The following is a 55,847-nucleotide window of genomic DNA, read 5'->3' as shown; positions in this document are numbered from 1 at the left end:
TCATCGACGAGGGCACCTTCGAAGCCGCAGCGGCAAGCCTGCACCTCACACCGTCGGCAGTGAGCCAGCGCATACGCCGTGCCGAGGACCAACTCGGAAGGCTGCTGTTGGTGCGGACCAAACCGGTGCAGCCGACCGAGGCCGGCGCGGCGCTCGTGCGGCTTGCCCGTCAGACCGCGCTACTCGAACACGAGACGCTGCTCGCCCTCGGTGCGGACGCCGGCGTCGGCGGCTCGCCCGCCAGGATCGCCATAGCCGTCAACGCCGACTCGCTCGGCACCTGGTTCCTCGCCCCGCTCGCGCGCGTCTCACGCGAGCACCCCGTCACATTCGAGCTGTACCGCGACGACCAGGACTTCACCGCCGACCTGCTCGCAGACGGCACGGTGATGGCGGCCGTCACATCGCAGGGATCGCCCGTAGCCGGACGCACGGTCACCCCGCTCGGCCTGATGCGGTACGCCGCGGCGGCGACACCGGAGTTCAAGAACCAGTGGTTCCCCGACGGGGTGAGCGCCGAGTCACTCGCGCGGGCACCGGTCGTCGACTACGACCGGCACGACGACCTGCAGTCCCGCTGGCTACGGGCGAAGCATGCCGACCCGCTCGCTCCACCCCGCACCTTCGTGCCCGCCACGAACGACTTCGCGACCGCTGTGCGGCTCGGAATAGGGTGGGGGATGCTGCCGCCCTTCCAGTCGCGCGAGGCGTTCTCCACCGGAGAACTCGTGCCCCTGGGCGGGCCCGCGATCACCGTGCCCCTCTACTGGCAGCGGTGGAACCTACGGTCCCCCCTGTTGGACGCGGTCGCAGCCGAGGTCGTGATCGAGGCGCGCGCGATGCTCGACCCTGTCCGGTGAGGACGCTCAGGCCGGAGGCCTGCCGCCCCTCATGACGAGGCGCCACGGACGGATGTCGACTACGAAGAGCACCACAACCAAGCTCGCGGAGCGCGACGCGAGCCGACTCACATCTTGTTCGAAAAGCAGCCGTCATGCACGAGTGTGTCGCGCGTTCCCCTGTCAGCGTCCGCGAAAGTCGACGCTACTCGGCCGTCCGTGAGTAGCGGCCGCTACAAAGTGAGGCTTCCCTCAAGAGTTTGCTACCAAGAAAACTGGCGCGAAGGATTGACAACCTCAACGGACTCCGGTAGCTTCGCCGGTAGGAGCCAGTTCACCCTCTTCATAATAGCTGGTCGTGGCTAGGCGGCTTACGGTCATCCTTTAGCAAGTCAGTTAAGGCTATTCCTTGTTCACCGTCGAATCGAGGTTTCTGATGTCAAAACTGCGCACACTACTTATCTCCTTGAGCGCTGGCACCGTCATTGCGTCATTAAGCATTGCACCTGCACACGCGGATACAAATGTTCGGTACGCCGAGAACTTCTCCTGCCTCAACAGCAATCAACTGGTCGTCGCAACGTCCGGAGTGACACTCGCGTCCTTCCAAACCATCTCCGCCAAGGATCTCGCGACGAACGGCTACGCGTCCCAGTATTACAGCGGATATGGCGTAAGAACCTGGGTCACGCCGTTCTGGCGAGTCGCATTCCTCAACACCGCAACAGATGGATGGGTCACGGGCACCAGCCAAAGTTGCACGGGAGCGCCAGCGAGAGCCTGAGATATTGACACGCCAAATGCGGCCTGGTGAGGCCAAGCTCCCTCGCCAAGCCGCATCGGCGAATCTCATTCCAACAGTTGTGATCTGGCATCCACTCACCGTCCTCAGAATCGTAGGGCTCTGAATGAATTTTGGTAAGCGCATTAGCTTTGCAGCCGAACTCATCGCAGTGCTGACGCTGACTGCTTGTTCTTCAGCTATGCCTATACCTTCCGAGCCGCTTCCACGCATAAGTGAGTACACCCCGTCCACGCAGGATTGGGAGCTGCTTGAGCAATCAAAGGCTGCGTTTGCAAAAGGCTACGGAATTGTTGATCCTCCGGACTTTGAGGTTATTACATGGATAAATCCGGAAGATGTTCCCAACATCAGAGTGCCCTGCATTCGCGCGCTGGGAACCAGCGTCACGGCCACCGAGGATGGCTACCAAATCACATCCCCCAACGACAGGCAAGCTGAGTTGGATCATCTTGCAGAATATCAGTGCTTTGCACAGTACCCAGTACGACAAGATATCCGACGTCCGCCCGAAGGCGATGAGATCAAGCAGGTTTATGACCATCTCGAGAACAACTTCATTCCGTGCCTAAACGAAGCCGGGTACCCAGGTCTACGACTGCCCTCCTACGGAACGTTCGCGGATTCAATGAAGAGATCTGAACTAGAGGTTGCCCAAGACCTATGGAATCAACTAGTTAGTCTGTATCCGGATGAAGATGAAAACACTCTCTCTTCGGCATATCTCAGTTGCCCGCAACGTCCCGACGGCTTCAGGACCTACCAGAAGTAGAACACGACATCAGGAGGCAATATCATTGGCTGTCGATACCGCTTACGGCATAATCGCCTACTCCTAGGAACTGATGGTGCGGAACAAAGTTGTTGTACGATGGATCGGTGTTCTGACAGCAATCGTTTTGGTCGGTGCTGGCGGTTGGTGGGCGGGCCGGGTCACGCTGGGCGTTACTGATGACGAGGCTTCCGCCAGTCCTTACCAGGTGAATGCGGTGGTCACTGAAGCTAGTGTGGGTCAGGTCGTGAACTACACCGTGTCTGTTCGACAGCAGTTGAAAATGGTTGCCACCAATTTGTTGTCCGGCATTGTGACATCTATTTCCCCTGGGTTCCTCGACCAGGGCGCCGAAGTCTACTCGGTTGCGAATGTGCCTGTGCGAGTTGCGCGTGGCTCGATGCCTTTTTATCGCGACCTGGCAGAGGGCTGCGAGGGCTCTGACGTCGAGCAGGTGCAGCAGTTGCTTGCCGACCTTGGCTATGACCAGCCCGTCACCGGGGATTGGGCAGGAATAACGACCGCAAATGTCAAGGCTTGGCAAAGGGATCAGGAACAGGAACAAACCGGCCGTATCCCGTTGGGAACTCTAGCGGCCGTTCCCCAGCTTCCTGCAACGATCACTCCGGGAGAGGCGATCGCCGTGGGGGCGCAGGCCTCTCCCGGAGTAGCTGGACTGATGGCTTACCTGGGTACGCCAGAGTTTGCATTACAACTTACTGTTGAGCAAGCAAACAATCTCCCGTCGGACGCCACGGTGCAGATCGATTTCGAAGAATATACATGGTCTGCGAAAATAATTGATTCTCGACAGCAAGCTAGCGGCCAAACAGATCTGATCTTGGCTGCACCGGACGGTTCTGTTGTTTGTGGAGTCCAGTGCGATTCGCTACCTGCTGCAGAGTTTACCTCCATGTCTGGCCGCGTGCAGGTAGTGCCACCGATCTCTGGCCCGGCGGTACCGGCAGCCGCTGTACGTACGGATGAAGCAGGTGGTTTTTATGTGCTGCGTCCCGATGGCACGAGAACGACGGTCACAGTACTGGCGTCCGACCGTGGGCTAGCCGTCATTAGTGGCTTGGCGGTGGGAGAGCGGATCGTCGTATTGCAGGCCGAAAGTGGCAAATAACATGATCACTGTTGTCGATCTGCGCTTCAACTACAGGCGTGGTTCCGAGGAGCTATTCGATGGACTGACGCATACCTTCGCCACCAGTTCAGTGACTGCTCTTACCGGCCCATCAGGGTGTGGAAAATCGACATTGCTGTATTTACTCGGATTGATGCTACAGCCTACCAGTGGCACCATCATCGTCAATGACACTCGAGTGGATCAGTTACCCGATGCTCGCCGAGCAGAATTACGTGCCAAGCACTTGGGTTTTGTTTTTCAAGATGCTGTTCTAGACCCGGCCCGAACAATCTTGGACTCAGTGATAGAACCGGCGCTTTACGCTGGAGCACGTCGGCGCGACATCCTTGAACACGCCAAGGAGTTGCTGATGGCGCTGGGCGTGGAGAAACGCGCCGATCATCGTCCTGGGGAAATCTCTGGTGGGCAGGCCCAACGTGTGGCTGTGGCCCGGGCTCTGATCAACACTCCATCTGTCATCCTTGCCGATGAGCCCACCGGCAACCTTGACCGTGACAATACCTCCGTCGTACTCACGACCCTCCGTCGAGCAGCGCACCTCGGTGCGGCAGTAATCATTGCCACCCACGACGATTCCGTCGTACAGCACTGCGACCAGCAGGTAGCGCTGTGAGAGTCACCGAACTGGTTCGGGAAATCTGGGCTTCGGCACGAGCCCAAAGGGTGTCTACCGTTCTCGTTGCCTTGCTTACCGCTGCAATGTGCGTGACCACGCTTTTGACCGTCGGACGAGCAGCAGCCGCCGAACATCAGCTGCAGGCCCGCATGGAAGCGGCCGGGTCACGTGTCATAACGTTCACCGACGCGAAGCAGAAGAGTTTTCTCACTCAAGAGGTCGTCACCCAGATCAGTGGCCTGAATGTCATTGATCGTGCTGTCGGTTTTACTGCCGCCATCGACGTCACCAGCACGGCCACCAATGAGGGCCAACGAGTAGCTTCCTGGCAGGTCGTTGGCAACATCGCCGACGTCGTGACTCTCACCTGGGGCAGATGGCCTCAGCCAGGCGAGGCCATCGCATCAGCCGCTGCAACGAGCGCACTGGCTTTCGACTTTCCTGTTGGGTCAGTCACTACCACAACCGGCATCACTTATCCGATCGTTGGCCAGTACGCCGCACGCGACCCGTTCTCAGACATGGCTACCGGGGTTCTCGTGCAGGCCGACGATAATGTTACTGCCCGTACCGTCCATGTGCTCGCCACCACCCCCTACGCAGTCTCGGCCGCAAAGGCGGGTGTCCTCGCTGTCCTCAATCAGCCCAACGAAGACGTCAAGATCGATTCCCCTACCGACATCGCCAAGCTCCAAGTCGATCTCGCGGGTGACCTCGAAGCCTATGGACGCTCCTTGGTAGTCATCGTGCTGGCAGCGGGAGCCCTGCTTACCGCCATCGTTGTGCTAGCCGATGTACTGCTCCACCGCACCGACCTCGGCCGCCGGCGCGCGCTCGGCGCCCCCCGGTGGGTGATTGTCGCGCTCGTCACCGGACGATCCGCGGCTGCAGGGGCTTTCGGCGCGATTGCCGGCACCATCACCGCTACCATCATTCTCATCTGGACTGGTACTCCCCCAGACCCCGCGTTCGGCGCCGCTATCGCGTTACTGTCTACTTTTACTGCCGCTCTCGCCGCTCTGCCGCCCGCTATTGCGGCCTCACACCACGATCCCGTTCGCGTCCTACGCACGCCGTGACGCTCGGGGAAGAAGGGTGTGAAGGCTATGCAGCGGGATCGAGCCGACCAACTGGCTCTTGTCGTTTGATCAGGCTGCGATGGCCGGCCTCATGCGGGCGAGATCGAACATGCTGAGGCTTCCTTGTCCTGTATGGCGTGCTACCCGTGTGTCCGTCGACGACTTCATCCGAGGGTGGCGGGGTTGACGTCCTCAACGAGTGCTCCCCGCTGTCGGAGGTGCTTGGGGAGCAGTCCGATGAGCAGGAAGGTGATGGCGAAGGCGATGGCGACGATCACGACGACGAGTTCGGCGGCTGTCGTGTAGCCGTGCTGGGTTCCTCCCGCGCGGGCGAAGAAGACGGTGCCGAGCGCGGCGGCTCCGATGGCGGAGGCGAACTGCTGGACGGCGTTGAGGAGCCCGGAGCCGGTGCCGACTTCTTCTGCGGTGGCGTCTCCGAGGATGTAGTCGAACAGGGGGATGAAGACCATACCGGCGCCGAGGCCGCCGACGAGCAGGGCGGGGGCGACCACAAGCGAGTTCAGGTCGTTGCCGCGCGTGGTGATCGTCCGGAGCAGGCCGAGCATGCCGATCACGGCGAGGGCGAGGCCGAGGTGCAGGGTGCGGCGGCCGAGACGTGCGGCGAGGATCGCTCCGGACAGGACTGTCCCGACGGCCGAGCCCAACGCCCAGGGGATGAGGGTGAGGCCCGTGTGCAACGCGGTCCAGCCGAATCCGAGTTGGAGGAGCAGGTTGAAGGCGAGAGTGAACCCGGTCTGGGAGGCGAAGAACGCGGCCGTGACGCCGAGGCCGACGATGAAGCTGCGTTTGCGGAACAGGCTGGGAGTGAGCACGGGGTGGGCGCTGTGGCGTTCCGAGCGGACGAACAGGGCGAACGCGGCGAGCGAGGCGGCGAACATCACGTAGGTCCACCATGGCCAGCCCAGTTCTCGGCCTTGCACGAGTGGGACGATCAGTAGCGCCGAGCCCGCGGTGAGCAGGGCCACGCCGATGACGTCGACGCGCACGCTCGGGTCTTCGGCGGCATGTCGCGGCAAGAAGAGCGCGGCGAGAACGATCGCGGCCACGCCGATGGGGACGTTGATCAGGAAGATGGAGCGCCACTGCGTGTCGAAAGGGTTCGCGGCCAGCAGCCAGCCGGCCAGGATCGGGCCGAGGACCCCGGCGGCACCCATGATCGGGCCGAAGGGCACCAAGGCCTTGCGCAGGTGTTCAGGCGGGAAGGCGATCTTCACCAAGGAGAAGCCCTGCGGGATCATCACCGCCCCCGCCAGCCCCTGGATCGTCCGCAGCACGATCAACGCAGGGACGTTCGGCGCGAGCCCGCAGGCCAGGGAGGCGAGGGTGAAAGCGGTCATACCGACCAGGAACAAGCGCCGTCGGCCGAGGATGTCGCCGAGGCGGCCGGAGGTGACCAGGCCGATCGCGAACGCCGCGGTATAGGCCGAGAGCACCCACTGGAGCGTGGACTCGTCGCCGCCGAGGTCGGCGCGGATGGAGGGGCCGGCGACGTTGGCGATGCTGGAGTCGATGAAGTCCATCACGTCCGCGATCACCACGACGACCAGCACCAGCCAGGCGCGCCGCAACGGCAGCGGTTCGATGGCGGGGGTGGTGTGCAGCGAGTTAGTCACGAACAATGTTCTACATACGATTATTGTTCGCGTCAAGTGCTAATGTGGACGCATGGCAGGAAGGCGCGCCTCTCGCGAGACGATCACACGAGACCAGTGGGCAGCACGAATCGCGGCAGCGGAACGGCCCGATACCGGTGTGCCGCCCCGGACGCCGATCTCGGCGGCCCGGATCGTCGCGGCGGCCCTCGATGTCATCGCGGCCGAAGGTTTCGAGGACCTGACCATGCGTCGCGTCGCGGCGGCCCTCGGTACCGGGCCGGCATCGCTGTACGCCCATGTGCGGAACAAGTCCGAGCTGGGCGACCTGCTGATCGACGAGCTGATGTCCCGCGTCCAGGTTCCGGACGCCGATCCCGGGCAATGGCGCGCGCAGTTCCTGGATGTGTGCAGTCAGGTCCGCGATCAGCTGCTGGCCTACCCAGGAGTCGCCCAGGCTGCTCTCGCAGCCGCGCCGAGCGGCCTGTCCCTGCTACGTGTCGAAGAAGGGCTGCTGTCGATCCTCCTGACCGGAGGCATTCCGCCCCAGCCGGCAGCGTGGGCAAGCGACGCCGCGTTCCTCTACATCACCGGCTACTGCCTCGAGGCCGGCATCACTCGTGCCCACGACTCGGACATCGACGGGCGGATCATCGACCGCGCCGAGGTCCGCAACCGCCTGCGCATGCTGCCTGCGCACTTGTTCCCCAATACTGTCGCCCACGCGGACGAACTCACCGCAGGCGACGGACACGATCGCTTCGAGTTCACCCTCGCCACTCTTCTCGAGGGGCTCGCCGCACGCTGAGACGACCTCGCACCATCAACCCGCGGCCAAACACTCGGCACATATCTCCCTCAACTGCGCTAGGCAGGTCGCCGAGATAACACCCACGACAAAGACGCCGGTGCGGAGGAAGGTCCGAGGACGTACGCGACAAGTCGGGCCCGCACGTAAGGCTCGGACTTCTTGTGCGCCCACAGGGGCTCGAACCCTGGACCCGAGGATTAAAAGTCCCCTGCTCTGCCAACTGAGCTATAGGCGCTCGGGGCCGTCTACCGACCCCATCAGGAGCATGGCCGCGCTGTCGTGCGCTCGCGCAGGCCGCTCACAAAATTTCAGTTGTCACCGCCGACGTGGGCGTCCGGCCTGGTAGGGCTCACGCGCTTTGTCGACGACACACCATAGGGTAGCTGTTTCACCCGCCGACGCGCACAGGCGGCCGCCGCACACCTTGTTCACGGCCGCCGCGAGAATCGGGATTGCGTCGCGTCGGATCGACCGCAGAAGTGCCGGCCGCACCTAGGCTGGTCGTGTGAGTCCCGGTCTCATCGCGGTCGTCATCCTCCTGGCAGGCGTAGCGCTCGTCGTGATCGCCACCCTGGTCGATCGGCGATCCGCGCGCCGAGCTGCCGGCGAGGAATCTCCCCGGACGAACACCGACGCCGCCCCGCACGCGACCTCGTCGCCTCGCACGGCCCCGGCCCAGGCTCCCTATGTGACCGCCCGGCAGTTGCTGGACGACGCCCCGCGCGCCGAAGCCTTCTCACCGGCCCAGGAACGGGAGCTGGCGTCCGAGTTGTCGTCCGCCCGTACCGTGAGTTGCCGGCTCGCCGCGCCCACGCTGGCCACACACACCGGCACCCGGGCCGTGCTCGACAGGCCAAGACTGCTGGCTTGCGAGGACGCTGTGCTGAGCGTACGAGAACTGCTCGTCCTCATGGGACGCGCCGCCGACGAGGCGACTCCCCTGCTGATCGCCGCGCCCGAGATGGACGCCGACACGCTGCAGACCGTGATCGCCAACAAGCTCGCGGGCACCCTGCCGGTCGCGGTCGTCTTCGGCGAGCGGGACGCGATCACCACACTGGCCACCGCCACCGGGACGGCGCCGGTCCCCGCGTCCGACAGGATGGCCGGCGCCGCGTCATGGGACGGACTCGGCCGGTGCGACAGGATCGTGGTGGACGAGAAGCAGACCTGGATCGTGGGCGGCGTCCCCGATCCGGAGCCGCCTCGGCCCGTGCCGGAATGGGATTCCGTGGCACGGGCCGAGTTCGACGACGACTAAGCAGCAGGCTGGTACGGCGTCATCCCCGCTTGGACGAGACGATCGTCGTGGCCTCGTACTCCGCCAGCGCCTCCTCGCAGGTGGGCAGACCCAGCTCGCGACGCTCGCGCGCGGCGAACGGCCCGATGACGCCCTCTCCCTTGCGGGAGTCGGTGAGCACCGTGAGGTCGCGTCCGGCCACCTCCGGCATGATGATCGCGGCCGCGAGGCTGCACGCCGTGAAGACGGCGATCATGACGGCGATCGGCCACCACGACCCGGTGGCCACGACGAGGGCCGCGGCGAGCACGGGCCCGATACCTGTGGCCACGATGGCCGCGAGTTCCTTGGCCAGCGCGATCTGCGTGTAGCGGTTGCGCCCGCCGAAGATCTCGGCCATGGTCAGGTTCTCGAGCGACGCCAAGGCGAGCACGGATGCCTGGTGCATGATGATGTACCCGGCGAACAGCTTGCCCACCTGTGCGGTGGAGACCAGGTAGATCATCGGGAACACCAGCACCAGCGAGATCGAGGTCATGACGATGTACATCGTCTTGCGGCCCACGATGTCGCTAAGCCAACCCACCAGGGGCACCGTCGCGAAGCCCAGCAGCGACGAGACGATGACGACGTTCGTGCCGACGCTGGAGGCCATCATCAGCGTCGCCGTGATGTAGCTGATGAGGTAGGTCTGGATCATGCCGGAGTTGCCGGCCTGGCCGAACCGCAGCAGGAAGCCCTCGAAGAAAGCGCGACCCTTGCGCTCGCGCAGCCCCTTGGCGAGGATGTCCTCGTGCTCGGTCTGCATGTGCTCGGCGAGTTGCTCCTTCGACATGGCCACGCCGTCGACGACGTCCTCGCGGCCCTCGAAGACGGGGCTCTCCTTGAGGCTACGGCGTAGCCACAGGGCGAAGATCATGATGAGCACGCTTGCCAGGAAGGGGATACGCCACGCCCACGCGACGATGTCCTCCTTCGGCAGGGCGGCGACGAGAATGCCCCAGATGGCGGACGCGCCCAGAGTGCCCGAGTTGGTGCCCAGCGCCGTGAGCGACCCGATGAGGCCACGACGGCGGCGCGGCGCGTACTCGGTGAGCATGACCGACGAGCCCGCGATCTCGGCGCCCGCACCGAAGCCCTGCACCAGGCGCAGGACGACGAGAGCCAGCGGCGCGAGGATGCCCACCTGGCCGTACGTCGGCAGCACACCGATGAGCGTCGTGGCCACACCCATGAGCGCGATCGTGTAGAAGAGCACCTTCGTGCGCCCGATGCGGTCGCCGAGGCGGCCGAAGTACCAGGCACCGAGGGGACGGGTCAGATAGCCCACCCCGTAGGTAGCCATCGACGAGATGACGGCCATACCCGCGGACTCATTGGCGAAGAAGACATTCCGGAAGACCAATGCCGCGGCAAGCGAATAAAGCTGAAAATCCATGAATTCCAATGCGGTGCCCAGCCAACCCGACACCGCCGCTTTCGCGAGATCCGACGTGGAACGTTCGATGGTTCTCGACGGAGTCCCATTGGGAGAGCTTCCTTCCGGGAGGCCCTTCCCCTCATGAATCAACGACATAGTTGTTCTGCTCCTCATTCAGCAGGAACGAGTCCAGCACCGTGCTGGATCGCTCGATGTGTGTGCTTCCCCGAATACCTCCACGGCATCGTGTGCCGAGCTCGTCATCGAGAAGGAAGCGGCTTTGCCGTCGTCCGCGAACAAGCGATGCCCGTGGACGACGGGGTCGTCACCAGTCCTGAACCGTGCCGTCGAGGCGTCGGGCGACGGGCAGGTAGGCGGTCGAGTACTCGAACTCCGGGCGGCTCAGAAGCTGCTCGTCGATCGCGACGCCGAGACCGGGCTCCTCGCCCGGCTGGAGCGCGCCGTCGGCGTAGCTCCAGGCATGGGGGAATGCCTCGTGCACGATGTCGGGGTAGCCCATGTATTCCTGGAGGCCGAAGTTGTAGGTGGCGGTGGCCAGGTGAATCGAGGCTGCCAGCGCGATCGGCGAGACGTCGGACGGGCCGTGCGGCGCGCCCTTCACCCCGTGCAGCTCACCGAGCGCGTAGATCTTTCGTACGTGGCTGATGCCGCCGGCATGGACGATCGCGCACCGCACGTAGTCGATGAGGCGATCCTCGATGAGCTTCTGGCAATCCCACACGGTGTTGAAGACCTCGCCGATCGCCAACGGGACGCGGGTGTGCTCGCGGACCACACGCAGCGCGTCCTGGTCCTCGGCCGGCGTGACGTCCTCCAGCCAGTACAGGCCGTAGGGTTCCAGGGCGTGCCCGAGCTGCCCCGCCTCGGTGGGGGTCAGGCGATGATGCGAGTCGTGGAGCAGGCCGATCCCCCATCCCACATGCTCACGCACGGCCTCGACGACACCCGGCAGGTGGTGCACGTAGGCGGCCGAGTCCCAGGTCTCCTGGTCGGGCAGGGCACCGCGTTGGGCAGGCTCGTAGTTGGGATCCTTCGAGATGCCGTACACCTTGTCAAGGCCGGGAACACTCGACTGGACGCGCACGAAGCGGACGCCCTGGGCGATCTCGCGATCGCACGACTCGAGCAGTTGCGGGAGCTCCCACCCGAAGCAGTGACGGTAGACGTCGACGCGGTCACGCACGCGCCCGCCGAGCAACTCGTACACCGGACGGCCGGTCCGCTTGCCGAGCACGTCCCACAGGGCCATGTCCACCGCGCCGATGCAGGCCATGGTGATGGGGCCGCGGCGCCAGTAGACGCCTCGATACAGCTCCTGCCAGGTGTCCTCGATGCGCCCGGGGTCGCGTCCGACGAGCAGTGGGGCGACATGGTCGCGCAGGTAGCTGGCCACAGCCAACTCACGCCCGTTGACCGTGGCGTCACCCAGCCCGACGATGCCGTCAGCCGTGGTGATCTTCAGCGTGACGAAGTTCCTGCCGGGACTCGCCACGATGACATCTACGCGTTCGATCCGATCGTGCATCGATCGCTGCTCCTCCTGATCGGGTGGAGACGCATCGCCCGGCCGGTTGTCGCCCATCGATGCGACGCGTCCGGGCCAATTGGCTCATGCGTGATTCCAGATATGTTTTCCGCGGCGAATGGAAGGCAATTCAAATCCATCCGATGAGTAGAGGCAAAGCCGTGACAAACCGGCCCCGCTGCCTTCGTTTCGTCCTCTGAAACGACCACATCAATGGTAATACCATAGCACTTTCGCAGATGTTGTCCACACGCTCCTGACTTGGGAACACATCCGCCCGGCACGCCCGGGTCGGCCCGGACCCACGATGCAACCCACACCCTGAACCTCAAGTGCCGCTTTAGCCGACTTCGTTCTTTATCTTCCCTAGTCAGTAGCGGATCAGCCGTTTGGGTGATTCTCAATCTGCTAGCACTCACCCCTGACAAGGCTTTACGGTCGGCCCGTCGGCGGGGGCCTCATGGCGTGGTCGACCGGTGGGAAGACCGGTCGATCGGGGAAGACGCTTCGTCGCTCCTGCCGGCGTGACCGCACTCGGGTTGGGGAAGGACCTGAACGTGACACATGTGTCGAAGCATGCCCGCAGAGGCCTGGCCACTTTCGTAGCGGCCAGCGCCATCACCGCCGGCGCCGTCATGGTGCCCCAATCAGCCCTCGCCGACTACGGCACGGTGTCGGCGACCACGGCACTCAACGTGCGCAGCGGCCCCAGTACCTCCACGCGCGTCCTCGGCGTCCTGGCGGCCGGCGAGCAGACGGAGCGGCGCGGCGACCCACAGGGCGAATGGACGCCGGTGCGTTTCCGCGGTCAGGACGCGTGGGTCTACTCCGCCTACACCACCCTCGGCGGGCTCACGTCCGCAGCCGGGGGAACGGCCACGGCCACCGACTACGTCAACGTCCGCACGGGTGCGAGCACGTTGTCGCAGACCTTTGCCGTCCTGCGGATCGGGCAACAGGTCGCAGTCACCGGATCGAGCCAAGGCGGCTGGGTCCCCGTGAACCACAACGGTCGTGACGGGTTCGTCTATGGCGCCTACCTGTCGTTCGACTCGTCCTCATCGACCCCCGCCACCTCCAACGCCTCCACTCCGACCTCATCCGGCACGGCCACCGCGACCACGTACGTCAACGTTCGCACCGGCCCCAGCACCTCCCAGCGGATCCTGGGCGTTCTCGCCACCGGGGCCACAGTGACCCTGCGGGGCTCGTCGGAGAACGGCTGGACGCCGGTCACCTGGAACGGCCAGAGCGCCTGGATCTCCGCGCAGTACCTGAACTTCGGTGGGGGTTCCTCGGGCGCGTCGACCGCCTACACGACGACCGGGGTCAACCTGCGCACCGGGCCCTCCATCGACTACCGCATCATCCGGGTACTCAACACGAACACACAGGTGCAGCTCACCGGCGTGACGCAGGATGGCTTCAGCCAGGTGTCGGACGACGGCCAGCTGCGCTGGATCTCGACGCAATACCTGTCGTCGAGCCCCGTGAGCTCGTCCGGCAGCTCCGGCGGATCGGCACAGGGACCCGCCGCGCCGGCGGCCAACGGCTCCACTTCCTTGAACACGGGCGGGTCGTCCGGCCTCGACCAGTTGCGCGACACCACCAAGCAGGTCGTGTACGCGATCCGGGCGAACTACCCACAGATCACCACGATGTACGGCGTCCGCTCCGACCCCCTGCCCGACCATCCGAGCGGACGCGCCGTCGACCTCATGATGCCGAACGGTGCCAGTGACGTGGCGCTGGGCGACTCGGTCGCCGCATATCTCCAGGCCAACGCCGACTCGCTCAACATCGAATACCTGATCTGGCGCCAGCGCATCTGGATCAACGGCAGCGGCGGCTGGACGTGGATGGCCGATCGCGGCGGCACCACCGCCAACCACTACGACCATGTGCACGTGACCGTCAACTACTGAGCGCAGACAAAGCTGCTCCAACTGCGCACCGATCGCCTATCACTGTCCGTCTCCGGGCTCCGAAAGCTCGTGCAGATCGCGCGCAGCCCGTCACGCATGGCCCCCGAGCGTTCGTCCAGCACGCCTGTCGAGGACAGGCAGATTCTTGCAGATGCTGAGTCGAGCGCGCCGACCGAGGCACCTATCGGCGTGCTGTGCCGCGGCCTGACCTGCCTACAACGCCTGACCACGCTGCGCGATAAGACAGACAGCCTGTGCCCCGAGTGCGCGGCACAGCGGTAGACCCGCATCTCGGGCCCCTAGCCCGTGCGCGTGTTTTGGGGGGTCAACACTTGGTCCAGTACCATAGCTCACGCGTCCCCATCGTCTAGCGGCCTAGGACACCGCCCTTTCAAGGCGGCAGCGCCGGTTCGAATCCGGTTGGGGATACGAGAGAAACCCCCTAGCCAGAGCACAATTGGCTAGGGGGTTTCGTCTTGCCCGGACGGCCACTAGGCCAATTTCAACACATTTCCAACACGCGGCTTCGAGAGTGCCTCGGTGCGCGCCACGTCCATGGCGTCGGCAACCACGTCGAGACGGTCGCCGAAAAGATGCCCGTAGAGGTCGAGTGTCATCGTTGCGCTCTTATGCCCGAGCATCGTCTGCACGACCTTCACGTCCGCGCCTGAGGCGATGGCCAGACTCGCCGCCGAATGGCGGAGCTCGTGCGGCGTGAAGCCCTCCAGCCCCATGGCGGTGGAGGCAGCGGTCAGCGACCGCCGCTGGAACGCCTGCGAGCGCATCGGCGCTCCCCGCTCCCCCGTGAACACCAGATCGTCGGGACCCTTGCCATCAACGAGCCTCGACAGATCGGCGGCGAGGAATCTGGGCATCGGCACTTCGCGGCGCTCGTGGCCCTTCGTCGGGCCGAACGTCATGACCCCCTTCACCGGGGTGACAGACTCGGCGATCACGATGCGCCGGCGGAGGAAATCGAGCCGCTTCACCCGAAGCGCGGCCATCTCGCCCCATCGAAGGCCGGTGTAGGCAAGGAACGTGACGATCAGCCCATCGCCGGGCCCGCACCGCTTCGCCAGCTCGGCTACTTGCTCGTGGCTGAGGAACGGCTTCTCCGTCGACTCGACCCGGGGCAGGCTCACCCCGGAGGCAGGATTCACCGCCAAGCGTCCGTCCTTGACCGCGAAGTCCATCGCTTGCGACAGGACACGGTGGACCTTCCGCACAGACGCGGGAGCGAGATCGAGGCCAGCGAGCCACGTCTGCACATCCGCGTGCCTGACGTCCTTGAGCTTCACCGTCGACCACCTCGGCCGAATCTGGGCGGAAAGGATGCCCTCGTAGCGCTCTCGCGTCTTTGGCCCGATGTTGGTCTTCGCCGCAAGCCACTTGTCGCACCAGTCGGCGACGCTCACTTCCTGCCGGGCGGGATCGACGAACGCCCCGGTCATCTTCGACGACTCGATGCTGGTCACGAATCGATCCGCGTCGCGCCGGAGCTTGAACGTCTTCTGCCGCGAGGCCCTCTCAGGAGTCCGGTAGCGCACGACGTAGACCGTTTTCCCAGTCCGGTCGCTGACTCGCCGTTCGACGGTGGCCATCTCAGAATGGGGGCTCGTCGTATGCGGCGCTGGCGGTATGGCTGGAGTCGCTGCGATACCTCATCTCAGCCTCATGCGCTTCGTCGCTCGCCGTCCGCTCGACGTCGTCCATGAGCTTGTCCCGGAAGTCCTCCGCGAGCCGGACGCCTGGCTCGCGGAGGTACTCAGCCAGCGTCCGGCGGGCATCCTCGTATTCCACCGTTGCCCGAGCCAGCCCTTTCCTGGCGTCCCGGAATGCGCCATACACCCGTTGCCAGTCCAGGTAACTCTCGAACTTCTCAGGGCCGGACGACATAGTGTCCAAGCTGACACTGAACACTTTGGCAATGGCGCGAGCCTCGGGCAGTCGAACATCACGCTCGCCCTTCTCGATCCGGCTGACGGTCGACTGGTTGAGGGTCTCGACGCCCAGAAGCTCCAGATGGTCGACCAGCACCGCTTGAGACCACCCCCGCGCCTCGCGTGCAGCCTTCATGTTTCGGACGAAGTTGGCGTCTGCATCATTTAGCGATTCACTCACGCATTCAATCATGGGCAACGTTGCGTCGTCGTGTCAACCATAGTCGCGAATCTTCGACTTGACTCATAACCCATTTGCAGTTTCGGTGTGTTAGCTTTCGTACATCACATAGTCATGCAATACTGCATGTACCAACAAGTCACTAGGAGGAGACGTGGCCGCGAAACTGCTGACTACGCCGGAGGTCGCCGAGCAAATCCGGGTGCCCGAGGCGACGTTGCGCTACTGGCGCCACATGGGCCTTGGGCCCCGAAGCGCGAAGCTTGGCCGCCGGGTCGTATACCGCGAGGACGACGTGCTCGCATGGCTCGATGCCAAGTTCGAAGGGGACGCGGCTTGACCCAAGCGGTTATCCCTCCGCGCTGGATCGCGGAGGGCACGGACAGGCGCGCCCTCGAGCAGGCGCTGCAGCGGCTGGCCCCTTACTCGAGCCGATCGCAGGCGCGGAAGATGGCCGGCGCGGCGATCATCCGCTACGGCTCAGCCACACCCGAGGCCCTCGACTGGGCCGCAAGACAGCTGCGGGTGGTCGCCGCACTGCCCCAGCACCTACGCGGCTGCCGAAACGAGCGCGGCGGCTACTCAGACCCGACGGCGTACGACGCCATCCGCAACGTGGAGATCACAACTTAATTAGGAGCTCGTTGATGGAGAGATACGACACCGGCCCAGCGCCGTCCCGTGACGTGGTGAACGCGCTGATCAACCTGCCGGACCTGGTGCAGACGATGGCGCTCGCGGTGATCGTGGACGCGTTCCGCGAAGCGCTGCCCGCCTACTGGTGCCGCCGAGCCGCCGAGCTGGAGACCGTGGGCACGCCGTGGGCCGACGAGGCCGCCGAGCAGTGCCGGGCCCACGCCTGGCTCATCGCCAACTTCGGCCTGCCCGACGGCCTGATCGACGAACTCGATGCTGCCGTCCTTGGGGAGGCCGCATGATCGAGAAGGTGCCCGAAGAGCCGAACCTGCTAGCGGGTCTGCGGACGGGTGCGTGGCTCGACGAGCAGGTCTTCCCTGAGCTCACGTGGATCGTGCCCGGGCTCGTGCCCGAGGGCATGACGCTGCTAGTTGGGGGCCCGAAGATCGGGAAATCCTGGCTGAGTTTCGACATCGCGTTGGCAGCGGCCACAGGCGGCCGGGCGGTCGGCTGCATCCCGGTGTCGTGGCGGCCCGTGCTGCTGCTGGCACTCGAAGACGGCGACCGGCGATTGCAGTCCCGGGCCCGCAAGCTGCTTGGCGGCGAGCCGATCCCGGCAGCGCTGAACTACATGACGCGGGTTGTGCCCGGAACCGTGCAGCCGACGATATCGGCGTGGCTCGACTCACTGCCAGAGCGGCTCCCCCGGCCGCTGGTGATCCTTGACACGCTGGGGAAAATCTTGCCGCCTGCACGGCCCGGCGAATCCGACTACATGCGCGACTACCGGGTCGCCGGGGCGTTGAAGTCGATTGCTGACGCCCGGCCTGGCATGGCCATGCTCGTGCTCCACCATGACCGCAAGGCCGCGTCCGACGACTTCGTGAACACGGTCTCCGGCACCAACGGAATCGCCGGGGCTGCCGACACCATCGTTGTGCTGAACCGAAGACGCAACGAGGCGTCGGGAAAGTTCCTCGTGACCGGCCGCGACGTGACCGAGGCCGAATACGCCGTGAGCATGGACGGCTGCCGCTGGCACCTGGCGGGCGGCTCCCTGGACGCTGCCGCGAAGCTTGCGGCGGACGCTGAAGCGACCCAGGGCTTGGGCGACGACACAACGCGCATCCTCACTCTTGTCGCGACCCGGCCCGATGGTGTGCGGGCGGCTGACGTGGTAGATGCTCTGGGGTTCACCACCGAAAAGGCCCGGCAGTACCTAAAGCGCTTGTACGACTCGGGGCGCATTGCTCGTAGGGCAACGGGGCTGTATGTGCCCTCCCCTGTGGGGGGTGTCACACCTGTCACGGGTGTCACGTTTACCACGGGAGCACCCCCAGACGTGACAGGCGTGACAGGTGTGACACCCCCACAGAAGCGCTGCACCGTCTGCGGGTTCCCCATGGTCGACCTCGGTGACGGCGCTACGACTCATCCAGCATGCGATCAAGGAGGCGCAGCGTGACGCTCAAGCCATGCCTGACCTGCGGGGCCCTGACCGAGGGCGCCCGCTGCCAGCTGCACACCGACACCAGTCGCCCATCGAGGGCGCGCGGGTACGACACGCGCTGGGACAAGCTGAGCCGGAGGGCTCGCCAGCTGCAGCCATGGTGCACGGACTGCGGACGTACAGATGACCTCCAGCTCGACCACCTGCCTGGCGCGTGGGAGCGGGTCGCCGCCCACCTGCCCTTGCGGCTCGGTGCCGACGTTGAGGTCGTCTGCGGACCCTGCAACCGGGCACGCGGAGCCGCTCGTGGAGACCAACCCAGGGGGGTAGGGGTAAAGCCCCTTGCCCGGGAGCCGCATTCCAGGGAAAGTTTCGGTCAGAATACCCCTAGGGGGTATATATGGCAGGCTTGAGGGCTGGCGCGAAGGCTCCTGTGACCGCCGAGCCGCTCGACTTCACGGGCTGGCCTCGTGATCGGGCGAAGCGGCGCATGAAATTCATCAACACGTTCGTGATCACTCCGAAAGGGGCTGGCGCACTGCAGCCGTTCCGCCTGCGGCCGTGGCAGAAGGAGATTGTGACCGGCGCGTTCGCACCCGGCGTGAGGACGGCTCTGGTCTCGTTGCCGCGAGCGAACGGGAAAACTGCCCTGGCCGCTGCACTGGCGGTGGCGGAGCTGTTCTGCGGGCCCCCATCGGCCGAGGTGCTCGTGGTGGCATCCGACCAACGGCAGGCCAACATCGCACTTTCGATGGCTCGGCGCATGGTTGAGCTGAACCCGGAGCTGGCCGCACGGTGCCAGATCTTCAAGGACAAGCTGGTCGTTCCGCACAACGACGCGACGATGATCGCCCTGCCGGCGGACCCTGCGGCACTGCACGGCTGGGACCCGTCGCTGCTGATCGTCGACGAGCTCCACGTGGTCACTGCCGAGGTCTGGGAAGCGGTGACCTCGGTTTCGGGCAAGCGTCCGGAGTCGCTGACGCTGGCCATATCCACCCCGGCCGCGACGCCGGATTCGATCATGTGGAGGCTGGTCGAGCACGGCCGCACAGAAGACGACCCGTCCTTCTACCTGCGGGAGTTCGCGGCGCCGGACGGGTGCGCGGTCGACGACCGGAAGGCGTGGACGGTCGCCAATCCGGCGCTGGGCGACTTCCTTGCAGCCGACGGCATGGCTGCGGTGCTGCGGACGATGCGGGAACCGGTGTTCCGGCAATTGCGGCTCGGGCAGTGGGTCACGGGCTCGGACGCTTGGCTGCCCTTCGGCGCGTGGGATGCCTGCGCCGACCGGGATCGTGGCGTACCTGCTGATGGTGAGCGGGTCGTCCTCGGGTTCGACGGGTCGGCGTCCGGTGACTCCACCGCGCTGGTCGGCTGCACCCTCGACGGCCACGTGTTCGTGGTCGGCGCGTGGGAGAACCCTGGCGATGCGCGCTGGAGGGTTCCGCGTGGTGACGTGTCGGAAGCGGTCGACGTGGCGTTCGGCAGGTGGGATGTGGTCGAGCTCGCATGTGACCCATGGGGCTGGCGTTCGGAGATCGAGAGCTGGGCGAAACGGTACGGCGAACGCCGGGTGATCGAGTGGCCGACCAATGTCGTGGGCCGCATGGCTCCGGCGACTGACCGCTTCTATCAGTCGGTGGCCGACCAGAGCATCACCCACGACGCCGATGCCCGCCTGGCCGCCCACATTGCCCATGCCGTGGCGAAGCGCACCCCCCAGGGCGACGTGATTACCAAAGACCGTGCCCACTCACCCCGGAAGATCGACCTTGCCGTGGCGGCCATCGTCGCCTTCGACCGGGCCGCCTTCCACAACCAGCGACGGCGCAGACGCGCCGCCTCGTTCTAGACCAGGAGACAACGTGCAACCACTCGAACAACTGCTCGCCCGGCTCGACGCCGGCGCTCCCCGCCGGGAGACCCTGAACCGCTACTATCGCGGCGACCAGCCCCTGGCGTTCCTGGCACCCGAGGCCCGTACGGCGATCGGGAACCGGTTCTCGCGCATGGCGGTGAACATCCCACGGGTCGCCGTGACGGCCCTGGCCGAACGCCTGCGGGTCACCGGCTTCACCATCGACGGCCAGTTCGCCTCCACCTTGTGGACCGACTGGCTGGCCAACGACCTTGACCAGCTCGCGCCAGTGGCGCACCGCGAAGCCCTGACCATCGGCGAGGCATTCGTGATCGTCTGGGCCGATGCCACCGGACGCCCGCTGGTCACCGTCGAATCAGCAGAACAAGTCGCGGTGCTGCGGGACCCAGCGACCAGGGCAGTGACGGCCGCTGTGAAGCGGTGGACCACCGGACCCCTCGATGCGCCGACGGGCACCGATGCTGTCCTGTACCTGCCTGACCGTATCGACCGCCTCCACTCAGACGCCGTCGGTGCCACATCAGGGTTCACCTTGGCCGAGTCGCTGCCCAATCCGCTCGGGGTGGTTCCGGTGGTCCCGCTGCGCAACTCCGACCGTCTGATGGGCCCTCCCGCCTCGGAACTCGACGACCTGATCCCGCTGGTCGACGCACAGAACAAGATCTTGAGCGACCTGATGGTCGCCTCGGAATACGCGGGCCGTCCCCGACGCTGGGCGACCGGCGTCGAACTGGAGGAGGACGAGGCTGGCAACCCGGTCAACCCGTATCCCGAGAACAACAGGATGATGTTGTCGGAGGCTCCCGACTCCCGATTCGGCCAGCTCGATGCCGCCGACCTGGCCAGCTACGAGTCGGCGGTGAAGGTGCTGACGAGCCAGATCATGGCGGTCTCCGCGCTGCCAGAGCACTACATCGGGGTCCTGTCGAATCAGCCCGCTTCGGCTGACGCGCTGCGGGCCGCTGAGGCCAGCCTGACCGCCCGCGCTGAAGCGCGGCAGGCCACGTTCGGACGCTCGTGGGAGCAGGTCGCCCGGCTCATGCACGCGGTGCGCACCGGAACCGACCCGGCAGCGCTGGACGTCCGTGTGAGCTGGGCCGACCCGTCGACAAGGAGCGTCGCCCAGGAGGCCGACGCCGTCGTCAAGCTGTACACCGCCGGACTGCTGCCCTCCACGTATGCACTGGCCCGGCTCGGCTACAGCACCGACGAAATAGAGGCCATACGGCAGGCCCGCCGCGCCGAGGCACTCGACCAGCTCGCCACGTCCCTGCCCGACCTGCTGAACCGGGGCACCAATGCCTGACCTGATCGACGACTACCAGCACGCGCTTGTCGACCTGACTGACCGGGCCGAGGATCGCATCTCCGATATCTACGCGGCGAACAGCGCCGGCACGCTGAGCGACGACGAGGCCGTTACCCTGCTCGCCGCGCTGGTCGATGCCACCGCCCGCCAAGCGGCAGGGCTCGCCGAGGTATCCGCCGGAGCGCTGCTGACCCGCCTGGCTGCCGCTGACACCCTGCCGCTTGGCATCGTGCCCCGCACCAGCACGTCGACCGTGGCGGCGCTCAGGGACGCCGTGGCCGCGCGCGAGGGCGTAACGACCCTGGCGAAGACCATGCGGGCGGCCGTGTACAACACCGCGTCGGACGCCTGGCAAGAGCACCTTCAAGCTCGTGCTCCGAAAGCCAAGTGGACCAGACGGCCGGAGGCCGGGACTAAGTGCCCGGTATGCACCGGCCTGGCGAACGGCCGCGAGCTACTCGTGACCACGCCCATGCACCGGCACACCGGGTGCCGTTGTGTCCAGCAACCGGTCTCCATGACCGGAGAGGAGAGAACCAATGAGTGAGAACACGAACACCGACGACGGCGAACTGGCCCCCCAGGAGCCGGATACCGAGCCCGACACCTTCCCGAGGGCTTACGTCGAACAGCTCCGGAAGGAGGCAGCCGAGGCCCGCGTGAAGGCCAAGCGGTCCGACGACCTTGCTAAGGAGCTGTTCGTCTCCCGGGTCGCCGCCACCGGCCGCCTGGCCGACCCCAACGACCTGCCCTTCGATGAAGCCATCCTCGACGACTGGTCGAAGCTCGACGCCGCCATTGACGAGCTGCTGGACGCCCACCCCCACTACGCCACCCGCACACCGCACGGAACCATCGGGCAGGGTGCGACAGCCGCAGACACCGGCACGGTGGACCTGGCCGCAATCCTGCGCGCCAACGCCTGACACAACGACACCCTTGGAGGAGAACGACATGATCACCAGCACTACCGAGATCGGGTACATGGCCGGAGCCGACGAAGTCGACGCCGAGTTGCAGGCCACCATCGCGGACCTGGCCGCCCGCAAGATCAGGATCGAGTCCGGGCCGATCTTCTGGACCGCCGGCGAGCGCACCTATGCAACATTCGTCGGGACCGACGAGCAGGACAAGAGCGTAGTCCACTTCCGCCGCTAACACCCATATACCCCCAGGGGTATATACTTGGGGGTGTCGGGTCTGGTATCCGGCACCCCCAACAGCTCGCGGCCCTGGCGGCCGGGCGATTCACCCGAATCCTCACCGCTAGGAGCATTCTCATGGCACTTTCCAGCCAGACCACCACCGCCGGCGCCGGGTCGACCGCCGCCGCCGAGCTGACCGCAGAGCAGGTGCAGCGCATCCTTGTCCAGCCGCTGCAGGAACGATCGGTGTTCCTGTCTGCGGGGCCCCGGATCTTCGACACCGCCGGGCCCCTGCGCATCCCGAAGAACGGCGACCTGATCGACTCGTCTCTGGCGTTCACGGGGGAGAACGAGGAGATCCCTGAAGCCGACATCGACTTCGATGAGGTGACCCTGCTGCCCTCGACCCTGGCGTCGGTCAAGGTCATCACGCGCTTCTCCAACGAACTGGCCCGCCAGTCGGTCGTCAGCCTCGACGCGGCCATCCGCGACCGGCTCGTCAACTCCGTCGCCGCAAAGCTCGACACGCAGTTCCTGTCAGCCGGAGGCGACGGAATCGAGACGCCCAAGGGGCTGTTCGCCTACTCCGGAGTCCAGACCGTGAACGCTGCCGGAGCCCTCGACCTCGACGTCCTGCTGGACGCATGGGGCCTGGCCTTGGCCGCCGGCGTCAACATGTCGAGCCTCAAGTGGATCATGCAGCCTGGCGACTTCGTTGAGCTCCGCAAGCTCAAGGAAGCCACTGGCTCGTCGAAGTACCTACTGACCCCCGACCCGACCGCCGACGGAGTGTTCCGGCTCTGGGGCTCCCAGGTCATCGTCTCGAACCGTGTGCCCGACGTGACCGTCTCCGAGGTCACCACCGGCCGGGCGGCACTGGTCGACTTCTCCCAGATCGCCGTCGCCCGCGACCTGGCCCCGTCGGTGAAGGTGCTGACCGAGCGGTACGCCGACTTCGACCAGCAAGCAATACGCGTGGTCGCCCGCTACGACGCCGCGCCGCTCAACCCCGAGGCGATCGTGACTATCACCGGGATCACCAGGTCCTGATCATCGTGAGCTTCGACAAGACCGTCCCGACCGGGCAGGACGTGGCGAGCTTTCTCGACCAGGGCACCGACACCACGCTGGTTGCCCTGGCCACCCGCCACGTCCAGCTCGTAACCGACCTCGTACGCGGCTACACCCGCAACCGGGGCTTCGACGATGAGTTAGGGTTCGTGGCCCCGGAGATCGCCGCAGTGATCACCACGGCCACCGCCCGGCTGGTCACCAACCCGGCCCAGAACGTCCGCGAGCAGGTCGGCGACTACTCGGTCGTCAGCACGCCGTTCCTCGGCTTCACGCTGGCTGAGCAGCAAGCACTCAACCGCTGGAGGAAGCGAGCGTCATGAGACCACAGTCGAACGTCCTGCGCCGCAAGTTCCGCATGTCGATGACACTCACGGCACGCCTCCAGCTCAAGGACGGCGAGCTGTACGACCCGGTGACGAACATGATCACGCCGAACTGGGTCACCCTCTACGAGGGCCCGGCTTGGCTCAAGTCGCTCGACAGGTTCGAGCAAGCCGTCTCCGCCGGGCAACCGCTCACCGTCTCCAACTTCGAGTTGCGGCTGCCCATGGATACCTCGATCCCGGCCGGCGAGCTCCGCGCCATCATCACCAGCGCACCCGGAGATCCGGCGCTGCCCGGGGTGGAACTGTCCGTCGTCGGTGCAGTGCTCGACGACTGGGGTGTCGCCCGTCGGCTCCCCTGCGTCCGGGTCACCTAACCCCAACACGTGTGCGAGTCAACGCGTTTCGTTACTTCCGCGCGAAGGCGGTCCTTCTCTCTCCAACCGACCTGCTCGCACCGACCGAGGCCCCCCGCGTCCAATGCTCGGGAGCGCGGGGGGTCTCACTTTTCAACACGGTTTGAACACAGGATTTTCGAAACTTGCAAATTCTGGCCAACTTGACCAACCACTCATATGCCACTTGACTAGCGCCCCCACCACTAGCAAACGTGGCCAACGCCCCACGGCTAGCCCTTTCAAGGCGGCAGCGCCGGTTCGAATCCGGTTGGGGATACCAGTCAGGCGTGCCGGACGGCCGGGGCCTCGTCCCCGCTCAGCCGTTCGGTCTCCAGCTGGAACGTCGAATGCGTGATCGACACGTCGAAGTGCTTCGCGACGCACTCCGAGATGCGGTGCAAGATCTCGGGCGCGTGACCGTCGCTGAAACACTCGTCGTCCACGACGATGTGCGCCGAGATCGTCGGCAGCCCTGTGGCAACGGTGGACGCATGGACGTCGTGGACGCCTCGCACGTGGTCGATCGACAGGATGTGGCGGCGCACCTCGTCCAGGTCGAGGCCCTCGGGGGTGAACTCCATGAGCACCTTCGACGTCTCGAGCATCAGCCGGATCGCCCGCGGGACGATCAGCGCGACGATGAACAGACCGGCGATCGCGTCCGCCTGGGCGAAGCCGGTGGTCGCCATGACGATCGCGGCGACGATGACGCCGACCGACCCGAGTGCGTCGTTGACGACCTCGAGGAAGGCGGCCCGCATGTTGAAGCTCGAGGTGCGGCCGGACGACAGCACGAGGATGCCGACCACGTTGGCGGCCAGGCCCACCACACCGAAAACGAACAGCTCGGTCGCGGGCACCTCGGGCGGCGCGAAGAGCCGTCGCACACCCTCGATCGCCGCATACACGCCGACGGCGAGCAACAGCGAGGCCTGGCCCAGGGCGGAGAGAACCTCGACCCTGCGGAATCCCCACGTGCGGCTCTTGGTGGCGGGACGCGTCATCAGGTGGGCGGCGACCAGCGCGACCAGCAGACCGGCCGCATCTGTGAGTGCATGCGCGGTGTCGGTCAGCAGCGCGAGGCTTCCGGTCAGCAGCGAGCCGACCGCCTGAGCCACGACGATCGTCGCCGCGATCCCGAAGGCAATGGCCAGCTTCGTCCGGGTTACGTCACCGCCATGGCTGTGGTCATGGTCGTGTCCGTGGGTGTGATCGTGTCCCGCTCCCATCAGCGAGCCCTCCCACCGGGCCGGTGGCGCAGCAGCTGGCGGCACAGCATCACCTGTGAACCCGTCGCCTCCAGCAGGCCCTCGGCCCCCCTCAGGAGCTCTGCCAGCAACTCCGGCTCGGCCAGCGCGAACCACGATGCCCGCCCCTCGGTGCGCACGGTCACCAGACCGCACTCACGCAGGCAGCTCAGGTGCTTGCTGATCGTCGATTGCGCGAATCCCATGTGTTCGACGAGGTCGCGCACCCGGTGTTCCCCCAGCGACAGATGCTGGAGGATCGCCAGACGCGACTCGTCCGACAGCGCATGGAAGAGTCGGGCGTACGTGGCCGTCGCCACCGTGTCAGGGCCACGTAGCACTTCGACATTCATCGTCATGAAACGATGGTATCGCCAGTTGGCGATGAATGGAACGGGGGTCGCCGCCCGGATCTGAGGACGCGCCCGAATGTCCCTCGTCCCTCCTAGGCTTGCGGGGACACCGGCAGAGCGAATGCCGGACCGGACGGCGAAGAAGGAGGACTCATGGGCGAGGCATGGCAGGGCACGATCGCGGTGATCGGAGCCGGTCAGCTGGGATCATCGTTGGTGGAAGGGCTCGTCCGGGCGGGGATCGATCCCGGGACGATCCGGGTGTCGACGCACTCGCCCGAGCACGCCGAGGCGCTGGCCGAGCGGCTGGGCGTCGTCCCCTTGCCCGCGCGGGCCGCCGTGCGGGACGCGGACCTGGTCGTCGTCGCCGTGCGTCCCGCCCAGGTCGTGGGCGTGCTGGACGACCTCCGTGAGAGCCTCGCACCAGGTGCGGTTGTCGTGTCGCTCACTGGCGCTCCCAGCCTCGCCGTCCTCTCCGAGCACCTGCCCGCGGGCATCCCGATCATCCGGGCGATGCCCAACCCGGCCATGGCCGTCGGCGCGGCCGTGATCGGCTTCTGCCCCGCGGACGACTGCCCCGGCACGATCGCCCGGCGCGTCCACACGCTCCTGGAGCAGGTCGGCACCGTCATCGATCTGGACGAGGAACAACTCGGCACGATCGGCACCCTGGCAGGCCACGGTCAAGCCGTGATCTACTACGTGGCCGATGCGTTGGTGCAGTGGGGGGTCATGGCCGGATTCCCCCGCGAGCAGGCGCGAGGCATCGTCGCAGCCGCCGTGTCGGGCGCGGGAGCGACCCTGACCGCTTCCGACCTGCCCCCGTCGGCCCATCAGCACCGCGTCAGCACACCGGGCGGGACGACGATACGCGCAACCTCCGAACTGGACGTGCGCGGCGTGCGCGGGGCCGTCATCGCCTGCATGGAGGGTGGACGTTTCGCCTGAGGTGGGCTGGTTGAGCGTCGCCTGGGCCAGGACGCAGCGGAACAGTTCGCGTCCATGACGACGCGAGCCAGCCGACCCGAGTGCTCGGAAAACTGTCACAGTGCGCCCCTACAGTCGGACTCGCTTCGCAACCATGCGATCCTCCAGCGACGGGAGACACGCCATGACCAACCCGAAACTCACCCACATCCAGGCCGTCATCGACCGATCCGGATCCATGGCGGGGATCCGCTCCGACGCCGAGGGCGGCTTCAACGCATTCATCGAGTCCCAGCAGGCCATTCCGGGCGAGTGTGTCGTTTCGCTCACCCAGTTCGACACCAGCTACGAACCGGTCTTTAGCGATGTCCCGATCCACCGAGTGCCGCCCTTGTCCATCGAGCCGCGCGGTGCGACCGCTCTGCTCGATGCTGTCGGCCGCACCGTCATCGAACTGGGCACACGGCTGGCGACGCTTCCGGAGCAGGATCGCCCTGGTGCCGTCATCGTGTGCATCGTCACCGACGGGCTCGAGAACTCGTCCAAGGAGTTCAGCTACCAAGCGGTCGCAGACCTCATCGCACAACAGGAGAGGCAGTACAGCTGGACCTTCCTCTACATGGGATCGGGGCAGGACGCCATCGAGGAGGGCATGCGCATGGGAATCTCGCGCGAACGCTCACTGACGTACAGCCGCGGGAACTCTCGCGGCGCCTACGAAGCCGCATCCGGGGCCGTCGGTCGCACGCGGGAGCTCCTTCTGGCAGGGCCTGACGTCACCCCCGACGAGATACGCGCCGCCGCCGCGTTCAGCCCCGAAGAGCGGCACATGGCCCAGTAGCCCGCCGCTTTGCGTCCCACACCGGGTTCGGGTTATGCTTTCCAAGCTGTCCGGTTGCGGACGCACCTGGCCCCGTAGCGCAGTTGGTTAGCGCGCCGCCCTGTCACGGCGGAGGTCGCGGGTTCGAGTCCCGTCGGGGTCGCCACGGCCAGGTAGCTCAGTAGGTAGCAGCGTTCGCCTGAAAAGTGAAAGGTCGGCGGTTCGACCCCGCCCCTGGCCACCCCACCGATTCTTCGATATGCCCGCATCGGACGTTCCCCGGCAACGGGCGTCCTCGGCTGACAGACCTGCGGATGAAATCCGTTGTTGCGGATGAGATCTTGTCCGCAACAACGGATTCCGTCCGCGCCTGTTCTTCTGACGCACGAAGTCGGCCGACCCAACGGGCCACGGCCTCAGCGCACGTACACCTTCAACCAACGCGAGATCTCCGCGAATACCTCGTCCCTGACCGGATGCGGGGACAACACCAGATCGTGCATGCCGTTCTCGATACGGACGATGGTGACCAGGGCACCCAGCCGCCATGAGATCGCTGCCAGCCGATCGACGTCGAGGACGAGGTCGACCGTGTTCAGGGACTCGTCCCATTTCGTCGCACTGAGGTTGCTGCGGGCGCTCATCATCGACAGCACCGGGGTCTGGATGCCCAGGCTCTCGGCCACCCGCTCCTGCCCGCGCAGGATCGCCTTCCCCCACCCGAACCGGGCCAGGAACGCGGGGTTCGACTTGTAATCGTGGTCAGGCGTCCACTCCCCGTCCTGGTCGGCGAAGATCGTACGCGCATAGAAGCCGGTATCGCTCGTCTGCATCACGGAGGTCGGCTTCAGTGCCGCCACAGAGGTGATGAGCGGCATGGCGGCACGCCTCAACAACTCGGGGGCAGACATGTCGAGCCACGGCGAGTTGAGGACGACCCCATTGAACTGGTGCTCCGATCCCGCAACCCACAGGCTGGCCACGAGGCCTCCCGTCGAATGGGCGTTCACCGTGATGAGGTCATGTCCCTCGGCGCGGACGATGTCGTACGCCTCGTCCAGTTCGGCGACGTATTCGTCCAGATCGGTGGTGTAGCCGGCGAACAGCCCCGGGCGCAGATTGCGTCCGTAGCGGTGCAGGTCGATCGCGTAGAAGTCGAAGCCCTCGCGGTCCCAGAAATCAGCCAGATGGGTCTGGAAGAAGTAGTCGTTCCACCCGTGGACATAGAGCACCGCCCGTGCGTGACGGGGTGCGTTGCGCCGCACGAGGGTGGCGGTCAGGGTGCTGTCGGGCTCACCGTCAGCGATCTGTGCTCCTTCGAGCGGCCACGTGGTGGCCTGGTACCCCCGCAGGAGGCGGTCGTCAACCCAAGCGTGGTTCATGGCACAACGCTAGCGCCACGACCCGTCAGGAATCAGCGGCGCTCGTCGTCGTCCTGCTCGTACGCGACTTCGTCATCCTCGTCATAGCGCGAGGCCAGGTCAGCGTACTTGTCGGGGACCTCTTCGTAGATGTCCTCACCGTCAGCAGTCTCACCTCGGAGCTCTCGCTCCAGTGAGGCGAAGTCTGTGTCAACTGAGCGATACTTCAGATCGCGAGCTACCTTTGTCTGCTTCGCCTTTGCACGGCCGCGCCCCATATCGGGTCGACCCCCTCGCTTTGTCCCTCGCGGCCAAGCCGCGGCATGTGAATAATGACTGTCGTGCCCCCTAGGCTACCCAATGGTGAGCCCGGGCACCAAAGACGACACCCACTGGAAGCCGCTGTGCCCCCACTCGAACCGCTGCTAGACGACCGCGCCACCGCCAGGCCGATGATCACCGTCGAGCCTGGCACCGGGCGCCCCGCCGCCGGCCGCCACCACCTCGCCGCAGATCCAGGCCGGTAGACCGCGTCCGGCAAGCAGCGATACAGCCGCATCGGCGTCGTCGGCCGCGACCACCGCAACCATGCCGACACCCATGTTCAGCGTGGCCTCAAGATCGAGTTGCGACACCCTCCCGAGGCGCTGGACGAGGCCGAAGATGGGAGCGGGCTGCCAGCTCGCCCGCGACACGACGGCGGTCGATCCGGCCGGAATCACCCTGGCAAGGTTGTTCGCCAGCCCGCCACCGGTGATGTGGCTCATGGCGTGGACGTCGACGCCATCGATCAGCGCCAGGGCATCGGACGCATACACCCGCGTGGGCTCGAGCAGTTCGGCTCCCAGCGAACGCCCCAGTTCGTCCACGACGTCGTCGAGCGCGAGCCCCGCATCGTCGAGCAGCACGCGACGCACGAGCGAGTAGCCGTTGGAGTGCAGCCCGCTCGACGCCAGCGCGACCAGCGCGTCCCCCGGGCGAACACGATCAGGCCCGAGGAGGCGGTCGGCCTCGACGACCCCGACCGTCGCCCCGGCCACGTCGAACTCGTCCGGATCCATCAGCCCCGGGTGCTCTGCGGTCTCACCTCCGATGAGCGCGCAGCCCGCCGCCGCGCAACCCTCGGCGATCCCACGGACGATGTCCGCGATGCGATCGGGCACCACGTGCCCGCATGCGATGTAGTCGGTGAGGAACAGGGGCTCGGCCCCGCAGACCACCAGGTCGTCCACGAGCATGCCGACCAGGTCCCAGCCGATGGTGTGGTGCACACCCATGGCCTGGGCGATCGCCACCTTGGTGCCGACACCGTCGGTGCTGGTGGCGAGTACCGGATGGTCGTATCCCTTGAGGGCGGAGGCGTCGAACAGCCCCGCGAAGCCCCCCAGTCCTCCCAGCACCTCAGGACGCGTGGCCGCGCGCACATGCGTCTTCATCAACTCCACAGCCTGGTCGCCGGCCTCGATGTCGACACCGGCCCGTGCGTAGGCGGACGGCTGCTGGATGTCGGTCATGAGGCCTCCTGGGGCACACCCAGCCTGGCTGCCGCCGAGCAGGGAATTCGAATCGGATAACGACCATCGAAGCATGCCGAGCACAGCGCGTCCGCGGGGAGCCCCACCGAGTCGATCAGACCGTCGAGGCTGACGTACCCCAGGGAGTCCGCACCGATCGCCTTGGCGATCTCGTCGGTCGTGAGACCGGGAGCGATGAGCTCCGCTCGCGTCGCGAAATCGATGCCGTAGAAACAGGGCCACTCGACGGGCGGGCTGCTGATTCGCACGTGTACCTCGGCCGCGCCCGCCTCGCGCAACATGCGGATGAGCGCACGCTGGGTGTTGCCCCGGACGATGGAGTCGTCCACCACGACCAGGCGTTGCCCCTCGATCACCTCGCGCAGCGGGTTCAGCTTGAGCCGGATGCCCAACTGGCGGATCGTCTGCGTCGGCTGGATGAAGGTTCGTCCCACATATGCGTTCTTGACCAGGCCCATCGCGTAGGGGATGCCAGATTCGCGCGCGTAACCGAGCGCCGCCGGGGTGCCGGAGTCGGGCACGGGGATGACGAGGTCGCCGTCGGCGGGCGACTCGATCGCGAGCCGACGCCCGATCTGGAACCGGGTGGGCTGCACCGCGCGTCCGGCGATGCGGGTATCGGGACGGGCGAGATAGACGTACTCGAACAGGCAGCCCTTCGGCCTCGCCTCGGCGAAGAACCGGCTGCGCAGCCCGCCCGCGTCGATCGCGATGAACTCCCCCGGCTCGACCTCGCGGACGAACGTGGCGCCGACGATGTCCAGGGCGGCGGTCTCGGAGGCCACCACCCAGCCGCGTTCCAGCCGCCCGAGGACGAGCGGACGGACGCCCTGCGGATCGCGGGCGGCGTACAGGGAGTTCTCGCTCATGAAGACGAGGCTGAACGCACCGACGAGTTGCGGAAGCACCTCCATGGCGATCTGCTCGACGCCCTGGCCCTCGTCCCAGCTGGCCATCATCGCGGCGACCAGGGCGGTGTCGTTGGTCGAGTCCATGGACTGCTTGCGGGGCACCTCACCCTGCGCACCGACGCGCGCGATCAGGAGCGCCTCGAGGTCATCGGTGTTGGTGAGGTTGCCGTTGTGTGCGATCGCGAAGCCGCGTCCACCGATCGAGCGGAAGAGCGGCTGGGCGTTCTGCCAGACCGAGGCGCCGGTGGTCGAATACCTGGTGTGGCCGATGGCAAGGCTGCCCGGCAGCGAGTTCAGCGTCGGTTCGTTGAAGACCTGGCTGACCAGACCCATGTCCTTGAAGACCATGATCCGGTTGCCGTCACTCACCGCCATGCCCGCGGACTCCTGCCCCCGATGCTGCAGGGCGAACATTCCGTAGTAGGTGAGCTTCGATGCCACCTCTCCGGGGGCGTACACCCCGAAGACGCCGCATTCCTCGTGTGGAACATCCTCGGCCTCGTGGCAAGTCATCACCGCACGAGTTTATCCGACGAGATGAGACAAGGCCGGGCACACGCGTCCGGTGGGCACGAGCACCGCTGCTCTCGGTCCGGATCGAGAGCCGGGGCCGGGCCTACAGCCATGGAGGATATGGGATAATGATCGAGTCTTGAAAGCCGTACACATGTTAACCCGGCGCGACTTTACAGCCCAAGGAAGGGACAATCATGCGGGTAACCATCACAGACCTCGACCATGACAGCTACGCCATCGAACAGGCGGCAGCGGACGCGGAGGGTGTCGAGCTCCTCTTCATCAACGGTGACGCCGACTCCGCCACCGATCCTCGCGTCAAGGGTACCGACGGTCTGGTCGTCCAGTACGCCAAGGTCGACGCTGCGGCCATGGACTACCTGCTGCCCGAGCTGAAGGTCATCGGCCGCTACGGTGTCGGCGTCGACACCATCGACCTGGACGCGGCCAGGGAGCGTGGCATCGCCGTGGTGAACGTCCCCGACTACGGCACTCAGTCGGTGGCCGACCACGCCATCACGCTGGCACTGGGCGTCATCCGCAACATCAAGGAGCTGGACACCCTGGCTCGCAAGTCGACCATGGACCTCGCCCCGGCAGCACCGATCCATCAGTTCGTCGACCTCACGTTCGGCGTGGTGGGCTTCGGCGCAATCGGCCGCGCCTGCGCCGAGAAGGCACGCGGGCTCGGATTCACCACGGTGGTGACCGATCCCCTGATCCCCGAGGGCACCACCGAGGTCGACGGCTTCACCGTGGCGTCCTTCGACGAGGTCCTGGCCACGAGCGACGTCGTCAGCGTCCACATCCCGCTGCTGGACTCCACCAAGCACCTGTTCAGTGACGAGACCTTCGCCAAGATGAAGGACGGCGCGATCATCGTCAACACCGCCCGCGGCGGCGTCATCGACACCGAAGCCCTCGTCCGGGCCGTGGAGTCGGGCAAGCTGCTGGGCGCCGGGATCGACGTGCTGGAGGTCGAGCCCGTCCCCGCGGACGCACCCATCACCAAGCTCGACCGCGTGCTGCTGAGCCCGCACGCCGCGTACTACTCGGAGGAGTCGTACGTGCTGCTCAAGCAGCGCGTCATCCGCAACACCGTCGACGTGCTGAAGGGCCGCGAGTGCAGGTTCACGGTGGTGCCGCCCAAGAAGTGACGCGGCTGGCTCGGTGGCGGCGGGCGCTCGGCTTCGTGCCGGGCGCCCGCCGCCATGTCCGAGACCCGTGGCCACAAGCCCTAGTGTTGGGGGCGTGAAGTCCATTGCAGGCATGCGCAGGAGCTACGAGCGAGGGCAACTGGACGAGGCCGACGCGGCCTCGCGTCCCTTGGCACAGTTCGAGAAGTGGTTCGATCAGGCACGCAAGGCGGGAGTCTCCGAGCCGAACGCGATGACCCTGGCGACGGTCGGCCCGCAAGGCCGCCCGTCCACGCGCGTGGTGCTGCTCAAGGGCGCCGACGACCACGGACTGGTCTGGTACACGAACTACAACTCGCGCAAGGCTCACGACCTCGACGGCAACCCGTACGCCGCGCTCCAGTTCCACTGGGTCGACCTGGAGCGCGTCGTCCGCGTCGAGGGGCGTGTCGAGAAGGTGTCGTCCGCCGAGTCGGACGAGTACTTCGCGGTCCGCCCACTCGATTCGCGCATCGGGGCCTGGGCGTCCCCCCAGTCGGAGGTGATCAGCTCCCGCGCGGTGCTGGTGCGCAACGTCGCGCAGCTCACCACCAGGTTCGGGCTCAACCCTCCTCGTCCCGACCACTGGGGCGGATACCGATTGGTGCCGGACTACTGGGAGTTCTGGCAGGGACGCAAGTCACGCCTCCACGACCGCATCCGCTACCGGTTGGACGAAGGCCGCTGGACGGCCGAACGCCTGGCACCGTAGAGGCACCAGGCGTTCGACTGTTCGTCCGTGACGGATCCAGACACCGTCACAACGTGCTGATCAGCGACAGGACGCCGACCGCGAACACTGCCACCGCGGAGATCATCAGGTAGATGGTGAACCCCGTGCCGTCCTTCACGGCCTTGTCGGTCTCGGTGTACGAGAGGTAGAGCGTCGCGACCACGATCGCCATCAGGAAGATCGCATTGCCGATACCGGCGACGATCACCATGGCCAGCGGCGACTTGAGTGCGATGGCGAACAGGCCCCAGATGATCGGCAGGGCGACCATCAGGCCCTTCATCCACTTGTTGCGGGCCTTGAGGTCGGTCCAGTTGAACACGTTGAAGATCGCCAGGGTGTTGGAGATCTGGCGTGCGAAGCCCGGGACGTTGGCGACGATCGTCTTGAACAGCGCGATGGCCGCACCGATCAGGAAGACGACCTTGCTCCACGGGCCGATCGTGTCGGTGAACATGCGCGAGATCACCTCGAGCACCTCGTTGCCCGAGGGCTCCAGGCCCTGAGGGTTCAGCACCGCGGCGCCCAGGATGTAGAACGAGGCCGTCGAGATCGTGTAGATCACCCACGACAACCAGGCGTCCTTCTTCATGACCGAGATCCAGCCGCGGGCGCGGCTCTTCCACTCGTCCGAGCCGTCGTTCGGGCCGGTCCAGGCGGCGTAGCCCTTCTCGACGCACCAGTAGGTGTAGGCCGTGATCTCGCCGCCGCCGACACCGGTCATGCCGAACATCGACAGCGCCACACCCATCGCACCTGCGGCGATACGGAACTGCAGGCCGGACGCGAGGTCGCCACCGCTCCAGGCGAACGGCGTGGCCTGGATGCCGAAGACCATGACGACGACGAGCACCGTCACCAGCACGACGAGTGCGGTGGAGACGTTCTCGACGATCTCGTACTTGTTCGCGAGGTGGATCGCGATGGCGACCACCACGAGGATCAACACCCAGAAGCCGATCGACAACGTCGAATACGGGTCTCCACCGATCGGCATCACCATGGAGAGCGCAAGCGCACCGGCGCCGAGCACACCGCCCTGGCCGATGACGATCTGCAGGAACATCAGCAGGCCCAGGTAGGAGATCCAGCTGCGTCCCGCGAGCTTCGGCGGAACCTGGTTGTACCCGGTCATCGCCGCCTTGCCGGTGGAGATGGACCACCTGGCGAGTTCGATCTGCACGGCCACCTTGACGAACGTCGAGACGAAGACGAGCCACAGCAGCATGAAGCCAGTCCTCGCGCCGAGCGTCGTCGCCGTCAGCAGCTCGCCGGAACCGACCACGGCGGCGCTGGTGACCATGCCGGGGCCCAGGAAGCGCAGGCTCGGCCCCCAGCCCTTCGGCGGTTCCATGATCTTGGCAGGGTCGAGGACGTACGGGTCCCTCAACTCCTCGGACTCCGCCGCCTCCTCGGGGGCAGATGCCGCTATGGCCATGTCCTCTCCTTACAACAACAGTCCGGTTGCGCCGCTGCCGACGCACCATCACGCCGGCAGTGGCGCAACTCGAACACTGTAAGCAATTTGTTGCTTTGGTGCTACCAAAGTTGCCAAAAGTTTGCACATCGCAGGCAGACGCGCTAATGCGCCGGCCGGACGACCACCTCAGCCGCCGAGCAACGCCACCAGATTCGGGACCCGATCGAGCGCGCCTGTCCTGACCACGAGAAGGACGACCGCGGCCAGGCCGGTCAGCGGAGCGACGAGGGATCTCTCGACGAACTTCCCCGTCGTGATCGCGGCCAGCCGGAAGCGGACACGACACACCGGCCACAACAACGGGCAGCCCTCTTTCGTGAGCATGTCGCCGGCGATGTGAGCCAGGCAACCCACACCTACCGCCAACGGGACGATCCCTGACGCGAGGTCGACGATCGACGTCGTGACCGCCAGTCCCGCCCCGCCGGCCACACCCGCGAGCACCCCCAACCTGCTGCTGTGCTCGGGCACGACCGACCACGAGTTCAGGCCGATGGCGAGCAGGAACCCGACCCACACGCCGAGCACCACCCCGCCGACCAGCTCGTCCTGCACGACACCGACGCGTCTGAGCAGCGACGGAAGGCTGTTGACGAGCACCGCGAACGCGACGAACCCGGCCACGCCGAGCAACGAGTGCGTGCCGTTACGGTGCCCACCCGACAGCGCTGCCACCAGTCGCGTGAGGGGCTTGGTGACCGGGGGGATCGTCCAGGCGACAGAGCCCGACGGATGGTCTGCATCCGGCAACATCGCCGCGCCCGCGCCCGCGACCGCGAAGACGCAGACCGTGAGAGGATCGGCCGGATCAGCGCCCACCCGCGACAACAGCGGCACCGCCACCATCGCGAGCAGCGCACCGCTCGCGGCATGGGTACGCCCCATCATCGCGGCACCCCGGAGAAGTCCTCGTCGTCCATGTACCTCTGGCCCTGCCTCTCCTCGACGTCCGCGGCGTCCTCACCGCTCCATGGCCCGCGGCGCACACGATGCACCCGGTCCCGGTCACGTGCCGGGCAACAGCCCGCTGGCCGGACGAGCCCGGGGCCGGACGCGCACCCCGTAGACTCGCGTGCATGAAGATTGGCATTGGCAGCGACGCCTCAGGGTATGACCTGAAGGGCATCATCGTCGAACACCTGTCCCAGCAAGGTCATGAGGTCGTGGACTACGGCCCGCTCGAGGGCGAGACACCCGAGTACTCCGCCACCTACGCACGCAAGGTCGCGCACGCGATCCGTGACGGCGAGGTCGAGCGCGGCGTCCTGATCTGCGGTACCGGCATCGGCATCTCGATCTCGGCCAACAAGGTGCGGGGCATCCGCGCCGCGGTGTGCTCCGAGCCGTTCACCGCTCGGCACACCCGCGAGAACAACGGCAGCCAGATCATCGCGTTCGGCGCGTTCGTCGTCGGCCCCGAGGTGGCCAAGGCCATCGTGGACGCGTTCCTCGGTGCCGAGTTCAAGGGCCTGACCGACCCCGAGTTCCAGAGCCGTTTCAACAAGATCGCCGCCATCGAGGACGAGGAACTCGCCCTCGCCTGATCCGACGCGGCGCCGGGGAGCTCCCTCCCGCGAGCGAAATCACCTACCGCGAGCGAATTCATGCGCGCGGGAAGTGATTTCGGTCGCGGGAGCGCTTGGGCGAGGCGAGCTTGCGCTCCCGGCGTCCCGGTGATGGGCTTCTGCCATGGAGTCGAGGATCGAACGCGAGCTACGCGATCGCATCATCGCCTGGGTGCTCCAGCGGGCCGAGGCCAACGGCGGCTTCATCGAGCGGTCCGAACTCGCCGACTTCCACCTCGACGGTGACCGTCTGCCGCTCATCGACAGGGGACGTGGGATCCGCAATCCCACAGGATTCAGGTCGACCCTGTCGGTCGTCCAGACGGTCGGCGGGCCCTACGACGACATCGAATCCGACGACGGGCTGATCCACTACCGGTACCGCGCCGGTGACATCGACAAGGGCGACAACGCCAAACTGCGTGAAGCCGCGGTCACCGGGCAGCCACTGATCCTCTTCCGCAAGGAGGAGAAGAACATCTACACCCCTGTCGCGCCGGTCTTCGTGATCGCCGACGATCCGGCTTCCGGGTACGTCACCATCGCCCTGGACGAGTCGTTCCGCCTACTCGGTAGTGGAAACGACCTGACCGAACCGCAACGGCAGTATGCCCGCCGTCTGGCGACGCAGCGGTTGCACCAGCCGGCCTTCCGCACGCGAGTCATGCTCGCCTACGAAACACACTGCGCGATCTGCCACCTCGCTCATGGTTCGCTGCTCGATGCCGCGCACATCGTCCCCGATTCGGCGCCCGGTGGAGCCCCGACGGTTTCCAACGGCCTGGCACTGTGCAAGATCCACCACGCGTCCTACGACCAAGACCTCCTGGGGATCACACCCGACTACGAGGTTCGCATCAACGCCGACCTCCTGGCCGAGCGAGACGGCCCGATGCTCACCCATGGTCTTCAGGAGATGCACGGCCGGAAACTCACGATCCCGCGCCGCAAGGCCGACGCTCCCGATCGCGACCGTCTGGCCTGGCGCTGGACGCAGTTCGCGTCGACGGGTCACTGACCTCGCCCTGCCGCCCTCTCATGGAACGCCTTCACCCGGACGCCCTCGCGTCCCGGATCACCACCGCGATCCAGGGCACCACGAACAGCGAGGCGATGCCCACGAGCCACGGCGATCGGCCGATCCCGAGGAAGAAGTAGACGGTCGTCCACACGAAGATCGCCACCAAGGTGACGAGGTCGGCCACGGTCTCCCACCGGTCGATCACCTCGCTGGGCGCCGGGATGCCCCCGATCCAGTGGACGACGAGTAGGCATGCGGCGGCAACCAGTGCCACCGCGCCGAGCCACTGCGGCACCATCAGCAGCGCGACGGCCGCGACGGCGCCCATCACCAGGCTTTCGACATGTGTGCGCCGAGCCAGCGACGAGTCAGCCACACCGGCAATTCCGGTCATCGCTATCCGCGTCATCATCAGGTACCCCTCCCCTAGCCACATCCACATTGATGCACGCAGGCGGGCGAGCCGCTCTCAGATACCCACGCTACCACCGCCCTGCCCGGACCGGACCTGCCGCAGGCCCGCCTGGCGCGGCGTCCGACCCTGATCTCTGCACACCAGTGCGCCCCAAGCGAATTGGAAAGCGCTTGCTCTGGCGTGTCCATGTGCAACGAGCAGGGTGGACGACGCATCCGTCCCGCAGTGCTGCCGAGGATACGGCTCCGGCGTTCGATCCGGGGCGGGGGAAGGCCGTCGCCGGGCGTCCGACCTCAGTTCACTCGGCCAACTCAGCCAGCAGCAACGCCTCGGCCAGGCAACCCGCGCGCCAGTCGGGCAGGTAGAGCGACTCGTCGATGCCGTGCATGCGCGAATCAGGGTCACCGACCGCGGTGCACAGCAGTTCGGCGTCCGGGTACAGGTCGTGGAACTCGGCGACCAGCCCGATCGACCCGCCCATGCCGATCTGCACCGGCGCGACGCCGTAGGCCTGCGTCCAGGCGTAGGTGGCCTTCTCGGCGAACTCGCCGCTGAAGTCGATGATCCCGGGCTCGGCCTTCTCGTGGTTCTCGACGATGAGCTGGGCACCCCACTCGACGTGCGATTCCAGATGCGCCTTCAAGCACTGCCAGACGTTCTCCGACGTGTCGCCCGGAGCGATCCGGACGCTCACCCGAGCCCGCGCCGACGGGATGAGAGTGTTGGACGAGGCCGCGATGCTCGTGGTGTCGAGCCCGATCACCGAGATCGCCGGCTTCGCCCACGTGCGTGACCCCAGCGGCCCGGTGCCGATCGGCCGGACGCCGTCGAGCAGGCCCGACTCGGTACGCAGCGTCTCCTCGCTGTAGTCGAGGTCTGCGCCTTCCCGCCCGACCAGCCCCTCGACGGCGACGTTGCCGTCCGCGTCGTGCAGGGTGGCCAACAGCCGGCTCAGGGTCGTGAGCGCATCGGGGACGATGCCCCCGAACTGCCCCGAGTGCACCGCATGGTCGAGCGTGCGTACCTCCACCACGCAGTCGAGCACGCCTCGCAGGGTCGTGGTGAACGCGGGCTTGCCCGCCCCCCAGTTGTTGCTGTCCGCGATGACGTACAGGTCGGCCTCAAGGTCGCCCTGGTGCTCGGCCATGAGCTGGGCCAGGGTCGGCGAGCCGAGTTCCTCCTCGCCCTCGAACAAGACGGTGACGTTCACCGGCGGCTTACCCTCGAAGGCCCGCAGGACGGCCAGATGGACGCCGAGCCCGCCCTTGTCGTCCGCGCATCCGCGTCCCCACAGGCGGTCTCCGCGCACCGTGGCCGCGAAGGGCTCACTAGTCCATTTCGCGAGGTCGCCGGTCGGCTGGACGTCCATGTGCGCGTACAGGCACACCGTGGGAGCCTCGGGATCGACGACGAAGTGCCCGATCACGGCGGGCATTCCTCCGCCCGCCTGGACGATGCGGGCATCGTCGCAGCCCAGCAACTTGAGCCTGCCGACGAGTTCCTCGGCGATCGCGGCCACGTCGGCCGCATGCTCGGGCTGCGAGCTCACAGACGGGATGGAGACCAGATGCACCAGATCGTCCAGGGCATCGGGGATGACGGCTTCGACCTTCTCACGCACAGCGGCAACATCGACCATGCGTCCGACCCTACTAGTCCTGCCCGGCGGACGCCCAAGCCCCGGCGCTCAGGCCTCCATCGCGGCCGGGATGGGAGCCTGCCAGGTGGCCCGGATGAGATCGAGTGCCAGCGTGAACAGGCCCGAGACCTCGAGCTGCGGCTCGCGGGTGACCTCGCCGAGCTGAACGACCGGCACCTTCTGCTGCTCGCACAGGTCGACGAACTCGTCCGCCCGCGGCTCCGACACCGACACCAACGCCCGCCCCGGGGTCTCGCTGAACAGCGTCACGCACGCGTCGAGGCCCGTCGGCAGATCGACGCGGACGCCGAGCCCGTGCCGCAGGCACGACTCCGACAAGGCGACGGCCAGGCCGCCGTCCGACAGGTCGTGGGCTCCGGTGAGCAAGCCCAGGGACGACGCCTCCGCCATGACCCGCCCCAGGGCCATCTCGGCCTCGAAGTCGGGGAACGGCGGCAGCCCGCCCAGATGATGGTCGAACAAGACGTCCTCCCACATCGAGCCGCCCAGCTCCTCCTTGGTGGTGCCGAGCAGCAGGACGATCTCCCCCGGTGCGGTGAAGCCGGTCCGGATGCGATTGCGGACGTCGTCGATGACCCCGAGCATGCCGATCTGCGGCGTGGGAAGGATGTTGTGGCCGTCGGTCTGGTTGTAGAAGCTGACGTTGCCGCCCGTGACCGGCGTGCCGAGCGCGCGGCAGCCGTCCACCAACCCCTTGATCGCCTCGACGAACTGCCACATGACCTCGGGATCCTCCGGTGAACCGAAGTTGAGGCAGTCGGTCACCGCAACGGGCTGGGCTCCGGTCACCGCGACATTGCGGTAGGCCTCCGACAAAGCCAGTTGCGCACCCAGGTAGGGATTCAGCAGGCAGTAGCGCCCGTTCGCGTCGGTGGCCAGTGCGATGCCCAGATTGCTGCGCTCGTCGATGCGCACCATGCCGGAGTCCTCCGGGGTGGTGAGCACCGAGTTGCCCCGGACGAACCGGTCGTACTGCTTGGTGACCCAGGTCTTGTCGCACTGGTTCGGGGAGCCGACCACCCGTAGCAGCGCATCGGCCAACTCGTCGCCGGCGACAGGCCGCGGCAGGTTGTTGGCGTGATCGGCCTGCACATCGTCCAGCCAGACCGGCCGGGCCTGCGGGCGATCGTAGGTCGGGCCCTCGTGGGCGACCGTGCGGGGATCGACGTCGACGATCCGCTCACCGTGCCAGTCGATGAGAAGACGATCGCCCTCGATGAGCTCGCCGATCACCGTCGCCTGCACGTCCCACTTGGCGCAGATAGCCATGAACCGCGCCACGTCGGCCGGCTGGCAGATCGCCATCATGCGCTCCTGCGACTCGCTCATGAGGATCTCCTCGGGAGTCATCGTCGAGTCGCGCAGCGGGATGAGGTCGAGTTCACAGCGCATGCCACCGTCACCCGCGGACGCCAGCTCGCTGGTCGCGCACGAGACGCCCGCAGCACCCAGATCCTGGATCGCCGTGACGACGCCCCCAGCGAACAGGTCGAGCGTGCACTCGATGAGCAGCTTCTCCATGAACGGGTCGCCCACCTGCACCGCCGGACGCTTCGACGGCTTGCTGTCGTCGAACGTCTCCGACGCGAGGATGGACGCCCCGCCGATGCCGTCGGCACCGGTCGAGGCGCCGTAGAGGATGACCTTGTTGCCGATCCCGGTGGCCTTGGCGAACTTGAGGTCCTCGTGCCGCATGACGCCCACGCACAGGGCGTTGACGAGCGGGTTCCCGTAGTAGGACGCGTCGAAGGCGACCTCGCCGCCGATGTTGGGCAGTCCCAGACAGTTGCCGTAGCCGCCGACGCCGGCGACGATCCCGGGCAGCACGCGGGCGGTGTCGGGCGCGTCGAGGGCACCGAACCGCAGCCCGTCCATCACGGCGATCGGCCGCGCGCCCATGGCGAGGATGTCGCGCACGATGCCGCCGACGCCCGTGGCGGCACCCTGGTAGGGCTCCACATAGGACGGATGGTTGTGCGACTCCGACTTGAAGGTGATCGCGTAGCCCTGGCCGATGTCGACCGCACCCGCATTGTCACCGATGCCCGCGAGCAGCGGCCCGCGCGGAGTCGTCTGCTCCAGTTCCCCGAACCGCTTCAGGTGGATCTTCGACGACTTGTAGCTGCAATGCTCCGACCACATCACCGAGTACATCGCCAACTCGGCGCCCGTGGGACGCCGCCCCAACAACTCGCGGATGCGCTGGTACTCGTCCTCCTTCAGTCCGAGAGCCGCCCATGGCTGCTCGACATCGGGGGTCTGCACGGCCTGCTGCACGGTGTCTACCACGGGCCAAGGTTACCGCCACCACCCTTGCCAGGGTGACCGGCACTCGCAACCTGGGCGGAGAGCGGGGACGCGACGGCCCGGCTGCAGGCCAGTACGTCGCCCGCCGACCCGGCCGGCCACTACCGGGGCAGCCCGGATTCGCCGCACATCTTCTCAAGGCCGCCTCCCTGAACTACGCTCAAGGCAAGCCAGTGGGAGGCATAGATGGCTGATCTGGATCTTCAGGGAGCATTGAATCTAGATCAGATCCAGCAAATGACCGCAGACTTTTCCGAGGCGACGGGACTCGCCTCGGTGACTGTGGAAGCCCGCGGGGCACCGGTGACGGTTCCCTGTGCGTTCACAGAGTTCTGTCGTGCCATGCGTTCGGATCCGATCCGTAGCAAGTTGTGTGAAGGCTGCGACGCGCATGGCGGGCTGCAGTCGCTGATCGAGCAGACGCCGCGCATCTACCGATGTCATGCGGGTCTGGTCGATTTCTCCGTACCCATCATCATGGGCGACACCTACGTGGGTGCGATCGCGTCCGGCCAGGTGAGGGTGGCCGACACCGAACAGCCCGACTTCCTCACCACCGGGACGTCGTGGCAGGGCGATCCTCATCTGCAGGATCTCTACAACAAAGTTCCGGTGTACTCCCGGCGCCGCATCGCCGCGGCGGCCGAGACGCTGTTCGGGCTGAGCAGATCGCCGAGCATCATCCGCGACTGCCCGTTGGTCAACCTGCCCAGTCACGTGGTCGTCCCTTCGGCCGGCACCTCGCCGACCGCTCAGCAACGCGTCCGACTGCTGAGGCTCGCGCCCCGGGCCGAGGGCGAGGATGCCGACGAGGCCGCCGACCACGAGCAACCGTCCGAGAGCCACGCCGCGCTCCGCGACGCCCTGGACGCCGAGGACCTGGCGACCGCGTTCAGCGAGATCGGGGCCCTCCTCGACGAGGCCTTCGCCGCAGAGGGCGACCTGCGCGACCACCTGGCGAGCATCGAGGACCTGGTGGTGGCGGTGGCACAGGACTGCGCACCGCGAGCGGCACCGCACCTGACCCATCTCGTGCAATCGCAGCGAGGCCGCCGCACCTCGTCCGGCAACCGTTATCAGAGCCAGCTCTACATGGAACGGCTGCTCACCATGGTGCTGGACGACATCCTGCGTTCGCGGCCGCAACGACGCCCCGACCTGCGCGACCTGCTCAACGAGATCGCCCGGCACCCCAACCGGGCCCTGTCGCTGACCGAGGCATCGACCGCGTTGCACTGGTCACCCGGACACCTGTCGAAGTTGTTCAAATCCGTCACCGGATGCACATTCGTGTCGTATATCACGGCACAGAGGATCTCGCGCGCACGGCTGATGCTAGCTTGCACACAGATGCCGGTGAGAAAGATCGCTGTCGACCTGGGATTCAATCAGGTCAACTATTTCTCCAGGGTCTTTCGCGCGCATACCGGGGTTTCCCCGAGCGAATACCGGCGTCAGTATTCTGCACGCGATGGAGGTCCTGCCGGTGTATCGCTTCCAGCTCACAACCACCCTCTGCTACGGGCCTGATTCCCTGGGGGCGCTGTCCGAACTGTCCGAATGCCGGGTACTCATCGTCACCGATGGATTCCTGGCCGATTCGCCCCTCATGACCCAGGTGAGGGCCGCGCTGGGGGGCGCGACCGTCGAAGTGTTCGACCATGTGCAGCCGAATCCGGACATCGACGCGGTGACCGAGGGCCTGCGCGCGTATCTCGCGTTCAGGCCCCAGGCCATCGTCGCCATGGGCGGCGGCTCCGCCATCGACACGGCCAAGGCCGTGCGCAAGATGGCCCTGGAGCAGGGGCACCCGACCGAGGCGGGTTTCGTCGTGATCCCGACCACCAGCGGCACGGGCTCGGAGGTGTCGTCCTTCGCGGTCGTGACCGACCCGGCGACTCATGCCAAGCTGCCGCTCGAATCGCCCGACATGGTCGCCGACATGGCCATCCTCGACCCGGAGGCGGTACGCACCGCCCCGCCCAGGCTCACCGCCGACTCCGGCATGGACTCGATCAGCCACGCCATCGAGGCCTACGTGGCGAAGGGCAACAACGACTTCTCCGACGCGCTGGCCGAGAAGGCCCTCCGGCTGGCCGACGGGTACCTCGTACGCTGCTTCCGTAACGGGGACGACACCGAGGCCCGGGAGCACCAGCACACGGCGGCCACGATGGCGGGAATCGCGTTCGAGAACTCGGGGCTCGGCATCGTGCACGGGCTCTCGCACTCCATCGGCGGTTCGTTCCGTGTGCCGCACGGGCGGCTCAACGGCATCCTATTGCCCTCGGTGATCTCGTTCAACGCCGGTGAGTTGGGGTTCCGGCCGGGCGAACTCGGCCCGGTGGCGTGCCGCTACGCCGGGCTCGCGAACGCACTGGGGCTCTCGGCCGCCAGTGAGCGCAACCTCGTGCTGGCCCTGGTCGGCTGGGTGGAACGGATACGCCGCGACCTGGAGATGCCCACCACCCTGACCGAGGCCGGGGTGGACCGCGTCGCGTTCAAGGCCGCCATCCCCGATCTGGCGCGGACCGCGGTCAACGACTACTGCACCACCGGCAACCCGACACCCGTGACCGAGGCCGACCTCGCGGGCATCCTCAGGCGGGTGGTCTAGGTGTACTGATCGGGGACGTTGGTCAATCGGCTGATTGGGGGTTTGCCTCCGATGGCTGAGTGGGGTCGGTGGTGATTGTATTCGTGGAGCCAGCCGGGCAGGGCTTGGCGTCGTTCGGTTTCTGAGTAGTAGTGGCGGGCGTAGGCCCAGCCGTCGGCGAGGGTGCGGTGGAAGCGTTCGATCTTGCCGTTCGTTTGGGGTCGGCGGGGTCGGGTCTTCTTCATGGTGATGCCGAGCGCGGCGCAGGTGTCGCGCCACAAGTGCGACTTGTAGGCCGACCCGTTGTCGGACAGCACGCGTTCGATGGTGATGCCGCGGGCGGCGTACCAGGCGACCGCGCGGGCCAGGACAGCGGTCGCGGTGGCCGCGGTTTCGTCGTCGTGGACCTCGGCGTACGCGACCCGGCTGTGGTCGTCGATCACGGTGTGCACGAACGCGTGGCCCATGAGCGGGTTGTGATACTTGCTCTTCGGCTTGCCAGGGGTCGCCTGCTGGTTCCAGTCGCCTTGCTGGCGGCCGACGAACCGCCACCCGCCACCGTCGGGGATGTTGCCGAGCTTCTTCACATCCACATGGATCAACGACCCGGGATGGTCGTGCTCGTAGCGGCGGACGGGTTCCCCGGTGGCCCGGTCCACATAGGTGAGCCGGTTCAGCCGGTTACGGACCAGGATCTTGTGGACCGTCGACGCCGCGACACCCGTGCGGGAGGCCAGCTGCACCGGGCCGAGACGTTTGCGCCACCTGAGCTCGAGGACCCTGCGCACGGTCGGTGCTGGTGTCCGGGCCGGCTGGTGGTGCGGCCGACTCGACCGGTCGTCCATCGATTCCCCGGCGGCGTACCGATCGGCCCACCGTTTCACGGTCGGCCACGACACCTGGAATCGGGCAGCGACCTCACTGATCGGCCAGCCTTGGTCGACAACGAGCTGGGCGACCTTCAATCGATGTCTCGGGGTCAGGGCTGCGTTAGCGTGGGCCACGAAGGACCTCCTGTTCTGAGTGGATACCATGAGCAATTCCACTCAACCGCGGGAGGTCCTTCCCAGACAATCAATCAGACCGCGTCGTCACACCGACCCGACCAACCTGTCCGATCAGTACATCTAGGCCAAGTCGTCTCGACAGGCTCGACGAGCGTTTCGCCCTGGCTGGAACCCTGCCAGAGCGCTCTCTGAGCCTGTCGAAGGGCGGGCCCAATGAACGTTCCCTGAGCTTGTCGAAGGGTCGTTTCGACAAGCTCAACGAGCGTGTCCTGAGAGTGGTCGTTTCGACAAGCTCAACGACCGTTCCCCGAGCCCTCAACGAGTGTTCCCTGAGCCTGTCGAAGGGTCGTTCCCTGAGCCTGTCGAAGGGTCGTTCCCTGAGCCTGTCGAAGGGTCAGGCGATCCTCTCGGTGAGGGCCTCGATGCCCTCGCCGGTGACCGCGGACACCTCGAGAACCTCGGTGACCCCGGCAAGCACGAGGTGAGCAGACGCCGTCCGCACCTGGTCGGGTGACGCGACGTCGATCTTGGTCACCACGCCGATCGACGGCGGGGTGAAGAACGTCGTGAATCCCGGCGGGAACCTCGTGTCGGCGACATTCGCCGAAGCCAGCAGCACCACGAGGTCGGCGTCGAACGAGGCCATCCGCAACGAGTGCTTGAACCAGGGCAACTCGAGATATTCGCCCGGGGTGTCGATGACGGTGCCGTCGGTGTAGATGGTCTCGGTCTTGGCGTAGTCCAGGTCAGCGCCTCGCAGACGTTGCAGGAGCGTGGTCTTCCCACACCCGACGCTGCCGACCAGCAGGATCCGCTTCACGACTTTGTCACCGGCGGACGAGCGAACCCCAGCCCGTCGCACAGCCCGTCCACCACGCTCTTCACGGCCGTCTCGACGTCGGCCAGACGTCCGAGGACGATGAGGGAGCCGGAGAACCGGTCGACGAACCCCAGTTCGACGTCGGAGGCCTTGGTGGCGATGTCGGCCGCGATGATCGCCGCCTCGCTGGGGGTGATCGTCAGCACACCGATCGCGCCACCGCCGGACGGTAGCCCGACCTTCCCGTAGAGGCGCTCATCGGGGTTGGCGACCACGTGGGCGAGCGTCACCTGCTTGCCCGGGACGAACTCCTGGATGATGCGCTGCTTCTCGGCCATCCCTGCCTCTCAACCGCCCCGTGGGCGCGCTCGTGTCCGCGCTGCCTGTCATGCCGACTCGTCTCATCGTGCGAAGGCAGGCCGGGCCAGTCAAGGGTTGCGACGGTTCTGTACAAGGTTGCATTTTCTTGTCCACTCCTCTGCATTTTCTGGTCCGGATCATTGACCGGATAAGGCGCGAAAGTGGTCACAGCAGGCTCGATTATTGCCTGCTGAACAGACGTAGCCTCAACGGAGTTCCCGGGTGGCCGATCTTCCCGTCCCCGGGACCCACCGATCCAACGGAGGAGTCTGGAATGCAAGAAGCCCTCGGAATGGTGGAGACGAAGGGTTTCGTCCCCGCCGTTGAAGCCGCTGATGCAATGGTCAAGGCGGCGAACGTCGTCCTCATCGGTAGCCAGCGTGTCGGATCCGGCTTGGTGACCGTCCTGGTCCGCGGCGACGTCGGCGCGGTCAAGGCCGCCACCGATGCCGGAGCCGTAGCCGCACAACGCGTCGGCGAACTGGTCTCGGTTCACGTGATCCCGCGTCCCCACACCGACGTCGAGAAGATTCTCCCGTCGGCCGAGAAGTGAGGCAGTGAATCCACATGGCAAATGAAGAACTGGTCAACCAGATTCTGGCGGCCGTCATGAAGAAGGTCGACGGCGCTCCCGCGCCCGCGGCCCCGCCGGCCCCCGCCCCTGCGAGGGTCCTCTCCGGCGCCGCGCCCGCGGCGACCGAGTTCGTCGGCACCACGGCACTGGGTGACACCATCGGACTGGTGATCGCGAACGTCGATCCCCAGATCCACGAACTGATGAAGTTCGATCCCAAGTACAAGTCGATCGGCATCATCGGCGACCGCACCGGCGCGGGCCCGCAGATCTTCGCCGCCGACGAAGGTGTCAAGGCGACCAACACCGAGATCCTCTCGATCGAGCTCGCCCGTGACACCAAGGGCGGCGCCGGCCACGGCTCGCTGATCATCTTCGGTGCCGAGGACGTCTCGGACGCCCGCCGGGCCGTCGAGGTCACCCTCGGCGAGGTCGAGCGGACGATGGGCGACGTCTACGGGAACGAGGCCGGACACCTGGAGTTCCAGTACACCGCCCGCGCCAGCCACGCGCTCAACAAGGCGTTCGGCGCCCCGATCGGCAAGGCCTTCGGCATCACCGTCGGCGCCCCTGCCGCGATCGGCGTCGTCCTGGCCGATACGGCCGTGAAGGCGTCGACCATCGACGTCATCGGCTACTCCAGCCCGGCCCACGGCACGAGCTACTCCAACGAGGTGATCTCCACCTTCACCGGCGATTCCGGTGCCGTCCGGCAGGCCATCGTGGCCGCCCGTGAGGTCGGCCTGAAACTGCTCGGGGCCATGGGGGCCACCCCGACCTCGACCACCACTCCGTACATCTGAATCGGGGCATTTTCGTGAGAAGCAAGCGTTTCGAAGCACTCGACGCCCGCCCGGTCAATCAGGACGGGTATGTCACGGAATGGCCTGAGGTCGGACTGATCGCGGTCGACGCACCGAGCGATCCCAAGCCGTCGATCAAGATCGAGAACGGCAAGATCGTCGAACTGGACGGCAAGAAGCGTGCCGACTTCGACATGCTCGACACCTTCATCGCCGACTACGGCATTCGCCTGGACGGCGCCGAACAGGTCAACGCGACCGACTCGGTCGAGCTGGCCCAGAAGATGGTCGACTTCCGGGTGCCACGGTCCGAGGTGGTCAAGCTCACCACGGCCATGACGCCGGCGAAGATCACCGAGGTCGTCAACAGCATGACCGTGCTGGAGATGATGATGGCCGTCACCAAGATGCGCTCTCGTCTGTTCCCGGCCAACCAGGCGCACGTCACCAACGTGCGCGACAACCCGGTGCAGATCGCGGCGGACGCGGCCGAAGGCTCCCTGCGAGGCTTCGCCGAGGAAGAGACCACCGTCGGCATCGTCCGGTACGCGCCGTTCAACGCCATCTCCATCCTGGTCGGCTCGCAGGTGGGGCGCCCCGGCATCCTCACCCAGTGTTCGGTCGAAGAGGCGACCGAACTCGCGCTCGGCATGCGCGGCTTCACCGCGTACGCCGAGACGGTGTCGGTCTACGGCACCGAGCAGGTGTTCATGGACGGCGACGACACGCCGTGGTCGAAGGCCTTCCTGGCTTCCTGCTACGCGTCCCGTGGCCTGAAGATGCGGTTCACCTCGGGCACCGGATCCGAGGTCCAGATGGGCTTCGCCGAGGGCAAGTCGATGCTCTACCTGGAGGCTCGCTGCTTGTACGTCGCCAAGGGCGCCGGCTCGCAGGGCATCCAGAACGGCTCGGTCTCCTGCGTCGGGGTTCCGGCGGCCGTTCCCGGTGGGATCCGCGCGATCCTGGCCGAGAACCTGATCGCGGTGAGCCTCGACCTCGAGTGCGCATCGTCCAACGACCAGACGTTCACCCACTCCGACCTGCGCCGCGTCGCCCGCACGCTGATGCAGTTCGTGCCCGGCACGGACTTCATCTGCTCCGGGTACTCGTCCACACCGAACTACGACAACATGTTCGCCGGTTCCAACTGGGACGCCGACGACTACGACGACTGGCTGATCATCCAGCGCGACCTCAAGGTCGACGGCGGCCTGGTGCCGGTGCTCGAGGACGATGTCGTGCGCGTCAGGAACAAGGCGGCCAAGGCGATCCAGGCGATCTTCCGTGAACTCGGGTTCCCCGAGGTCACCGATGCCGAGGTCGAGGCCGCCACCTACGCGCGCGGTTCGGAGGACATGCCCAAGCGCAACGTCGTGGAGGACCTCAAGGCCACCGACGAACTCATGAAGCGCGGCCTGACCGGGGTCGATGTCGTCAAGGCCCTCAGCCGTGCGGGATTCGACGATGTCGCGCACTCGGTGTACAACCTGCTGCGCCAGCGCGTCGCCGGTGACTACCTGCACACCGCGGCCATCTTCGACGAGAACTTCCACGTGATGAGCTCGGTCAACTACCCCAACGACTACCAGGGGCCGAAGACCGGCTACCAGATCAGCGAGGAGCGGTGGACCAAGTTGAAGACCATCCGCCAAGCGATCAGCCCTGAGAGCATCTGAGGTGATGACAATGGACGAGAACACACTCCGCCGCATCATTGAAGAGGTCATCGAGGAGTTCGTCGGCAGTTCGGCGGCCCCGTCCGCGACGGCCACCGCTGTGGCCACCGCCCCGGTGCCGCAGCAGGGTTCCGAACTGGTGATCACCGAGGAGGGCCCGGCCAAGAAGGGCACCACTCCCCGTGAGGTCGTCATCGCGTTGGCTCCCGCCTTCGGCGGCAAGATGACCAAGACGATCACCGGTATCCCGCATGCCGACGTGCTTCGCGAGATCTGCGCCGGCATCGAGGAAGAGGGACTGAGCTACCGGTTCATCCGCGCCTTCCGCACCGCCGACGTCGGTTTCATCGCCCACGACGCCGCCGAGTACTCCGGCTCGGGAATCGGGATCGGTATCCAGTCGCGCGGCACCACGGTCATCCACCAGGCTGACCTTCCGCCGCTGTCGAACCTCGAACTGTTCCCCCAGGCTCCGTTGATCGATCTGGAGACCTTCCGTGCGATCGGCCGCAATGCCGCCAAGTACGCCAAGGGAGAATCGCCCGAGCCCGTTCCGGTGCGCAACGACCAGATGGCCCGGCCCACGTACCAGGCGATCGCCGCGCTGATGCACATCAAAGAGGTCCAGTTGACCGATCCCAAGAAGCCCATCCAGGCCCTGCGGGTCGAGTACCGATAGGAGGTCGATCATGGAATCAGAGGAACTGATCCGCCATGTCATGGCCGAAGTGATGGCCAAGCTTGGTACCAACCAGGCGACCCCCACCACCAGCGGCAACACAACGAACTCGAACAGCACACCGGCTGGCGGCACCGTGGACGCTTCCAGCTACCCGCTGTCCGAGAAGATCCCCGACCGGATCTCGTCGGCGTCCGGCAAGAAACTCTCCGACTTCTCCTTCGACAAGCTGAAGAGCGGCGAGTTGACGGCGGCCGACTTCCGGATCGCGCCGGAGACGCTGAAGCTGCAGGCCGAAGTGGCCGACTCGGTGGGACGCGAGTCGCTGGGACGCAACATGCGCCGTGCCGCCGAGTTGATCAAGGTACCCGACGACGAGTTGCTGGACGTCTACAACTCCCTGCGTCCGTACCGCTCCACCAAGGCGGAGCTGTACAAGATCGCCGACAAGCTGGAGTCGGACTACGGCTGCACTGTCAACGCCGCGTTCATCCGCGAGGCGGCTGACGTCTACGAGAAGCGGGGACGCCTGAAGAGCGAGTGATCAGCTCTTCCGGAGAACAAGCACCATGACCTTGATAGCTGGTATCGACATCGGTAACGCCACCACCGAAGTGGCGCTCGCGGAGTTCTCCGCGGGCACCACTCCGGTGTTCCTGGCGTCGTCCATCGTGCCCACGACCGGCATCAAGGGCACCCCGCAGAACACCCAGGGGATCTTCCAGGCGCTGACTGTGGCCCTGGACTCCGCCGGGCGCGCTGTGGCCGATCTCGACCTCATCCGGATCAACGAGGCCGCTCCGGTCATCGGGGACGTGGCCATGGAGACGATCTCGGAGACCATCATCACCGAGTCGACCATGATCGGCCACAACCCCGGCACCCCGGGCGGCCTCGGGATCGGGGTGGGCACCACGATCCTGATCGACGACCTGGACGCCGCGCGGCCGGGTGAGCCCCACATCGTGGTGGCCGACCGATCGCACGGCTTCGAGGACGTCGCGGCGCGCATCAACGCCTCGGACGATCGCCTCCGGATCACCGGCGCGATCCTGCAGCGCGACGACGGGGTGCTCGTCCACAACCGTCTGAAGCACAAGATACCGATCGTCGACGAGGTGGCCCTGATCGACAAGGTGCCGATCGGTATGCTCGCCGCCATCGAGGTGGCCGGCGTCGGCCGCATCGTCGACACCTTGTCCAATCCCTACGGCATCGCCACGCTGTTCGGTCTCAGCCCCGACGAGACCGCCTCGGTGGTGCCGATGGCCCGCGCGCTGGTCGGCAACCGCTCCGCGGTGGTCATCAAGACCCCGAAGGGCGATGTCACCGAGCGGCGCATCCCCGCAGGCAGCCTGCAGTTCATCGGCGAACGCACCGCGGAGATCGATGTCGACCGCGGCGCCGACGAGATCATGCGTGTGGCCGGATCGGTCGGGACGATCCGCAACATCCAGGGCGAACCCGGCACCAACATCGGCGGGATGCTCGAGAAGGTGCGCGTGGTCATGGGCCGGCTCACCGACCGCGACCCGGCCGGGATCGAGGTCACCGACCTGCTCGCCGTCGACACCCAGGTGCCTCAGCAGGTCACCGGTGGTCTGGCAGGCGAGTTCTCGCTGGAAGCCGCGGTAGGGATCGCGGCGATGGTCAGGGCCGACCACCTGCAGATGAAACGCATCGCCGACGACATGGCCGCCCAGTTCGGCATCCCGGTCGAGGTCGGTGGGGTGGAGGCCGACATGGCCGTGCGCGGCGCGCTCACCACACCGGGCACCTCGGTGCCCATCGCGATCCTCGACATGGGGGCCGGCTCCACGGACGCGTCGGTCCTGCGCTCCGACGGCGTCGCGCACTCGATCCACCTGGCGGGAGCCGGGAACATGGTCACTCTGCTGATCAAGTCCGAGTTGGGCCTCGAAAGCGAGGAGGACGCCGAGAACATCAAGCGTTACCCGCTGGCCCGCGTCGAGACCTTGTTCAACATCCGCCACGAGGACGGCACCGTGGAGTTCTTCGACACACCCCTGCCGCCCCACGTCTTCGCCCGCACCGTCGTGCTCCACCCCGACGGCATGATTCCCCTGCCGCTGCGGCAACCGCTGGAGGTGATCCGGCAGGTACGGATCCATGCCAAGGAGCGCGTCTTCGTCACGAACGCGATCCGTGCCCTGGCCGCGGTGAGTCCCACCAGCAACGTGCGCGACATCGCCCACGTCGTGCTGGTCGGCGGGTCGGCACTCGACTTCGAGATCCCGCAGCTGGTCACCAAGGCGCTCGCCGAGTACCGGGTGGTGGCCGGGCGCGCGAACATCCGAGGTTCGGAGGGTCCCCGCAACGCCGTGGCGACCGGCCTCGTCCTGGCATGGGGGAACAGCCATGAGTGAACAACGACCGACCGTCTGCGTCCGGGTGCACGACGCCGTGTCGGACGCGCAGATCGCCGAGGTGCTCCACGGCCTCGAGGAGGAGGGTGTGCCCGCCGAGGTCAGTCGGCACACCGAACTCAGCCCCCTGACGCTCGCGCACGATGCGAGCCGTCAGTCGAGGCTGGGCGTCGGGATCGGGGCCAGCCTCGACTACCTGGTGATCACCACCGAGAAGCTACCGGTCGAACAGCCCTACCTCGCCCTCACGCTGAACCGCTCCGCGGACTCCGATCGGGCCGCGGGTGCCAACGCGGCTCGACTGGTCAAACGAATGCCCCTGCTCGACCTGGCGAATTGACGACGGGCGGACTGAAGGAGATGTCGATGAATCTGAGCCTCGGCACCATCGAGGTGTACGGCCTTCCAGCAGCACTGGAGGCTGCTGACGCGGCCTGCAAGAGCGCCGACGTGACGCTGATCGGTTATGAGGCCACCGACGGCCTCGGGATGGTGTGCGTCAAGATCGAGGGCCAGGTGTCCGCGGTCCAGTCGGCCATCGCCGCCGCGAGGGCCGCCGCAGGCCAGGTGACCAGGGTCTTCGCGACCTCGGTCATCCCCCGCCCCAGCGACCAACTCACCCCCGTGGTGGACACCGACGTGACCGTCGGACGGGGGGCCTCTCCCTCGGCCACCCCGCTGCAGTCCAAGCCCGCGCCTCGTCCGGCCCGGACCGCCGCTCCCGAGCCGGAGGCGGCGACCGAGCCCGCGACCGTCGATCAGCCGCCGACCACCCCGGAACCGCTGGTGGAGGCGGCCGCCACCAGCGCCGCGCAGACTCCGGCCGACGGGGAGTCCGCCGAGCCGGTCGCCCAGGTCGAGTTGATCGAGCAGGCGGCTCCGGCCGAGCCGGTCTCCGCCGCCGATGTGGCTGAACCGGCCGCTCCGGCCGAGCCCGCCAAGCCCACTCGCCGGGGCAGGCACACCAATCCACCGCACACCGCCAAGAAGTAATCCGCAACAACTAGAAGAGGAAGACAGCCATGAGCGAAGCACTCGGTCTCATCGAGACGAAGGGCTACATCGGGGCCGTGGAGGCGGCCGATGCGATGGTCAAGGCCGCCAACGTCGTGCTGATCGGCTACCAGAAGGTGGGCGCCGGTCTGGTGACCGTCATGGTCCGGGGCGATGTCGGCGCGGTCAAGGCCGCTGTCGACGCCGGTGCTGCCGCTGCGGCCAATGTCGGCGAGGAACTCGTCAGCAAGCACGTGATCCCGAGGCCGCACAACGACGTCGAGCAGCTGCTGCCGAAGCAGGCCTGAGGTGTCGCAGTTGGACGCGGGCGCGCTCGTCGAGGAGATAACCAGCAAGGTCATCGCGCGCCTGCAGATCCTGCAGGATCCCGCGCAGATCGTGCTGGGGGTCTCGAATCGGCACGTCCACCTCAGCCACGACGACCTCAAGACACTCTTCGGGCTCGACGAGCTGGCCCTCTACCGCAAGGTCCGCCAGCCCGGTGAGTTCGCCGCCGAACAGTTCGTGACCGTGCACGGCCCCAAGAAGAGCTTCCAAAAGGTACGCGTGATGGGGCCGTGCCGCGCGAAGAGCCAGGTGGAACTGAGCCGCACCGACTGCTACACCCTCGGGGTGAAGGCGCCGGTCCTCCAGTCCGGGCACCTCGACGAGGCCGCTCCGATCGACATCGAGGGTCCCCTCGGCCGGATTCATCTCGAGCACGGTGCGCTGGTCGCGGCCAGGCACGTCCACATGTCGCCCAGCGGCGCTAGGGAGCTCGGGCTCGCCGACCAGGACACGGTCTCGGTGGAGTTCGGCGGCCTGCGCGGCGGGCGGCTGGACAACTTCATCATCCGTGTGAAGGACGACTTCATCCCCGAGATCCACCTCGACACCGACGAGGCCAACGGCATCGGTGCCCTGCAAGGAGATTTCGGGAGGCTGATCAAGGAGTGAGCCTGACCATGCCACCGACGATCCGGAGCTCCGCGGCCGCGGAGGCGGGAATCCGCCGCTTCGCGGACCTCGTGCGCACCGGCGAGGTCGACGAGCCCAGCGGCGAGCCACGACTGGGCGTCGACCTGGGCACGGCGAACATCGTCGTCTCGGTGGTGGACGCCGGCAACCGCCCGGTCGCCGGCGGGTGGGTGCACTCCACCGTGGTGAGGGACGGCGTGGTGGTCGACTGGGCAGGCGCCACGTCCGCGGTGCGGAGCCTCACCGACGACGTCGAGTCGCGCCTGGGACATCACTTCACGTCGGCCTCGGTCTCGATCCCGCCGGGCATCAGCGCGGGCGACATCCAGGTCTTCCGCAACGTCGTCGGCGCGGTCGGCCTCGATGTGGACGAGGTCGTCGACGAGCCGGTGGCAGCCGCCCGAGCCCTGGGCATAACCGACGGCTGCGTGATCGACATAGGCCACGGCACCACCGGGGTCTCCGTGCTCGTCGGGGGACGCACGGTGCTCTCGGTGGACGAGGCCACCGGCGGCCACCACATGACGCTCGTTCTGGCCGGTGCCAACCGGATCGGCTACGACGAGGCCGAGACCCTGAAGAAGGATCCCGACCGGCAACGCGAGGTGATCGGGACGATCCGGCCGACGCTCGAGCGCATGGCCACCATCGCCGTCAACGCGCTGGGCGATCGCGAAGTACCGGTCGTCTACCTGGTCGGGGGGTCGAGTTCCTTCTCCAACGCACCGGAGGTCTTCGCCGACCGGCTCGGACGCCCTGTGGTGCGTCCGGCCGAACCCCTTTTCGTCACTCCC

The 55,847-nt window shown here is 66.4% G+C and carries 58 protein-coding genes and 4 tRNA genes (2 of these 62 running past the window's edge); 42 read left to right on the top strand and 20 right to left on the bottom strand.

Going from position 1 to position 55,847, the window contains the following annotated elements; genetic code table 11:
• The 5 genes from FB473_RS01930 to FB473_RS01910 all read left to right on the top strand — a co-directional run.
• A protein-coding gene (locus tag FB473_RS01930; RefSeq protein ID WP_208390403.1) for a LysR family transcriptional regulator ArgP crosses the window boundary here: on the top strand, nucleotides 1-860 show its 3' portion. Its footprint begins 40 nt before the window's first position; the window shows 860 of its 900 coding nt (coding positions 41-900); the start codon falls outside the window, past its left edge; the stop codon is at nucleotides 858-860.
• A gap of 887 nt (nucleotides 861-1,747) precedes the next feature.
• Nucleotides 1,748-2,413 carry a hypothetical protein gene (locus tag FB473_RS01925; RefSeq protein WP_167164326.1) on the top strand — a complete coding sequence of 222 codons (666 nt, stop codon included), beginning with the start codon at nucleotides 1,748-1,750 and terminating at the stop codon, nucleotides 2,411-2,413.
• Nucleotides 2,414-2,486: 73 nt separating this feature from the next.
• On the top strand, nucleotides 2,487-3,542 hold the full coding sequence (locus FB473_RS01920) for a peptidoglycan-binding domain-containing protein (RefSeq protein ID WP_208390402.1): 1,056 nt from the start codon (nucleotides 2,487-2,489) through the stop codon (nucleotides 3,540-3,542).
• A gap of 1 nt (nucleotide 3,543) precedes the next feature.
• Nucleotides 3,544-4,179 (top strand): ABC transporter ATP-binding protein, encoded by a 636-nt coding sequence (locus FB473_RS01915; RefSeq protein WP_167164322.1) that lies wholly within the window; start codon nucleotides 3,544-3,546, stop codon nucleotides 4,177-4,179.
• On the top strand, nucleotides 4,176-5,261 hold the full coding sequence (locus FB473_RS01910; RefSeq protein WP_167164320.1) for an FtsX-like permease family protein: 1,086 nt from the start codon (nucleotides 4,176-4,178) through the stop codon (nucleotides 5,259-5,261). The genes FB473_RS01915 and FB473_RS01910 overlap by 4 nt, the downstream gene beginning before the upstream one ends.
• Before the next feature lie 164 nt (nucleotides 5,262-5,425).
• Here FB473_RS01910 and FB473_RS01905 read toward each other — a convergent pair whose 3' ends face one another.
• On the bottom strand, nucleotides 5,426-6,895 hold the full coding sequence (locus FB473_RS01905) for a DHA2 family efflux MFS transporter permease subunit (protein ID WP_208390401.1): 1,470 nt from the start codon (nucleotides 6,893-6,895) through the stop codon (nucleotides 5,426-5,428).
• A 52-nt stretch (nucleotides 6,896-6,947) separates the two neighbouring features.
• Here FB473_RS01905 and FB473_RS01900 point away from each other — a divergent pair, with 52 nt between their 5' ends.
• On the top strand, nucleotides 6,948-7,682 hold the full coding sequence (locus FB473_RS01900; RefSeq protein ID WP_167164318.1) for a TetR/AcrR family transcriptional regulator: 735 nt from the start codon (nucleotides 6,948-6,950) through the stop codon (nucleotides 7,680-7,682).
• A gap of 165 nt (nucleotides 7,683-7,847) precedes the next feature.
• Here FB473_RS01900 and FB473_RS01895 read toward each other — a convergent pair.
• Nucleotides 7,848-7,920 (bottom strand) — tRNA-Lys (locus tag FB473_RS01895).
• A 270-nt stretch (nucleotides 7,921-8,190) separates the two neighbouring features.
• On the opposite strand from FB473_RS01895, the gene FB473_RS01890 reads away from it, so the two are divergent.
• Nucleotides 8,191-8,946: a hypothetical protein gene (locus tag FB473_RS01890; protein ID WP_167164316.1), complete on the top strand. Its 756-nt coding sequence runs from the start codon at nucleotides 8,191-8,193 to the stop codon at nucleotides 8,944-8,946.
• 19 nt (nucleotides 8,947-8,965) lie between these two features.
• Here the strand turns inward: FB473_RS01890 and FB473_RS01885 are convergent, their stop codons facing one another.
• Together FB473_RS01885 and manD are read right to left on the bottom strand one after the other, a co-directional pair.
• On the bottom strand, nucleotides 8,966-10,501 hold the full coding sequence (locus FB473_RS01885; protein ID WP_167164314.1) for an MFS transporter: 1,536 nt from the start codon (nucleotides 10,499-10,501) through the stop codon (nucleotides 8,966-8,968).
• A 169-nt stretch (nucleotides 10,502-10,670) separates the two neighbouring features.
• Entirely contained in the window at nucleotides 10,671-11,891 is a 1,221-nt protein-coding gene (gene manD, locus FB473_RS01880; RefSeq protein ID WP_167164312.1) for a D-mannonate dehydratase ManD, read from the bottom strand.
• A 557-nt stretch (nucleotides 11,892-12,448) separates the two neighbouring features.
• On the opposite strand from manD, the gene FB473_RS01875 reads away from it, so the two are divergent.
• Together FB473_RS01875 and FB473_RS01870 are read left to right on the top strand one after the other, a co-directional pair.
• A complete protein-coding gene (locus FB473_RS01875) occupies nucleotides 12,449-13,816 on the top strand; it encodes an SH3 domain-containing protein (protein WP_167164310.1) in 1,368 nt (455 codons plus the stop codon).
• A gap of 356 nt (nucleotides 13,817-14,172) precedes the next feature.
• A tRNA-Glu gene (locus FB473_RS01870) sits at nucleotides 14,173-14,245 on the top strand.
• 62 nt (nucleotides 14,246-14,307) lie between these two features.
• On the opposite strand, the gene FB473_RS01865 is transcribed toward FB473_RS01870, so the two are convergent.
• Together FB473_RS01865 and FB473_RS01860 are read right to left on the bottom strand one after the other, a co-directional pair.
• A complete protein-coding gene (locus FB473_RS01865) occupies nucleotides 14,308-15,417 on the bottom strand; it encodes a tyrosine-type recombinase/integrase (protein WP_167164308.1) in 1,110 nt (369 codons plus the stop codon).
• A 1-nt stretch (nucleotide 15,418) separates the two neighbouring features.
• Nucleotides 15,419-15,937 (bottom strand): helix-turn-helix domain-containing protein, encoded by a 519-nt coding sequence (locus FB473_RS01860; RefSeq protein WP_167164306.1) that lies wholly within the window; start codon nucleotides 15,935-15,937, stop codon nucleotides 15,419-15,421.
• Between the two features lie 154 nt (nucleotides 15,938-16,091).
• Between FB473_RS01860 and FB473_RS01855 the strand changes: the two genes are divergently transcribed.
• The 12 genes from FB473_RS01855 (at nucleotide 16,092) to FB473_RS01800 (ending at nucleotide 24,133) form a co-directional block, all read left to right on the top strand.
• The gene (locus FB473_RS01855; protein ID WP_167164303.1) at nucleotides 16,092-16,277 is read left to right on the top strand and encodes a helix-turn-helix domain-containing protein; all 186 of its coding nucleotides are present in this window, start codon (nucleotides 16,092-16,094) and stop codon (nucleotides 16,275-16,277) included.
• Nucleotides 16,274-16,570 (top strand): hypothetical protein, encoded by a 297-nt coding sequence (locus FB473_RS01850; protein WP_167164301.1) that lies wholly within the window; start codon nucleotides 16,274-16,276, stop codon nucleotides 16,568-16,570. The genes FB473_RS01855 and FB473_RS01850 overlap by 4 nt, the downstream gene beginning before the upstream one ends.
• Before the next feature lie 14 nt (nucleotides 16,571-16,584).
• On the top strand, nucleotides 16,585-16,875 hold the full coding sequence (locus FB473_RS01845) for a hypothetical protein (RefSeq protein WP_167164300.1): 291 nt from the start codon (nucleotides 16,585-16,587) through the stop codon (nucleotides 16,873-16,875).
• Nucleotides 16,872-18,038 (top strand): AAA family ATPase, encoded by a 1,167-nt coding sequence (locus FB473_RS01840; RefSeq protein ID WP_167164298.1) that lies wholly within the window; start codon nucleotides 16,872-16,874, stop codon nucleotides 18,036-18,038. The genes FB473_RS01845 and FB473_RS01840 overlap by 4 nt, the downstream gene beginning before the upstream one ends.
• 475 nt (nucleotides 18,039-18,513) lie before the next feature.
• Nucleotides 18,514-19,878: a terminase large subunit domain-containing protein gene (locus tag FB473_RS01835; RefSeq protein ID WP_243863447.1), complete on the top strand. Its 1,365-nt coding sequence runs from the start codon at nucleotides 18,514-18,516 to the stop codon at nucleotides 19,876-19,878.
• A 13-nt stretch (nucleotides 19,879-19,891) separates the two neighbouring features.
• Nucleotides 19,892-21,211, top strand: a complete 1,320-nt coding sequence (locus FB473_RS01830) for a phage portal protein (RefSeq protein WP_167164296.1) — start codon at nucleotides 19,892-19,894, stop codon at nucleotides 21,209-21,211.
• On the top strand, nucleotides 21,204-21,761 hold the full coding sequence (locus FB473_RS01825) for a hypothetical protein (protein ID WP_167164294.1): 558 nt from the start codon (nucleotides 21,204-21,206) through the stop codon (nucleotides 21,759-21,761). The genes FB473_RS01830 and FB473_RS01825 overlap by 8 nt, the downstream gene beginning before the upstream one ends.
• Nucleotides 21,754-22,140: a hypothetical protein gene (locus tag FB473_RS01820; protein WP_167164292.1), complete on the top strand. Its 387-nt coding sequence runs from the start codon at nucleotides 21,754-21,756 to the stop codon at nucleotides 22,138-22,140. The genes FB473_RS01825 and FB473_RS01820 overlap by 8 nt, the downstream gene beginning before the upstream one ends.
• 28 nt (nucleotides 22,141-22,168) lie before the next feature.
• Entirely contained in the window at nucleotides 22,169-22,372 is a 204-nt protein-coding gene (locus FB473_RS01815; protein ID WP_167164290.1) for a hypothetical protein, read from the top strand.
• The gene (locus FB473_RS01810; protein WP_341770128.1) at nucleotides 22,291-23,409 is read left to right on the top strand and encodes a phage major capsid protein; all 1,119 of its coding nucleotides are present in this window, start codon (nucleotides 22,291-22,293) and stop codon (nucleotides 23,407-23,409) included. The genes FB473_RS01815 and FB473_RS01810 overlap by 82 nt, the downstream gene beginning before the upstream one ends.
• 5 nt (nucleotides 23,410-23,414) lie before the next feature.
• A complete protein-coding gene (locus tag FB473_RS01805) occupies nucleotides 23,415-23,753 on the top strand; it encodes a hypothetical protein (RefSeq protein ID WP_167164286.1) in 339 nt (112 codons plus the stop codon).
• Entirely contained in the window at nucleotides 23,750-24,133 is a 384-nt protein-coding gene (locus FB473_RS01800) for a DUF6093 family protein (protein ID WP_167164284.1), read from the top strand. Before FB473_RS01805 ends, FB473_RS01800 begins: the two co-directional genes overlap by 4 nt.
• A gap of 302 nt (nucleotides 24,134-24,435) precedes the next feature.
• Here the strand turns inward: FB473_RS01800 and FB473_RS01795 are convergent, their stop codons facing one another.
• Both FB473_RS01795 and FB473_RS01790 read right to left on the bottom strand, forming a co-directional pair.
• Nucleotides 24,436-25,383, bottom strand: coding sequence for a cation diffusion facilitator family transporter (locus tag FB473_RS01795; protein ID WP_167164282.1), 948 nt, complete (start codon nucleotides 25,381-25,383; stop codon nucleotides 24,436-24,438).
• Nucleotides 25,383-25,760, bottom strand: a complete 378-nt coding sequence (locus tag FB473_RS01790) for an ArsR/SmtB family transcription factor (protein ID WP_208390399.1) — start codon at nucleotides 25,758-25,760, stop codon at nucleotides 25,383-25,385. Before FB473_RS01790 ends, FB473_RS01795 begins: the two co-directional genes overlap by 1 nt.
• Before the next feature lie 147 nt (nucleotides 25,761-25,907).
• Here FB473_RS01790 and FB473_RS01785 point away from each other — a divergent pair, with 147 nt between their 5' ends.
• The 4 genes from FB473_RS01785 to FB473_RS01770 all read left to right on the top strand — a co-directional run bounded on the left by FB473_RS01785 (nucleotide 25,908) and on the right by FB473_RS01770 (nucleotide 27,742).
• Nucleotides 25,908-26,702 (top strand): pyrroline-5-carboxylate reductase family protein, encoded by a 795-nt coding sequence (locus tag FB473_RS01785; protein ID WP_167164280.1) that lies wholly within the window; start codon nucleotides 25,908-25,910, stop codon nucleotides 26,700-26,702.
• Between the two features lie 163 nt (nucleotides 26,703-26,865).
• Nucleotides 26,866-27,522 (top strand): vWA domain-containing protein, encoded by a 657-nt coding sequence (locus FB473_RS01780; protein WP_167164278.1) that lies wholly within the window; start codon nucleotides 26,866-26,868, stop codon nucleotides 27,520-27,522.
• A gap of 68 nt (nucleotides 27,523-27,590) precedes the next feature.
• Nucleotides 27,591-27,667 (top strand) — tRNA-Asp (locus FB473_RS01775).
• A 1-nt stretch (nucleotide 27,668) separates the two neighbouring features.
• A tRNA-Phe gene (locus tag FB473_RS01770) sits at nucleotides 27,669-27,742 on the top strand.
• 175 nt (nucleotides 27,743-27,917) lie between these two features.
• On the opposite strand, the gene FB473_RS01765 is transcribed toward FB473_RS01770, so the two are convergent.
• From FB473_RS01765 to purF, 4 genes are all read right to left on the bottom strand, one after another.
• Nucleotides 27,918-28,883, bottom strand: a complete 966-nt coding sequence (locus FB473_RS01765) for an alpha/beta hydrolase (protein ID WP_167164276.1) — start codon at nucleotides 28,881-28,883, stop codon at nucleotides 27,918-27,920.
• A 32-nt stretch (nucleotides 28,884-28,915) separates the two neighbouring features.
• Complete coding sequence (locus FB473_RS01760; RefSeq protein ID WP_167164274.1) at nucleotides 28,916-29,140, bottom strand: DUF3073 domain-containing protein; 225 nt, start codon at nucleotides 29,138-29,140, stop codon at nucleotides 28,916-28,918.
• A 147-nt stretch (nucleotides 29,141-29,287) separates the two neighbouring features.
• Complete coding sequence (purM, locus tag FB473_RS01755; protein WP_341770127.1) at nucleotides 29,288-30,367, bottom strand: phosphoribosylformylglycinamidine cyclo-ligase; 1,080 nt, start codon at nucleotides 30,365-30,367, stop codon at nucleotides 29,288-29,290.
• 5 nt (nucleotides 30,368-30,372) lie between these two features.
• Nucleotides 30,373-31,821, bottom strand: coding sequence for an amidophosphoribosyltransferase (gene purF, locus FB473_RS01750; protein WP_167168865.1), 1,449 nt, complete (start codon nucleotides 31,819-31,821; stop codon nucleotides 30,373-30,375).
• Nucleotides 31,822-32,018: 197 nt separating this feature from the next.
• On the opposite strand from purF, the gene FB473_RS01745 reads away from it, so the two are divergent.
• Both FB473_RS01745 and pdxH read left to right on the top strand, forming a co-directional pair.
• Complete coding sequence (locus FB473_RS01745; RefSeq protein ID WP_167164270.1) at nucleotides 32,019-32,981, top strand: C-terminal binding protein; 963 nt, start codon at nucleotides 32,019-32,021, stop codon at nucleotides 32,979-32,981.
• Between the two features lie 94 nt (nucleotides 32,982-33,075).
• Nucleotides 33,076-33,711 (top strand): pyridoxamine 5'-phosphate oxidase, encoded by a 636-nt coding sequence (gene pdxH / locus FB473_RS01740; protein WP_341770003.1) that lies wholly within the window; start codon nucleotides 33,076-33,078, stop codon nucleotides 33,709-33,711.
• Between the two features lie 46 nt (nucleotides 33,712-33,757).
• Here pdxH and FB473_RS01735 read toward each other — a convergent pair whose 3' ends face one another.
• Nucleotides 33,758-35,170 carry an Nramp family divalent metal transporter gene (locus FB473_RS01735; protein WP_167164268.1) on the bottom strand — a complete coding sequence of 471 codons (1,413 nt, stop codon included), beginning with the start codon at nucleotides 35,168-35,170 and terminating at the stop codon, nucleotides 33,758-33,760.
• Nucleotides 35,171-35,338: 168 nt separating this feature from the next.
• Nucleotides 35,339-36,100, bottom strand: coding sequence for a metal-dependent hydrolase (locus FB473_RS01730; RefSeq protein ID WP_167164266.1), 762 nt, complete (start codon nucleotides 36,098-36,100; stop codon nucleotides 35,339-35,341).
• Nucleotides 36,101-36,288: 188 nt separating this feature from the next.
• On the opposite strand from FB473_RS01730, the gene rpiB reads away from it, so the two are divergent.
• Together rpiB and FB473_RS01720 are read left to right on the top strand one after the other, a co-directional pair.
• The gene (gene rpiB, locus FB473_RS01725) at nucleotides 36,289-36,756 is read left to right on the top strand and encodes a ribose 5-phosphate isomerase B (protein WP_167164264.1); all 468 of its coding nucleotides are present in this window, start codon (nucleotides 36,289-36,291) and stop codon (nucleotides 36,754-36,756) included.
• Between the two features lie 145 nt (nucleotides 36,757-36,901).
• Nucleotides 36,902-37,795, top strand: coding sequence for an HNH endonuclease (locus FB473_RS01720; RefSeq protein WP_167164262.1), 894 nt, complete (start codon nucleotides 36,902-36,904; stop codon nucleotides 37,793-37,795).
• A gap of 31 nt (nucleotides 37,796-37,826) precedes the next feature.
• Here the strand turns inward: FB473_RS01720 and FB473_RS01715 are convergent, their stop codons facing one another.
• From FB473_RS01715 to purL, 3 genes are all read right to left on the bottom strand, one after another.
• A complete protein-coding gene (locus FB473_RS01715; protein WP_167164260.1) occupies nucleotides 37,827-38,210 on the bottom strand; it encodes a hypothetical protein in 384 nt (127 codons plus the stop codon).
• Between the two features lie 301 nt (nucleotides 38,211-38,511).
• Nucleotides 38,512-39,852, bottom strand: coding sequence for a M20/M25/M40 family metallo-hydrolase (locus FB473_RS01710; protein WP_167164258.1), 1,341 nt, complete (start codon nucleotides 39,850-39,852; stop codon nucleotides 38,512-38,514).
• A 48-nt stretch (nucleotides 39,853-39,900) separates the two neighbouring features.
• Nucleotides 39,901-42,162 carry a phosphoribosylformylglycinamidine synthase subunit PurL gene (purL, locus tag FB473_RS01705; RefSeq protein ID WP_167164256.1) on the bottom strand — a complete coding sequence of 754 codons (2,262 nt, stop codon included), beginning with the start codon at nucleotides 42,160-42,162 and terminating at the stop codon, nucleotides 39,901-39,903.
• A 204-nt stretch (nucleotides 42,163-42,366) separates the two neighbouring features.
• On the opposite strand from purL, the gene FB473_RS01700 reads away from it, so the two are divergent.
• Nucleotides 42,367-43,710, top strand: a complete 1,344-nt coding sequence (locus FB473_RS01700) for a PocR ligand-binding domain-containing protein (RefSeq protein ID WP_279588561.1) — start codon at nucleotides 42,367-42,369, stop codon at nucleotides 43,708-43,710.
• Nucleotides 43,652-44,797 (top strand): 1-propanol dehydrogenase PduQ, encoded by a 1,146-nt coding sequence (locus tag FB473_RS01695; protein WP_167164252.1) that lies wholly within the window; start codon nucleotides 43,652-43,654, stop codon nucleotides 44,795-44,797. The genes FB473_RS01700 and FB473_RS01695 overlap by 59 nt, the downstream gene beginning before the upstream one ends.
• Here the strand turns inward: FB473_RS01695 and FB473_RS01690 are convergent.
• The 3 genes from FB473_RS01690 to eutS all read right to left on the bottom strand — a co-directional run bounded on the left by FB473_RS01690 (nucleotide 44,794) and on the right by eutS (nucleotide 46,941).
• Nucleotides 44,794-45,780 carry an IS481 family transposase gene (locus tag FB473_RS01690; RefSeq protein WP_167164250.1) on the bottom strand — a complete coding sequence of 329 codons (987 nt, stop codon included), beginning with the start codon at nucleotides 45,778-45,780 and terminating at the stop codon, nucleotides 44,794-44,796. The genes FB473_RS01695 and FB473_RS01690 overlap by 4 nt on opposite strands.
• A gap of 397 nt (nucleotides 45,781-46,177) precedes the next feature.
• On the bottom strand, nucleotides 46,178-46,603 hold the full coding sequence (locus tag FB473_RS01685) for a EutP/PduV family microcompartment system protein (protein ID WP_167164248.1): 426 nt from the start codon (nucleotides 46,601-46,603) through the stop codon (nucleotides 46,178-46,180).
• Nucleotides 46,600-46,941, bottom strand: coding sequence for an ethanolamine utilization microcompartment protein EutS (gene eutS, locus FB473_RS01680; RefSeq protein WP_167164246.1), 342 nt, complete (start codon nucleotides 46,939-46,941; stop codon nucleotides 46,600-46,602). Before eutS ends, FB473_RS01685 begins: the two co-directional genes overlap by 4 nt.
• A 296-nt stretch (nucleotides 46,942-47,237) precedes the next feature.
• Between eutS and FB473_RS01675 the strand changes: the two genes are divergently transcribed.
• The 11 genes in view from FB473_RS01675 to eutJ are tightly spaced (at most 29 nt apart) and all read left to right on the top strand, a layout consistent with a single transcriptional unit that may run on beyond the window.
• Nucleotides 47,238-47,516 (top strand): BMC domain-containing protein, encoded by a 279-nt coding sequence (locus FB473_RS01675; protein ID WP_167164245.1) that lies wholly within the window; start codon nucleotides 47,238-47,240, stop codon nucleotides 47,514-47,516.
• A gap of 14 nt (nucleotides 47,517-47,530) precedes the next feature.
• Nucleotides 47,531-48,340, top strand: coding sequence for a propanediol utilization microcompartment protein PduB (gene pduB, locus FB473_RS01670; RefSeq protein ID WP_167164243.1), 810 nt, complete (start codon nucleotides 47,531-47,533; stop codon nucleotides 48,338-48,340).
• A gap of 14 nt (nucleotides 48,341-48,354) precedes the next feature.
• Nucleotides 48,355-50,016, top strand: coding sequence for a propanediol/glycerol family dehydratase large subunit (locus FB473_RS01665; RefSeq protein ID WP_167164241.1), 1,662 nt, complete (start codon nucleotides 48,355-48,357; stop codon nucleotides 50,014-50,016).
• Nucleotides 50,017-50,026: 10 nt separating this feature from the next.
• Nucleotides 50,027-50,695 (top strand): propanediol/glycerol family dehydratase medium subunit, encoded by a 669-nt coding sequence (locus FB473_RS01660; RefSeq protein ID WP_279588560.1) that lies wholly within the window; start codon nucleotides 50,027-50,029, stop codon nucleotides 50,693-50,695.
• A gap of 10 nt (nucleotides 50,696-50,705) precedes the next feature.
• Complete coding sequence (locus FB473_RS01655) at nucleotides 50,706-51,239, top strand: diol dehydratase small subunit (RefSeq protein ID WP_167164237.1); 534 nt, start codon at nucleotides 50,706-50,708, stop codon at nucleotides 51,237-51,239.
• 25 nt (nucleotides 51,240-51,264) lie between these two features.
• Nucleotides 51,265-53,082: a diol dehydratase reactivase subunit alpha gene (locus tag FB473_RS01650; protein WP_167164235.1), complete on the top strand. Its 1,818-nt coding sequence runs from the start codon at nucleotides 51,265-51,267 to the stop codon at nucleotides 53,080-53,082.
• Entirely contained in the window at nucleotides 53,075-53,422 is a 348-nt protein-coding gene (locus FB473_RS01645; protein WP_167164233.1) for a glycerol dehydratase reactivase beta/small subunit family protein, read from the top strand. Before FB473_RS01650 ends, FB473_RS01645 begins: the two co-directional genes overlap by 8 nt.
• Nucleotides 53,423-53,448: 26 nt before the next feature.
• On the top strand, nucleotides 53,449-54,075 hold the full coding sequence (locus FB473_RS18170) for a BMC domain-containing protein (protein ID WP_167164231.1): 627 nt from the start codon (nucleotides 53,449-53,451) through the stop codon (nucleotides 54,073-54,075).
• Between the two features lie 29 nt (nucleotides 54,076-54,104).
• Nucleotides 54,105-54,383, top strand: coding sequence for a BMC domain-containing protein (locus tag FB473_RS01635; RefSeq protein ID WP_167164228.1), 279 nt, complete (start codon nucleotides 54,105-54,107; stop codon nucleotides 54,381-54,383).
• A 1-nt stretch (nucleotide 54,384) separates the two neighbouring features.
• Entirely contained in the window at nucleotides 54,385-55,032 is a 648-nt protein-coding gene (gene pduL, locus FB473_RS01630) for a phosphate propanoyltransferase (RefSeq protein ID WP_341770001.1), read from the top strand.
• An 8-nt stretch (nucleotides 55,033-55,040) separates the two neighbouring features.
• Nucleotides 55,041-55,847, top strand: the 5' portion of a protein-coding gene (eutJ, locus tag FB473_RS01625) for an ethanolamine utilization protein EutJ (protein WP_167164226.1). 42 nt of this gene lie beyond the right edge of the window; only the first 807 of its 849 coding nucleotides appear in the window; it begins with the start codon at nucleotides 55,041-55,043; its stop codon lies beyond the right edge, outside the window.

It is taken from the genome of Brooklawnia cerclae, from assembly GCF_011758645.1.
In the GTDB taxonomy this organism is placed as follows: Bacteria; Actinomycetota; Actinomycetes; order Propionibacteriales; family Propionibacteriaceae; genus Brooklawnia; species Brooklawnia cerclae.
This window is presented reverse-complemented; position numbering and strand designations above follow the sequence as displayed.

Bases quoted from the DNA above. Each gene is read 5' to 3' on its own strand.
- FB473_RS01925 (WP_167164326.1), top strand. From the start codon at position 1,748: ATGAATTTTGGTAAGCGCATTAGCTTTGCAGCCGAACTCATCGCAGTG.
- FB473_RS01920 (WP_208390402.1), top strand. From the start codon at position 2,487: ATGGTGCGGAACAAAGTTGTTGTACGATGGATCGGTGTTCTGACAGCA.
- FB473_RS01915 (WP_167164322.1), top strand. From the start codon at position 3,544: ATGATCACTGTTGTCGATCTGCGCTTCAACTACAGGCGTGGTTCCGAG.
- FB473_RS01900 (WP_167164318.1), top strand. From the start codon at position 6,948: ATGGCAGGAAGGCGCGCCTCTCGCGAGACGATCACACGAGACCAGTGG.
- FB473_RS01885 (WP_167164314.1), bottom strand. From the start codon at position 10,501: ATGTCGTTGATTCATGAGGGGAAGGGCCTCCCGGAAGGAAGCTCTCCC.
- manD (WP_167164312.1), bottom strand. From the start codon at position 11,891: ATGCACGATCGGATCGAACGCGTAGATGTCATCGTGGCGAGTCCCGGC.
- FB473_RS01865 (WP_167164308.1), bottom strand. From the start codon at position 15,417: ATGGCCACCGTCGAACGGCGAGTCAGCGACCGGACTGGGAAAACGGTC.
- FB473_RS01845 (WP_167164300.1), top strand. From the start codon at position 16,585: ATGGAGAGATACGACACCGGCCCAGCGCCGTCCCGTGACGTGGTGAAC.
- FB473_RS01840 (WP_167164298.1), top strand. From the start codon at position 16,872: ATGATCGAGAAGGTGCCCGAAGAGCCGAACCTGCTAGCGGGTCTGCGG.
- FB473_RS01835 (WP_243863447.1), top strand. From the start codon at position 18,514: ATGAAATTCATCAACACGTTCGTGATCACTCCGAAAGGGGCTGGCGCA.
- FB473_RS01825 (WP_167164294.1), top strand. From the start codon at position 21,204: ATGCCTGACCTGATCGACGACTACCAGCACGCGCTTGTCGACCTGACT.
- FB473_RS01820 (WP_167164292.1), top strand. From the start codon at position 21,754: ATGAGTGAGAACACGAACACCGACGACGGCGAACTGGCCCCCCAGGAG.
- FB473_RS01815 (WP_167164290.1), top strand. From the start codon at position 22,169: ATGATCACCAGCACTACCGAGATCGGGTACATGGCCGGAGCCGACGAA.
- FB473_RS01800 (WP_167164284.1), top strand. From the start codon at position 23,750: ATGAGACCACAGTCGAACGTCCTGCGCCGCAAGTTCCGCATGTCGATG.
- FB473_RS01795 (WP_167164282.1), bottom strand. From the start codon at position 25,383: ATGGGAGCGGGACACGATCACACCCACGGACACGACCATGACCACAGC.
- FB473_RS01790 (WP_208390399.1), bottom strand. From the start codon at position 25,760: ATGACGATGAATGTCGAAGTGCTACGTGGCCCTGACACGGTGGCGACG.
- FB473_RS01785 (WP_167164280.1), top strand. From the start codon at position 25,908: ATGGGCGAGGCATGGCAGGGCACGATCGCGGTGATCGGAGCCGGTCAG.
- FB473_RS01780 (WP_167164278.1), top strand. From the start codon at position 26,866: ATGACCAACCCGAAACTCACCCACATCCAGGCCGTCATCGACCGATCC.
- FB473_RS01765 (WP_167164276.1), bottom strand. From the start codon at position 28,883: ATGAACCACGCTTGGGTTGACGACCGCCTCCTGCGGGGGTACCAGGCC.
- FB473_RS01760 (WP_167164274.1), bottom strand. From the start codon at position 29,140: ATGGGGCGCGGCCGTGCAAAGGCGAAGCAGACAAAGGTAGCTCGCGAT.
- purF (WP_167168865.1), bottom strand. From the start codon at position 31,821: ATGACTTGCCACGAGGCCGAGGATGTTCCACACGAGGAATGCGGCGTC.
- FB473_RS01745 (WP_167164270.1), top strand. From the start codon at position 32,019: ATGCGGGTAACCATCACAGACCTCGACCATGACAGCTACGCCATCGAA.
- FB473_RS01735 (WP_167164268.1), bottom strand. From the start codon at position 35,170: ATGGCCATAGCGGCATCTGCCCCCGAGGAGGCGGCGGAGTCCGAGGAG.
- FB473_RS01730 (WP_167164266.1), bottom strand. From the start codon at position 36,100: ATGATGGGGCGTACCCATGCCGCGAGCGGTGCGCTGCTCGCGATGGTG.
- rpiB (WP_167164264.1), top strand. From the start codon at position 36,289: ATGAAGATTGGCATTGGCAGCGACGCCTCAGGGTATGACCTGAAGGGC.
- FB473_RS01720 (WP_167164262.1), top strand. From the start codon at position 36,902: ATGGAGTCGAGGATCGAACGCGAGCTACGCGATCGCATCATCGCCTGG.
- FB473_RS01715 (WP_167164260.1), bottom strand. From the start codon at position 38,210: ATGATGACGCGGATAGCGATGACCGGAATTGCCGGTGTGGCTGACTCG.
- FB473_RS01710 (WP_167164258.1), bottom strand. From the start codon at position 39,852: ATGGTCGATGTTGCCGCTGTGCGTGAGAAGGTCGAAGCCGTCATCCCC.
- FB473_RS01700 (WP_279588561.1), top strand. From the start codon at position 42,367: ATGGCTGATCTGGATCTTCAGGGAGCATTGAATCTAGATCAGATCCAG.
- FB473_RS01695 (WP_167164252.1), top strand. From the start codon at position 43,652: ATGGAGGTCCTGCCGGTGTATCGCTTCCAGCTCACAACCACCCTCTGC.
- eutS (WP_167164246.1), bottom strand. From the start codon at position 46,941: ATGGCCGAGAAGCAGCGCATCATCCAGGAGTTCGTCCCGGGCAAGCAG.
- FB473_RS01675 (WP_167164245.1), top strand. From the start codon at position 47,238: ATGCAAGAAGCCCTCGGAATGGTGGAGACGAAGGGTTTCGTCCCCGCC.
- pduB (WP_167164243.1), top strand. From the start codon at position 47,531: ATGGCAAATGAAGAACTGGTCAACCAGATTCTGGCGGCCGTCATGAAG.
- FB473_RS01660 (WP_279588560.1), top strand. From the start codon at position 50,027: ATGGACGAGAACACACTCCGCCGCATCATTGAAGAGGTCATCGAGGAG.
- FB473_RS01655 (WP_167164237.1), top strand. From the start codon at position 50,706: ATGGAATCAGAGGAACTGATCCGCCATGTCATGGCCGAAGTGATGGCC.
- FB473_RS01650 (WP_167164235.1), top strand. From the start codon at position 51,265: ATGACCTTGATAGCTGGTATCGACATCGGTAACGCCACCACCGAAGTG.
- FB473_RS01645 (WP_167164233.1), top strand. From the start codon at position 53,075: ATGAGTGAACAACGACCGACCGTCTGCGTCCGGGTGCACGACGCCGTG.
- FB473_RS18170 (WP_167164231.1), top strand. From the start codon at position 53,449: ATGAATCTGAGCCTCGGCACCATCGAGGTGTACGGCCTTCCAGCAGCA.
- FB473_RS01635 (WP_167164228.1), top strand. From the start codon at position 54,105: ATGAGCGAAGCACTCGGTCTCATCGAGACGAAGGGCTACATCGGGGCC.